Origin of the sequence: Pseudorhodobacter wandonensis (assembly GCF_001202035.1) — a bacterium.
GTDB classification, from domain to species: domain Bacteria; phylum Pseudomonadota; class Alphaproteobacteria; order Rhodobacterales; family Rhodobacteraceae; genus Pseudorhodobacter; species Pseudorhodobacter wandonensis.
In genome coordinates, this window is record NZ_LGHT01000036.1 from 171,819 (window position 1) to 228,072 (window position 56,254).

General features: G+C 57.6%; 55 protein-coding genes and 1 tRNA gene (2 of these 56 only partly in view). 32 read left to right on the forward strand and 24 right to left on the reverse strand.

Going from position 1 to position 56,254, the window contains the following annotated elements; genetic code table 11:
* The 6 genes from AKU79_RS11730 to AKU79_RS11755 form a co-directional block, all read left to right on the forward strand.
* A protein-coding gene (locus AKU79_RS11730) for an aminotransferase (RefSeq protein ID WP_050523770.1) crosses the window boundary here: on the forward strand, positions 1 to 282 show its final stretch. Its footprint begins 1,116 nt before the window's first position; 282 of the gene's 1,398 nt are visible here — the last part of the coding sequence; its start codon lies off the left edge, out of view; the stop codon is at positions 280 to 282.
* An 86-nt stretch (positions 283 to 368) separates the two neighbouring features.
* Positions 369 to 1,334 carry an agmatinase gene (speB, locus tag AKU79_RS11735; protein ID WP_050523771.1) on the forward strand — a complete coding sequence of 322 codons (966 nt, stop codon included), beginning with the start codon at positions 369 to 371 and terminating at the stop codon, positions 1,332 to 1,334.
* Positions 1,335 to 1,372: 38 nt separating this feature from the next.
* Positions 1,373 to 1,774, forward strand: coding sequence for a DUF1499 domain-containing protein (locus AKU79_RS11740; protein ID WP_231580159.1), 402 nt, complete (start codon positions 1,373 to 1,375; stop codon positions 1,772 to 1,774).
* A 133-nt stretch (positions 1,775 to 1,907) separates the two neighbouring features.
* On the forward strand, positions 1,908 to 2,960 hold the full coding sequence (gene prfA / locus AKU79_RS11745; protein ID WP_050523773.1) for a peptide chain release factor 1: 1,053 nt from the start codon (positions 1,908 to 1,910) through the stop codon (positions 2,958 to 2,960).
* Positions 2,957 to 3,799: a peptide chain release factor N(5)-glutamine methyltransferase gene (prmC, locus tag AKU79_RS11750; RefSeq protein WP_050523774.1), complete on the forward strand. Its 843-nt coding sequence runs from the start codon at positions 2,957 to 2,959 to the stop codon at positions 3,797 to 3,799. Before prfA ends, prmC begins: the two co-directional genes overlap by 4 nt.
* A 257-nt stretch (positions 3,800 to 4,056) precedes the next feature.
* Positions 4,057 to 4,836: a DUF4167 domain-containing protein gene (locus tag AKU79_RS11755; protein ID WP_050523775.1), complete on the forward strand. Its 780-nt coding sequence runs from the start codon at positions 4,057 to 4,059 to the stop codon at positions 4,834 to 4,836.
* Between the two features lie 80 nt (positions 4,837 to 4,916).
* Here the strand turns inward: AKU79_RS11755 and rsmA are convergent, their stop codons facing one another.
* The 6 genes from rsmA to lptF are packed head-to-tail and all read right to left on the reverse strand — an operon-like array spanning position 4,917 to position 12,398.
* Positions 4,917 to 5,753, reverse strand: a complete 837-nt coding sequence (gene rsmA / locus AKU79_RS11760) for a 16S rRNA (adenine(1518)-N(6)/adenine(1519)-N(6))-dimethyltransferase RsmA (protein WP_050523776.1) — start codon at positions 5,751 to 5,753, stop codon at positions 4,917 to 4,919.
* Positions 5,753 to 6,733, reverse strand: a complete 981-nt coding sequence (gene pdxA, locus AKU79_RS11765; RefSeq protein ID WP_050523777.1) for a 4-hydroxythreonine-4-phosphate dehydrogenase PdxA — start codon at positions 6,731 to 6,733, stop codon at positions 5,753 to 5,755. The genes rsmA and pdxA overlap by 1 nt, the downstream gene beginning before the upstream one ends.
* A gap of 3 nt (positions 6,734 to 6,736) precedes the next feature.
* Positions 6,737 to 8,017, reverse strand: coding sequence for a peptidylprolyl isomerase (locus AKU79_RS11770; RefSeq protein WP_050523778.1), 1,281 nt, complete (start codon positions 8,015 to 8,017; stop codon positions 6,737 to 6,739).
* 9 nt (positions 8,018 to 8,026) lie between these two features.
* Positions 8,027 to 10,162 (reverse strand): LPS-assembly protein LptD, encoded by a 2,136-nt coding sequence (locus AKU79_RS11775; RefSeq protein ID WP_050523779.1) that lies wholly within the window; start codon positions 10,160 to 10,162, stop codon positions 8,027 to 8,029.
* Positions 10,162 to 11,256: an LPS export ABC transporter permease LptG gene (lptG, locus tag AKU79_RS11780; protein ID WP_050523780.1), complete on the reverse strand. Its 1,095-nt coding sequence runs from the start codon at positions 11,254 to 11,256 to the stop codon at positions 10,162 to 10,164. Before lptG ends, AKU79_RS11775 begins: the two co-directional genes overlap by 1 nt.
* On the reverse strand, positions 11,253 to 12,398 hold the full coding sequence (lptF, locus tag AKU79_RS11785; protein WP_050523906.1) for an LPS export ABC transporter permease LptF: 1,146 nt from the start codon (positions 12,396 to 12,398) through the stop codon (positions 11,253 to 11,255). Before lptF ends, lptG begins: the two co-directional genes overlap by 4 nt.
* Positions 12,399 to 12,621: 223 nt before the next feature.
* On the opposite strand from lptF, the gene AKU79_RS11790 reads away from it, so the two are divergent.
* Complete coding sequence (locus AKU79_RS11790) at positions 12,622 to 14,094, forward strand: leucyl aminopeptidase (protein WP_050523781.1); 1,473 nt, start codon at positions 12,622 to 12,624, stop codon at positions 14,092 to 14,094.
* A 4-nt stretch (positions 14,095 to 14,098) separates the two neighbouring features.
* Complete coding sequence (locus AKU79_RS11795) at positions 14,099 to 14,551, forward strand: DNA polymerase III subunit chi (protein WP_050523782.1); 453 nt, start codon at positions 14,099 to 14,101, stop codon at positions 14,549 to 14,551.
* Between the two features lie 109 nt (positions 14,552 to 14,660).
* Here the strand turns inward: AKU79_RS11795 and AKU79_RS11800 are convergent, their stop codons facing one another.
* From AKU79_RS11800 to AKU79_RS11815, 4 genes are all read right to left on the reverse strand, one after another.
* Positions 14,661 to 14,876 carry a hypothetical protein gene (locus AKU79_RS11800; RefSeq protein ID WP_050523783.1) on the reverse strand — a complete coding sequence of 72 codons (216 nt, stop codon included), beginning with the start codon at positions 14,874 to 14,876 and terminating at the stop codon, positions 14,661 to 14,663.
* Between the two features lie 189 nt (positions 14,877 to 15,065).
* Entirely contained in the window at positions 15,066 to 16,733 is a 1,668-nt protein-coding gene (locus AKU79_RS11805; protein WP_050523784.1) for a capsule biosynthesis protein, read from the reverse strand.
* Positions 16,711 to 17,370 (reverse strand): ABC transporter ATP-binding protein, encoded by a 660-nt coding sequence (locus AKU79_RS11810; protein WP_050523785.1) that lies wholly within the window; start codon positions 17,368 to 17,370, stop codon positions 16,711 to 16,713. Before AKU79_RS11810 ends, AKU79_RS11805 begins: the two co-directional genes overlap by 23 nt.
* Positions 17,371 to 17,537: 167 nt before the next feature.
* Positions 17,538 to 18,785 (reverse strand): Na+/H+ antiporter NhaA, encoded by a 1,248-nt coding sequence (locus AKU79_RS11815; RefSeq protein WP_197087305.1) that lies wholly within the window; start codon positions 18,783 to 18,785, stop codon positions 17,538 to 17,540.
* Positions 18,786 to 18,963: 178 nt separating this feature from the next.
* On the opposite strand from AKU79_RS11815, the gene AKU79_RS11820 reads away from it, so the two are divergent.
* The 3 genes from AKU79_RS11820 (at position 18,964) to rpsI (ending at position 20,864) form a co-directional block, all read left to right on the forward strand.
* The gene (locus AKU79_RS11820) at positions 18,964 to 19,761 is read left to right on the forward strand and encodes an SseB family protein (protein ID WP_050523907.1); all 798 of its coding nucleotides are present in this window, start codon (positions 18,964 to 18,966) and stop codon (positions 19,759 to 19,761) included.
* A gap of 150 nt (positions 19,762 to 19,911) precedes the next feature.
* On the forward strand, positions 19,912 to 20,376 hold the full coding sequence (gene rplM / locus AKU79_RS11825; protein WP_050523787.1) for a 50S ribosomal protein L13: 465 nt from the start codon (positions 19,912 to 19,914) through the stop codon (positions 20,374 to 20,376).
* A gap of 2 nt (positions 20,377 to 20,378) precedes the next feature.
* Entirely contained in the window at positions 20,379 to 20,864 is a 486-nt protein-coding gene (rpsI, locus tag AKU79_RS11830; RefSeq protein ID WP_050523788.1) for a 30S ribosomal protein S9, read from the forward strand.
* Positions 20,865 to 21,238: 374 nt separating this feature from the next.
* On the opposite strand, the gene AKU79_RS11840 is transcribed toward rpsI, so the two are convergent.
* Positions 21,239 to 22,009 (reverse strand): IclR family transcriptional regulator, encoded by a 771-nt coding sequence (locus tag AKU79_RS11840; RefSeq protein WP_050523790.1) that lies wholly within the window; start codon positions 22,007 to 22,009, stop codon positions 21,239 to 21,241.
* Positions 22,010 to 22,228: 219 nt separating this feature from the next.
* Between AKU79_RS11840 and AKU79_RS11845 the strand changes: the two genes are divergently transcribed.
* The 11 genes from AKU79_RS11845 to AKU79_RS11895 all read left to right on the forward strand — a co-directional run bounded on the left by AKU79_RS11845 (position 22,229) and on the right by AKU79_RS11895 (position 31,730).
* Entirely contained in the window at positions 22,229 to 23,065 is an 837-nt protein-coding gene (locus AKU79_RS11845) for a cyclase family protein (RefSeq protein ID WP_050523791.1), read from the forward strand.
* Between the two features lie 62 nt (positions 23,066 to 23,127).
* Complete coding sequence (locus AKU79_RS11850) at positions 23,128 to 23,478, forward strand: cupin domain-containing protein (RefSeq protein WP_050523792.1); 351 nt, start codon at positions 23,128 to 23,130, stop codon at positions 23,476 to 23,478.
* On the forward strand, positions 23,475 to 24,284 hold the full coding sequence (locus AKU79_RS11855; RefSeq protein WP_050523793.1) for an SDR family NAD(P)-dependent oxidoreductase: 810 nt from the start codon (positions 23,475 to 23,477) through the stop codon (positions 24,282 to 24,284). The genes AKU79_RS11850 and AKU79_RS11855 overlap by 4 nt, the downstream gene beginning before the upstream one ends.
* A gap of 3 nt (positions 24,285 to 24,287) precedes the next feature.
* Positions 24,288 to 25,217, forward strand: a complete 930-nt coding sequence (locus tag AKU79_RS11860; protein WP_050523794.1) for a 3-hydroxyacyl-CoA dehydrogenase family protein — start codon at positions 24,288 to 24,290, stop codon at positions 25,215 to 25,217.
* A gap of 48 nt (positions 25,218 to 25,265) precedes the next feature.
* Positions 25,266 to 26,534 (forward strand): ABC transporter substrate-binding protein, encoded by a 1,269-nt coding sequence (locus tag AKU79_RS11865; protein ID WP_050523795.1) that lies wholly within the window; start codon positions 25,266 to 25,268, stop codon positions 26,532 to 26,534.
* Positions 26,535 to 26,614: 80 nt separating this feature from the next.
* Positions 26,615 to 27,343, forward strand: coding sequence for an ABC transporter ATP-binding protein (locus tag AKU79_RS11870; protein WP_050523796.1), 729 nt, complete (start codon positions 26,615 to 26,617; stop codon positions 27,341 to 27,343).
* Entirely contained in the window at positions 27,336 to 28,043 is a 708-nt protein-coding gene (locus tag AKU79_RS11875; protein WP_050523797.1) for an ABC transporter ATP-binding protein, read from the forward strand. Before AKU79_RS11870 ends, AKU79_RS11875 begins: the two co-directional genes overlap by 8 nt.
* Positions 28,044 to 28,045: 2 nt before the next feature.
* Complete coding sequence (locus AKU79_RS11880) at positions 28,046 to 28,909, forward strand: branched-chain amino acid ABC transporter permease (protein ID WP_050523798.1); 864 nt, start codon at positions 28,046 to 28,048, stop codon at positions 28,907 to 28,909.
* Positions 28,906 to 29,949 carry a branched-chain amino acid ABC transporter permease gene (locus AKU79_RS11885; RefSeq protein ID WP_050523799.1) on the forward strand — a complete coding sequence of 348 codons (1,044 nt, stop codon included), beginning with the start codon at positions 28,906 to 28,908 and terminating at the stop codon, positions 29,947 to 29,949. Before AKU79_RS11880 ends, AKU79_RS11885 begins: the two co-directional genes overlap by 4 nt.
* 2 nt (positions 29,950 to 29,951) lie before the next feature.
* A complete protein-coding gene (locus tag AKU79_RS11890) occupies positions 29,952 to 30,890 on the forward strand; it encodes a BKACE family enzyme (protein ID WP_050523800.1) in 939 nt (312 codons plus the stop codon).
* Positions 30,891 to 30,905: 15 nt separating this feature from the next.
* Entirely contained in the window at positions 30,906 to 31,730 is an 825-nt protein-coding gene (locus AKU79_RS11895) for a glutathione S-transferase family protein (protein WP_050523801.1), read from the forward strand.
* A gap of 126 nt (positions 31,731 to 31,856) precedes the next feature.
* Here the strand turns inward: AKU79_RS11895 and AKU79_RS11900 are convergent, their stop codons facing one another.
* The 9 genes from AKU79_RS11900 to AKU79_RS11935 all read right to left on the reverse strand — a co-directional run bounded on the left by AKU79_RS11900 (position 31,857) and on the right by AKU79_RS11935 (position 40,599).
* Positions 31,857 to 35,204 carry an error-prone DNA polymerase gene (locus AKU79_RS11900; RefSeq protein WP_050523802.1) on the reverse strand — a complete coding sequence of 1,116 codons (3,348 nt, stop codon included), beginning with the start codon at positions 35,202 to 35,204 and terminating at the stop codon, positions 31,857 to 31,859.
* The gene (locus AKU79_RS11905; RefSeq protein WP_050523803.1) at positions 35,201 to 36,757 is read right to left on the reverse strand and encodes a Y-family DNA polymerase; all 1,557 of its coding nucleotides are present in this window, start codon (positions 36,755 to 36,757) and stop codon (positions 35,201 to 35,203) included. Before AKU79_RS11905 ends, AKU79_RS11900 begins: the two co-directional genes overlap by 4 nt.
* Positions 36,684 to 37,268, reverse strand: a complete 585-nt coding sequence (locus tag AKU79_RS11910; RefSeq protein WP_050523804.1) for an ImuA family protein — start codon at positions 37,266 to 37,268, stop codon at positions 36,684 to 36,686. The genes AKU79_RS11905 and AKU79_RS11910 overlap by 74 nt, the downstream gene beginning before the upstream one ends.
* Entirely contained in the window at positions 37,258 to 37,938 is a 681-nt protein-coding gene (locus tag AKU79_RS11915; protein ID WP_050523805.1) for an SOS response-associated peptidase, read from the reverse strand. The genes AKU79_RS11910 and AKU79_RS11915 overlap by 11 nt, the downstream gene beginning before the upstream one ends.
* Positions 37,939 to 37,976: 38 nt before the next feature.
* Entirely contained in the window at positions 37,977 to 38,291 is a 315-nt protein-coding gene (locus AKU79_RS19300) for a hypothetical protein (protein WP_156209686.1), read from the reverse strand.
* Between the two features lie 106 nt (positions 38,292 to 38,397).
* Positions 38,398 to 39,018, reverse strand: a complete 621-nt coding sequence (locus tag AKU79_RS11920; protein WP_050523806.1) for a 3'-5' exonuclease — start codon at positions 39,016 to 39,018, stop codon at positions 38,398 to 38,400.
* A 258-nt stretch (positions 39,019 to 39,276) separates the two neighbouring features.
* Positions 39,277 to 39,612 (reverse strand): hypothetical protein, encoded by a 336-nt coding sequence (locus AKU79_RS19930; protein WP_050523807.1) that lies wholly within the window; start codon positions 39,610 to 39,612, stop codon positions 39,277 to 39,279.
* Between the two features lie 161 nt (positions 39,613 to 39,773).
* A tRNA-Cys gene (locus AKU79_RS11930) sits at positions 39,774 to 39,847 on the reverse strand.
* A 110-nt stretch (positions 39,848 to 39,957) separates the two neighbouring features.
* Positions 39,958 to 40,599, reverse strand: a complete 642-nt coding sequence (locus AKU79_RS11935; protein WP_050523808.1) for a J domain-containing protein — start codon at positions 40,597 to 40,599, stop codon at positions 39,958 to 39,960.
* A gap of 73 nt (positions 40,600 to 40,672) precedes the next feature.
* Between AKU79_RS11935 and AKU79_RS11940 the strand changes: the two genes are divergently transcribed.
* Positions 40,673 to 40,927, forward strand: coding sequence for a BolA family protein (locus tag AKU79_RS11940; RefSeq protein WP_050523809.1), 255 nt, complete (start codon positions 40,673 to 40,675; stop codon positions 40,925 to 40,927).
* Positions 40,928 to 41,050: 123 nt separating this feature from the next.
* Here the strand turns inward: AKU79_RS11940 and AKU79_RS11945 are convergent, their stop codons facing one another.
* On the reverse strand, positions 41,051 to 42,433 hold the full coding sequence (locus tag AKU79_RS11945) for a M20/M25/M40 family metallo-hydrolase (protein WP_050523810.1): 1,383 nt from the start codon (positions 42,431 to 42,433) through the stop codon (positions 41,051 to 41,053).
* Between the two features lie 123 nt (positions 42,434 to 42,556).
* On the opposite strand from AKU79_RS11945, the gene AKU79_RS11950 reads away from it, so the two are divergent.
* The 4 genes from AKU79_RS11950 (at position 42,557) to ispG (ending at position 47,075) form a co-directional block, all read left to right on the forward strand.
* The gene (locus AKU79_RS11950) at positions 42,557 to 43,168 is read left to right on the forward strand and encodes a 5-aminolevulic acid synthase (protein ID WP_156209690.1); all 612 of its coding nucleotides are present in this window, start codon (positions 42,557 to 42,559) and stop codon (positions 43,166 to 43,168) included.
* 161 nt (positions 43,169 to 43,329) lie between these two features.
* Positions 43,330 to 44,553, forward strand: a complete 1,224-nt coding sequence (hemA, locus tag AKU79_RS11955) for a 5-aminolevulinate synthase (RefSeq protein WP_050523811.1) — start codon at positions 43,330 to 43,332, stop codon at positions 44,551 to 44,553.
* A gap of 115 nt (positions 44,554 to 44,668) precedes the next feature.
* Positions 44,669 to 45,874, forward strand: a complete 1,206-nt coding sequence (locus AKU79_RS11960; protein WP_050523812.1) for a helix-turn-helix domain-containing protein — start codon at positions 44,669 to 44,671, stop codon at positions 45,872 to 45,874.
* Between the two features lie 73 nt (positions 45,875 to 45,947).
* Positions 45,948 to 47,075, forward strand: a complete 1,128-nt coding sequence (gene ispG / locus AKU79_RS11965; RefSeq protein WP_050523813.1) for a flavodoxin-dependent (E)-4-hydroxy-3-methylbut-2-enyl-diphosphate synthase — start codon at positions 45,948 to 45,950, stop codon at positions 47,073 to 47,075.
* Positions 47,076 to 47,169: 94 nt separating this feature from the next.
* On the opposite strand, the gene AKU79_RS11970 is transcribed toward ispG, so the two are convergent.
* On the reverse strand, positions 47,170 to 47,913 hold the full coding sequence (locus AKU79_RS11970) for a DsbA family protein (protein ID WP_050523814.1): 744 nt from the start codon (positions 47,911 to 47,913) through the stop codon (positions 47,170 to 47,172).
* A gap of 124 nt (positions 47,914 to 48,037) precedes the next feature.
* Between AKU79_RS11970 and AKU79_RS11975 the strand changes: the two genes are divergently transcribed.
* The 5 genes from AKU79_RS11975 (at position 48,038) to AKU79_RS11995 (ending at position 55,345) form a co-directional block, all read left to right on the forward strand.
* Complete coding sequence (locus AKU79_RS11975) at positions 48,038 to 49,189, forward strand: pyridoxal phosphate-dependent aminotransferase (RefSeq protein WP_050523815.1); 1,152 nt, start codon at positions 48,038 to 48,040, stop codon at positions 49,187 to 49,189.
* Positions 49,190 to 49,262: 73 nt separating this feature from the next.
* Positions 49,263 to 50,468 (forward strand): N-acetylmuramoyl-L-alanine amidase, encoded by a 1,206-nt coding sequence (locus tag AKU79_RS11980; RefSeq protein ID WP_050523816.1) that lies wholly within the window; start codon positions 49,263 to 49,265, stop codon positions 50,466 to 50,468.
* Between the two features lie 104 nt (positions 50,469 to 50,572).
* A complete protein-coding gene (locus tag AKU79_RS11985) occupies positions 50,573 to 53,128 on the forward strand; it encodes a penicillin-binding protein 1A (protein ID WP_050523817.1) in 2,556 nt (851 codons plus the stop codon).
* A 143-nt stretch (positions 53,129 to 53,271) separates the two neighbouring features.
* Entirely contained in the window at positions 53,272 to 54,399 is a 1,128-nt protein-coding gene (gene prfB / locus AKU79_RS11990) for a peptide chain release factor 2 (RefSeq protein WP_050523818.1), read from the forward strand.
* Positions 54,400 to 54,571: 172 nt separating this feature from the next.
* Positions 54,572 to 55,345 carry a DUF2189 domain-containing protein gene (locus AKU79_RS11995; protein ID WP_050523819.1) on the forward strand — a complete coding sequence of 258 codons (774 nt, stop codon included), beginning with the start codon at positions 54,572 to 54,574 and terminating at the stop codon, positions 55,343 to 55,345.
* A 56-nt stretch (positions 55,346 to 55,401) separates the two neighbouring features.
* Here AKU79_RS11995 and AKU79_RS12000 read toward each other — a convergent pair whose 3' ends face one another.
* Positions 55,402 to 55,911, reverse strand: coding sequence for a bactofilin family protein (locus AKU79_RS12000; protein WP_050523820.1), 510 nt, complete (start codon positions 55,909 to 55,911; stop codon positions 55,402 to 55,404).
* Positions 55,901 to 56,254, reverse strand: partial view of a M23 family metallopeptidase gene (locus tag AKU79_RS12005; RefSeq protein ID WP_050523821.1) — the final stretch only. The gene runs 987 nt beyond the window's last position; 354 of the gene's 1,341 nt are visible here — the last part of the coding sequence; its start codon lies beyond the right edge, outside the window — the gene reads right to left on this strand; it ends in the stop codon at positions 55,901 to 55,903. Before AKU79_RS12005 ends, AKU79_RS12000 begins: the two co-directional genes overlap by 11 nt.

Consider the following 56,254-nt stretch of genomic DNA (forward strand, 5'->3'; position numbering starts at 1 on the left):
ATGGTCGGCGATGTGCGGGGCAGCAAGCTGATGGTTTGCGTGGAAAATGTCGCTGACAAAGCCCGCAAAACCCTGCTGCCGGACGCGCTGGATGTTGGCAAACGTATCTCGGATACTGCCGAGACAATGGGCTTGATGGTGCGCCCAATGGGGCATTTGAACGTCATGTCACCCCCGCTTACAATTACCGAAACAGAAGTCGATTTCGTTGCCGAAATCCTCGCGAAGTCCATCCGACAGGTTGCTGACGCGCTAACCAAAGAGGGCGTGCGTCTGGCTTGACAGCGCATATGGTTTGCCCCTTTCTGCACATTCCGGATTTTTGGCGTCTCCGGTAACTGAACGACGCTTTGCATATGGGGAACAGCATGGCGTTAGAAGATGCAAAGAATGAAGTTGATGGGGCGTTCACGCGTCAAGGTCTGCGCGGGCTCGCGTTTGAGAATGCGTTTGCGGGGGCGACCTCGTTTCTGCGCCGCCGCTATACCAAAGACCTGACAGGCGTCGATCTGGCGATCACCGGTGTGCCGTTTGACCAAGCCGTCACCCACCGCACCGGCACCCGTTTCGGCCCCCGCGCCATACGCGAGGCCAGCGCTTTGCAGCCCTTTGACCCGCCCTATGGTTGGCCCACCAACCCGCTGAAAGATATGGCGATTATCGATTACGGCGATGTCGCGTTTGACTATGCGCATACACCCAGCTTTCCGGGCCTGCTGACCGAACATATCCGCACCATCCTTAAGGCTGGGCCGGGTACAGTGACGCTGGGTGGCGATCACTTCATCACCTTGCCCATTCTGCGGGCCTATGCCGAAAAATACGGGCCGATGTCGGTTATCCATTTCGATGCCCATTCCGACTTGTGGCAAGATGATGATATGGATCGTATCGACCACGGCACCTTTTTCTATAAAGCGGTGAAAACGGGAATTATCGATCCCAAAACCTCGGTGCAAATCGGCATCCGTACTCATTGCGATGACTATTTGGGCGTTGAATACATCGACGCGCGCACCGTCCACGAAAAAGGCTGCGCCTATGTCGTGGCCCGTGCCAAGGAAATCGTCGGCCAAAACCCGACCTACGTGACCTTTGATATCGATTGCCTCGATCCGTCTGCTGCACCCGGAACAGGCACACCCGTCTGGGGCGGTCTGCAAACCTGGCAAGCCGCTGCCTGCCTGCGTGATCTGGCCGGTATCAACATGGTCGGCGGCGATATTGTCGAGGTTTCACCCGCTTACGACACGACCGGCGCTACCGCTATCGCCGGCGCCCATGTCGCGCATGAGCTGATTTGCCTTTACCACTGGGCGCATCACCGCAAATGAAGGCACAGATTATTATTGCGACTTCAGCTTTTGTTCTCATGGCCGTGATTAGCTCTGGGGCCTATATTCGCTTTGCCCCATCCGATGTCGCCCGTTGGCATGAAAATCCCTTTCAAGCCTTTGATTGGAATAGCAGCAGCGAATGGGGCCAAGTAATTGCGCAATCCAACGGCGCCGTGCTGCGATTGCCCGAACAGGCCGGGCTTTTGGCGCGGCTTGATGCTGTTGCGATGGCCGACCCTTACACCACCCGCTTTGCAGGCGGCGTAGATCAAGGCCGTATCACTTGGGTGACGCGGTCCGCGCTTTGGGGTTTTCCCGATTACACCACCGCGCAAATCGAGGCGGGTGGCCTCTATATTCACGCCCGTCTGCGCTTTGGCAAATCTGATTTTGGCGTAAACTCTGCCCGTCTTAACGATTGGCTCGCCAAACTCTGACGGCTTCATCTTGGAAAAAATACCTTACGGTGGCGGCGGCCAGTTCAACATTGGTTCAAGAACCCGCTGACGCTGGGTATACCCCTGTTGCCAGTCGCTTGACGCGGCTTCGTTCATAGGACAAACCGTTCAAATGGTCCCACTTGATACCCTTGCCCAGATCACCCAACGTTTCGAGTTTATCGAGGCGAAGCTGTCGTCTGGCGCGCCGCCCGCCGAAATTGCCAAGCTCAGCCGTGAATACGGCGATCTAAAGCCGGTTGTCACTGAAATCGATGCCTATCGCCGCGCACTGGATGACTTGGCCGAGGCCGAGATCATGCTGACCGACCCCGAAATGCGCCGACTGGCCGAAGAGGAAATCCCAGAGCTTAAATCCCGCATCGAGGAAATGGAAACCGCCTTGCAGCTGGCGCTCTTGCCCAAGGATGCCGCCGACGCACGGCCTGCGATCCTGGAAATCCGCCCCGGGACTGGCGGCGATGAGGCAGCGCTATTTGCCGGTGACTTGCTGAACATGTACCGCCGCTATGCCGAAAACCGTGGCTGGACGTTTGAGATCCTTGAGCTTCAGGAAAGCGATCTGGGCGGCATACGTGAGTTGACGGCCCATATCCAAGGCGAGGGCGTGTTTGCCCGCATGAAATACGAATCTGGCGTGCACCGCGTTCAGCGTGTGCCGGAAACCGAAAGTGGTGGACGGGTGCATACTTCGGCGGCGACAGTGGCTGTGCTGCCCGAAGCCGAAGAGGTTGATATCGACATCCCTGCCTCGGACATCCGGATTGATACCATGCGTGCGAGCGGGGCAGGCGGCCAGCACGTCAACACAACAGATTCGGCGGTGCGCATCACACACCTGCCCACCGGCATTATCGTGGTCTCGGCGATGAAATCGCAGCACCAGAACCGTGTCGCCGCCATGCAGGTTTTGCGTGCAAGGTTGTTTGAAGCAGAGCGTGAGCGCGTTGACGCTGAACGCTCGGCCAATCGCAAAAGCCAGGTCGGCTCGGGCGACCGATCAGAGCGCATCCGTACCTATAACTTTCCGCAAGGCCGGATGACCGATCATCGCATTAACCTGACGCTATATTCGTTGGGGCAAATTATGGGCGGCGATCTGGATGCAGTGATTGACGCGCTGATTTCTGACGATCAGGCGCGCAAACTGGCCGAGATGCAATGACGACCTTACTGGCGGCGCGGCGGGATGCTGTGGCCCGTTTGGCGGCGGCAGGGGTGCCTGATGCTGCGCAGGATGTCGCTGTACTACTGGCGCATGCCTTGGGCTGCGATCGGGCAGCTTTGGCGCTACGTTCACCGCAAGAGGCGCTGCGTACGGACCAGCTTGCGCGGCTGGAACAGGCAGTTGTTGCACGCGCCACCCGTCAACCGATCAGCCAGATCACTGGTGCGCGGTTGTTTTGGGGGCGGTCTTTCACCGTGACTTCGGATGTGCTGGACCCTCGTCCCGAAACCGAAACCCTGATTGCCGAGGCGCTTGGTGTTCCCTTTGGTTCGGTGCTTGATTTGGGCACGGGGTCGGGTTGTATCTTGGTCACATTGCTGGCGGAACGGCCGGATGCCCTCGGTTTAGGTGTTGATCTGTCACGCGCGGCCTTAAAGGTTGCGCAGAGCAATCAGCAAAGGCTGCTGCCGCAACGCCAAGTCAATTGGGCGCAGGGCAGTTGGTTTGAACCGGTGCAAGGACAATTTGACCTGATCGTTTCAAACCCGCCCTATATTACGGCCGACGAAATGGCCGACCTTTCTGCCGAAGTACGCGATTGGGAACCCCATTTGGCGCTGACCCCCGGCGGTGACGGTTTGGCACCTTACCGCGTCATTGCGGCCGGTGCAGCGGCATTTTTATCCGTGGGGGGCTGGCTGATGGTGGAAATCGGGCCGCGCCAAGGGGCCGCGGTCGCAGATCTTTTCACGGCAGGCGGCTTTTCAAATGTCACCTGCATGCGCGATCTTGATGGGCGTGACAGGGTGATCAAAGGTCAGTATTTGGGCAAGTGATGCGGGTTTTACACATCAAAATCGCAATAAATCGCCTGATTTATGGGGATAACCGCTGCAATTACCGATTTTGACTTGTCACGTCTTCCAACCCGTGGTTAGACAATAGCTGTGTAGGGGAATGCCCCGGGTTCGCTCGGTTCTCATGCTTGCACGCAATGCCAAAATTTTTGATGCGCCCGGATATGGGCATGACGTGTCTTTCCTAGACCGCCGGCGCAAAGTCAAAGCCAGAGAGTTCTGGATAAAAGGACAAGATGAGATCTTCCAAGTCCCGCTCGCGTTCGAAATCGAACCGCCCGCGCACCCTCGGCAATATCACCAACCGTGTCTTCGACAGCTCCGGCCCCGAAGGCAAAGTGCGTGGTACGCCGCAGCAAATTATCGAAAAATATAATCAACTGTCGCGTGATGCGCAGCTGTCGAATGATCGGGTGAATGCCGAGAACTTCCTGCAGCATGCCGAGCATTACACGCGCATGTTGGCTGAAGCGCAGCGTGAAATGCAGGCTGAGCAAGAAGCGCGTCGCCTGCAGGACAGCCAGAATCAGCAAAACAATCAGAATCAGCAGAACAACCAGAACCAGCAGCGCGACCGTCAACAAGATCGCGGCGACAGCCCGCAGCCTGAAATGCGCGAAGATCGCAATGACGGGCGCCGCGACGACAGAAACGACGCTCGCAACGATAATCGACGCGAGGCCCGCAACGATGGGCGCAATGACAACCGGCGTGACAGAAATTCTGTGCGCTCTGATGAGGCGACTGATGCGCCTGATGTGATCGAAGCCTCGGGCGACGAAAGTGAAACGGGGTTGGTTGAAACGCCTGAATCGCGTCGCCCACCTCGTCACCGCGCACCGCGGCCAAAGCATGATGCCGAAGCGGCCAGCGGGCAACCTGTCGAAAATGTTGTCGCTGGGGCCACCGCAGATCAGGCAAAGCCCGCACGAAAACCACGGGCACCGCGCAAGCCAAAGCCCGAGTCGGATGCGCCAAAAAAGTCGGATCATAGCGGCGATCAAGCGGCTGAGTGATGTTACAATATTAATCGAAAAGCCGGGGCGTTGCTCCGGCTTTTTGTGTATCTGCGGTGTGGTTGCGCTACAGGCCGGGCCTAAGCATACCCGAGCGATAATGCGCAGAACTTTTCAAGCGAGATTTCTTCGGCACGTGCTGTAGGGGCGATGCCCACGGCCTCTAACCGCGCTTCAATATCCGGTCCCATCGCCTTCAGGCTAGAACGCAGCATCTTGCGGCGCTGGTTGAACCCCATCGCGGTAAGCCGTGACAGCATCGGCCCATTGGCCGGAAAGCGCGGCTGTTCCAGCCGAGTAAGATGCACCACAGCAGAATGGACTTTGGGCGCGGGGCTAAAGGCCTCGGGCGGCAGGGTCAGCACGATTTTGGGCTCTGTCCGCCATTGCGCCAGCAGTGCAAGCCGCCCATATGCTTTGTCACCGGGTTTGGCGACAATACGTTGTGCCACTTCTTTTTGGAACATCAGGGTCAGGCTGCTCCAAAACGGAGGCCATTCGTCGGGCGACAGCCAGCGCACCAGCAATTCGGTGCCGATATTATAGGGTAGGTTGGCAATCACCCGTACAGGTGGCGTCAGATGCGCGGCGATATCTACGGTCAGGGCATCGGCATTCAGCACCTCTAACCGGCCGGGATAGGCGGCAGCGATTTCGGCAAGCGCAGGCATGCAGCGTGCGTCTTTTTCCACAGCCAGCACGCGGCGCGCGCCTTCGGCCAACAATCCGCGCGTCAGCCCGCCGGGGCCGGGGCCAACCTCAAGCACATCACATTGTGTCAGATCGCCCGCCGAGCGCGCGATTTTCGATGTAAGGTTCAGGTCGAGCAAAAAGTTCTGGCCCAGCTGCTTTTTTGCCACCAGTTCATGCGTGCGGATAACCTGTGCAAGGCTGGGAAGCCCGTCGATAGCGGCCATTAAACTACCCCTCGGGCGGTTGCCATGTCATGTGCCATGCGCAACGCGGCGATCAGGCTGGTTGGGTCTGCGATGCCGCGCCCCGCAATGTCAAAGGCGGTGCCGTGATCGGGCGAAGTGCGAATGAATGGCAGGCCGAGCGTCAGGTTGACACCGCCCGCAAAATCAATGGTCTTGATCGGGATAAGTGCTTGGTCGTGATACATGCACACCGCCACATCATAGCCCGCGCGGGCGGTGGCGTGAAACATGGTATCGGCGGGCAGGGGGCCAGTGATTTGCATGCCTTCAGCGCGCAAACGATCGAGAACAGGCGAAATCAGGGTCTTTTCCTCATGCCCCATTGCACCGCCTTCGCCCGCATGGGGGTTTAACCCTGCCACGGCAATGCGCGGACTTTGTAGGCCGAAATCTTGCATCAGTCCGCGATGGGTGATGCGCAAGGTTTGCTCCAGCGCCTCGGCCGTCAGTGCTGCGGGCACTTCCGAGATAGGAATATGAATGGTTACAGGCACCACACGCAGCTGCGGGCAGGCCAGCATCATCACCACACGCTCTACCCCGCCCAAAGAAGCCAGATATTCCGTGTGGCCGGGAAAGGCAAAACCTGCACCATCCTTTAGCGCCTTTTTGTGGATCGGCGCAGTGCAAAGGCTTGAGGCCGCGCCAGCCTGAACCAACCCAACTGCGCGGGCGATTACGGTGATTACATCGGCAGCATGTTCGGGCTTGGCACTGCCTGCAGTGGCGGGGCTGGCAAAGGGATGAGGTAAGACGGCAAGGCTATTTGCCCCGGCAACCGCCTGTGCGGGGTGGTCAATCAGGTGATAATCCGCACCCGCAGGCAGATGCCGCGGGTCGCCGATCCAGAAAAACGGCAGCTCTGCGCCCAAGATTTTGTGCGCAGAGATAGCGATTTCAGGGCCAATGCCGGCAGGCTCGCCGCAAGTCAGGGCGATAGGCTTGGGTGCCAGCGGCATGGATCAGGGTTCGCGGATGATGGCGTTAAAGCGCATCTCTTCAAGGTAGCTTTGCGATTTGGCGGCAAGCTGTTGGTTCAGCAGACGGTCACGAACCTCGTCACGCGTCGGTTGGACCTCTTGTTCAGGGGTGCGCGAACACAGCATCAAGAATACATGCGCCGTACCGCTTGGGTAATCAACGCTCTCGCCCGGATCAAGCGGTGCAAGCGCACGTCCGATATTGGTGGGCAACTCCGACGCAGTCTTGGTTTCGCGGATCAGTCGTTCGGCTGGCTGGCCTTTGGCGACTGTGTAAAGGTCATCACATGTATCGACTTTTGCACGGATGGCAGCAGCCGCCGCAGCACCATTGGCAGCAGGCAAGCTGTACTGCGCATAATCTACGCTAATCGATTTCAGGTTTTGGCCCTTCATTTCCTCTAGCCCGCGCAACTGGAACAGGCCAACAGCCCCGCCCATTGCCACAGGTTGCGAAACTTCACCAGGGGCAAGCCCCAGAATAACCGGCGCAAGCGCTGCGGGCAGGTTGGCAAGCGGCATCCAGTCAATGCGGCCCCCCTGTGCAGCCGTTGCCGAGGCCGAATATTTCCGAGCGGCCGAAGCAAAACCACCTTCGGAACTGATCTGAGAGCGCAGACGTGTGGCCTGCGCCATAACAGCCTCTTCCTGACCGGCGGGTGCAGGAATAACCAATTCTGAAATCAGAATGCGCAATGCCGCAGCACCATCGCCCATCGCAATCGCACGATCAATTTCGGCCTCGGAAACGCTTACTTTGCCGATAAACTTTTCGCGCGCAACAAGGCGCCAAAGCAACCCTGCCTCAACAAAGTCGCGGAAGGTTTCGGGTGATACACCCGCTTGCCCCAAAGCTTCGACAAACTGATCTGCCGTCAAATTTGCACGGCTTGCAAATTCTTCCATCCCGGCTTTGATTTGCTCGGGCGTCACCGACAGCTTCAGGCTCTTGGCGGTTGACATGCGCAGCCGGTCCTCAATGAGGGCCTTGATAGCGGCTTTTTCCAAATCGCCGGGCGTGCGAAACAGCTTAAGCATTTGAAGCCGCTGCTGGACCTCAAATTCTGTGATGGCGCTGTCGTTCACGTAAAGACGTGGCGCAAACAGGTTTTGGGCTTGCAGGGGGGCAGCACCAAGCAAAAGGGTGCTGAAGGCGAGGGCAAAGCTTAGAGGGCGGATCATCGATTTCTTCTCTTGGCAAGGATCGTTCAGCCTTTCGGCGGTGATCTGGTCAACCTGTGGTACTCTGATGGTCGGGGTCATGGCAACACCTTAACCGCTACATGCGGCAGCAGGGCCGCCTTTGGCTTTGCCGCCAAAGCCTAAAAGATCGACCGACAGGCCGAAACTGGTGCTTGCACTGACACTGCTGGACGATGTGAACTGTCGCGAAAGCGTCATATCAACTTTCAGGCATTCATTGCGAAAGGCAAGATTTAGGCCGGCCGCGGCTGCGCGATCGGCAACAAAGTCATAGCGAGCATTCATGTTCGCCTCCCAGCTCGGGTTAAGTTGGTAACGGCCGGCGAGGCTGAGCTCGGACACAGGATCGTCGCGGCTTTCTGTCTCATCGGCCAACAAGCGCATATAGGTTGACGACAGTCCATAGGTTCCGCGGTCAAATGCCATGCGCATTTCGCCTTTGGTCAGTTTGAAATTAGGATCAAACACCAACCGGTTGGTCAGTGATAGGCCATTGGCGATTGAAAGCCGCGAGGCCGCCAGCCAATCGGATTGGGTGCCTCGCAAGCCCGACAAATTGCTGAATTGAAGGTTGTTCGACGACCGCAAAACCCGCCCGACCATCAGCCCGAGCGACCAGCCCGCCGGATCATAGCGCGTGTAGCCAAGGCCGATATTGGCATAGGGGCCAATTTCGATTTCATCGGCACCGGGAAAGCGGCTCATTGAAAAGAGGCTGCTTTCATCGAATTCAACCAATGTGCTGTCTTCGTTGGGGATATTGCTGCTGCTTTGGTCGGCGTAGACCAGCTGCACGACTGGCTCGATCACATGGCTGACACCGTTTTGCGCGGCGCGCACCCAAGGCCAGCGCAGCTCTACGCCGGCACCACCAGCGCCCCGAAAACTGTCGCCCGCATAAACCGCGTCCTCACGGATTTTGTAGAAATCACCGTCGATCTCGGTCATAGCGGCGGCTAGCACGCCGCCCGGCAAAACCCAGTTGCGCCGCCAATCGGCGGTCATCGACAGGCGCGCCACATCGCGGCCATCACTGATCGTGTCACCGTCGCTATCGGTCGCAATGTTTGAGCTGCGGTAGTGGCTGTGCGTCTGGAGTTTGAACCCGCCTTCGCCACCAATCGTGCCCGGTGAAAACCGGCGCTGATAGGTTACATCTGTAACGATAGACGGCAAAGTGCTGTTCACATCGCCATCGCGAATAGAGCGGTAGTTGACGAGTTTGCCCGAAATATATTCGTTGCGCCGCGTACGGGTCACTTCAACCCAGCTTTCGAGGCGGTCGGCCGAGGAAATACTGTAATCCGACAGATAACTCTTATCCGAAATTACGATACCCGAGAAGGAAAGTGTGAAGTCACGTGGCAAGTTAAAACTGCCCAAAGCCGTCAAATATCCACGGGTTTCACCGGGTTTCAGCTGATCCTCGGACAGCGCGCCTGTCATCTCGATCCGGCCTGTGTCAAAGGCTTGGCGATAGCGCAATGCAACCGAACGGGCGTTGTTGCTGGAAATAAAAGGGGTTACCGTCAGGTCTTTGCTGTCGCCGATCCGGATGAAATAGGGCACCTTCACGCCAAACCCCAGACCGCTGTTGGTGCTATAGGATGGCGCCAGAAACCCTGTTTGGCGTTTTAGTGTCGGGTCGGGAATACGCAGGCGCGGCACCCAGAATACCGGCACACCGGCCACGCGAAAGGTTGCGTTTTCAAAAAAGATCTGCCGTTCCTGCCGGTCATGAACGACGCGTTTTGCCCGTATTTCCCACAACGGGGTAGGGTTGCTAGCACAGACTTTGCATGAAGACGCAACAGTGTTGGACAAGCTGGTATAGCGTCCGCCAATCCGCATCATTTCAGACGCGGCCATCTGCAACTGTTGGTCAAGCACCAACCGGGCACTATGCAAAATCCCGTCCGAGAAATTGGATGTAAGCTCGGCCTGATCGGCAAGCACGATAGTGCCACTGTCATCAGTCAGCACAATAGGGCCGGAAATCAGCAGGCGGTCTGCGCCACGATCATAAGTGATGCTGGAGGCTTTCAGCCGCTTGCCATTTTGGAAAATTTCAACATTCCCCTGGGCCACAAGGGTATCATTCCCTGCAATAGAGACGCTATCTGCCGCCAGCGAGGCAAGCTCTTGCGCACGCAGTGGTGCGGCCATCAGAACCAATAGACAGGTGAGCCTTAAAACCAGACGCATCAACCGTCCTCCAAGTGTAATAATAGTCCAAGCGCCATAAAGATCGCAGCGACAGGGGGGGTCCATGCCGCAAGATATACAGGGATTTGCCCGTTTTCCCCAAGTACCTGTGCAAAATTTCGCAAGAAAAAGATAGCAAAACCACCCGACAATGCAAATAGCACCCGTTGTCCGGTTTGCCCGAACCGCGCATGACGCATTGTAAAGCCGGCCGCCACAAGCACCATTGCCGACAGCAGCAAAGGCAAAGCAAGTTCCATCTGCAACCAAACGCGATAGGACCGTGCGGAAAAGCCGGCCAATTCCAAATTGGCAATAAATTCGGGCAGCGCCCAGATTGGAACCGCAGAAGGCGTGCCGAAACTGTCCTGAATTCGGTCGCGCGTCAGGTCGGACGCGATCAGCGAAGAGGCCTTTCGTTCGGATGTGACCTCAGGATTGGGCGCGGTCAGATCCCAATACTTGGAATTCGTCAGCTTCCATGCACCCGAAACCAATTCGGCCTCTTCGGCTTCGACGCGTTGGGTCGGGATACCAAACGTATCAAAGATTAGAAAACTTACACCGAACAGGCGTGTGCCATCAGAATTGGCCCGCAAGGCCTGAATGACGGTTTGTCCGTCGGCCCCACCTTGACGAAGCCAAAGCCCATTGCCACTGATCGACAAGACACTTTCGGCCCCGCGCGTCATATGAGTCAAAAATTGATCGTATTGCTTAGAGGTCGCCGCCACCAAAGGGTTTAAAACGGCCACGGCAAAGGCACCCAAAAGAAACGCTGCAACCACTGGCGCCAGCAAAAAACGCAGGCCAGAGCGACCGGAAGCACGCACCACAACCAACTCGCTGCTTTTCGCCAAGGCCAAAAACAACGCGATCGACGCCAAGATGAAAATAAGCGGCAAAATCAGGTATAGTGTTGCAGGCACATTCAACAGTGCCAAAGTCGCAGCATCCGCAAGTGAAATGGTTTGGCCGGAAAAACGACGCAATTGTTCAACCATTTCGGTTAGCATCAAGATGCCAAAAAAGATGGCAAAAACTTGCGCAACAACTTTCACAAAACGATAAACAAAATATAGGCTTAGGGTCATGCCATTGCCCCTTCGCTGCTTTTGGGCCCTGGGCCTGCAGCGTGGCGGCGGCGCGGGCGTTGCGCTATCCACAGCATCGCAACCGAGGCCAAAATACCGCTGATCGGTGCGACATAAACGAAAAACCAACCATTGCTCACACGGTTCGAGGCCGAAAAACCTGCGTTGTTAATCATCTGAACTATGATCAGTAAAACCACTGCGCCCAGAATTTGACGCCACAAGCCAAAGCGGCTGAACGCCCCCAAAAGCAGCGCCGCAAAGCCGATGAGCGAGGTTGCAAGTGCCAGAAATGGTTGCGCTATTCGGGCGTGGCCTTCGGATAAAAGCGCGGCCTTTGGGCTACCAACCTCTTTCAAGACAGCAGGCGTGGGGAACAAAAGTTCGGTTGTTGACAGCTCATCCATCGAACGTACCGGAGTTTCGTTGGAAACGAGCAGCCCGCCTAAATCATAGGTGAAATCGGAAAAATGTGTCACAGAGAGCCGGTTTTTTGCGGCGTCATAGGACTGGCTCATGCCGTCGAACATGATCAACTTGGGCTCGATGTCGCCACGAACCAAAAGCGCCCGCTGCGCGGTGTAGGTTGTTGAACTTTTTGCATCCCGGTCATCGACCAAAAAAACGTCATGCAATTCGCCCTTGTCGCTGATTTCGCGAATATAGAAGGCGATGCCATTTGTCGGGTGCATGAACGTGCCTTCGACCAGCAATCGCGCTGTAAGGTTGGCACTGATCTCGGCGGTTCGGGCGCTCAGAACCGTGCGGCTGGCAGGCACGATTACGTTATAGAGCAAAACCAGCATCACCGTAACCGCGAGGCCAAAATACATGACAGGGCGCGCCAACCGAAAAGCCGAAAAACCAGTAGCTTGCATCACCACCAACTCGCCATCCTGCGTCAGCCGGTTGGTTGTATAAACCGCCGCTGCAAAGGCCGAAACAGGCAGTACGACGCGGATTACATTTGGCAGCGTCAAAAGCGATATTTCAAGGAAAACCAGTGCTGATTGCCCATCGCCAATAATTTGGTCAAACAGGCCGACGGCGCGGTTTACCCAGTAGATCAATACCAGAATTAGGGAGAAAAACCCAAAAAGCGCAAGAAATTGTGACAGTAGATATCTGTCGAATCTGGACACGCGCTTTTCCTTTACCTGAAACCTGACCCAACCTAGCGGATTTTTCTGCTGGTTAAAACTCATATAACAGCGGATTTCAGGCACTGATCGGCAAAAACCGGCCAGTGAGGTAGCACAAGGTCGGGTCTGGTAAACCTGATGGTCAAAGGCTAGGCTTTCGCACAGGCGGGCCTTGCGATGATGCTGCCCGAAATACGACGACCCAGATAGCGGAAAAATTGACATGACACATCCTTTGCCGATCAAGTTTATCGAAACCGACCTTGATGCGCTTGGCGCATTTTCGGGGCGTATCTCGGTGTTGGTGGCACCCGATGAACTGGCGGCCCGCAGCCCGGCGGCCCGTAAGTTGAACCGTCTGACCAAAGGCGCGCTGAACCGGTTTCTGGCATCTGACGCGTGGGGCAAGGTAAAGCAGGGCGAGGCGGCAGATCTTGCATGGCCGGCAGGCCTGATGGCCGAAGCCTTGCAAGTGGTCAAAGCTGGGCCACGCGCAGATGTCGAAACGGCCCGCAAGGCCGGCGCAGCCATTGGTAAAACCGTAGGCAAGTCGGGCGTTCTGGTGCTTGCAGGTTCCGTATTGCGCGCCGCCGAAGTTTCCTTTGGCATCGCAATGCGCGCCTATGATTTCGAGCCGCATAAAACGGCGGCACCAACGGTGCGTGGGCCGGTTACCATGATGGTCAAAGACCCGGAAGCTGTTGCTTTGGCGGCAAAACCCAAGGCAGCGGTCGCCGAGGGCGTGTTCTTTACGCGCGATCTGGTGAATGAACCTGCCAATGTGCTGACAACCTATGATTTCGCTGCGCGCCTTGCGGCAATGCAGGAATTGGGGCTCGAAGTCGAAATTCTGGAAGAGGAAGATCTGACCAAGCTTGGCATGGGCGCCTTGTTGGGGGTCGGGCAGGGGTCGGAAAGCCCCTCCAAAGTTGTCGTGATGCAATGGAACGGCGGCGGCGATGAGGCCCCATTCGCGCTGGTTGGCAAAGGCGTGGTCTTTGACACCGGCGGTATTTCCATCAAGCCTGCGGGCGGGATGGAAGAGATGACCATGGATATGGGTGGCGCCGGTGTGGTGTCGGGTGTGATGCGTTCGCTGGCCTTGCGGCGGGCGAAAGCAAATGTCGTGGGCATTGTGGGTTTGGTTGAAAACATGCCCGATGGCCGTGCACAACGCCCCGGCGATGTTGTGAAATCGATGAAAGGCGACACGATCGAGGTCATCAATACCGATGCCGAAGGGCGTTTGGTTCTGGCCGACATCATGTGGTACGTACAGGAACGCTTTAACCCGGTTGGAATGATCAACCTTGCCACTCTGACCGGTGCCATCATTATCGCCTTGGGTCATGAAAACACAGGGGTTTTCAGTAATGACGATGATCTGTGCAATGCTTTCCTAAAGGCCTGCAAAGCCGAAGGCGAGGGCGCGTGGCGCATGCCGATGGGCGATGCCTATGACGCCAAACTGAAATCACGGATTGCCGATATGATGAATGTGGGCGGCCGCGATGGCGGCGCGATCACAGCAGCGCAATTCCTGAAACGCTTTGTCAAAGACGGGATGCCGTGGTGCCATCTGGATATCGCGGGTACAGCCTTGGTCAAGTCTGACACAACATTGGCCCCGAAAGGGGCGACGGGTTGGGGTGTTATGGCGCTCGATCGTTTGATCCGCGATAAGTTTGAGGCCTGATCAGATGGGTGTGGTGATGTTTTATCACCTGACGCATTCCGATCTGAACGAGACCGCGCGAACCTTGTTGGCGCGGTCGCAAAAGGCTGGCTGGCGCGTGATGCTGCGCGGCGTCAATCCAAACCGCCTGAAAGATTTGGATCGCTTTTTGTGGCAAGGCCCGGATGACGATTTTTTTCCGCACGGGCTTGAGGGCGGGCCGCATGATACTGCGCAACCGATTTTGCTGGGGCGGGGCGCCATCACCAATGGTGCACAGGCACTTATGACGATTGAAGGTGCAGTAATTGACCCGGCCGAGACCACTCATCTGGAACGTGTCTTTGTGCTTTTCGATGGGCGCGACGAGGCGGCTGTGGCTGCCGCGCGTACCCAGTGGAAGGAGATCACAGCTGCCGGCCTTACTGCGCAATATTGGTCAGAGGCGTCAGGCCAGTGGGAAAAGAAGGCTGGTTGAAACGCTATTTTTGTCGCCTCACCCCAAAAACAGGGAATGGGGGGCAAGACTTGGGGGATTTCTACCGCCAAGTCTTGTCTCGCGTCGCCGCTTTCGGCGGCAGGGCCTTTTAGAGATGGCCCGCAAAAATGCGGCGAACTTCGTCGCTGCGGGTGGTGCCGCGTGCCTCAAGCTCTGCATCCGAGAGCGCGTTTAGCTTGTTGATCGCGTCCATGCGTGGGTGTGCTTCTGCCACCAAGATCAAGAAATTCCAGACGCCGCGGAAAGGCCGTGCAAGAGTTGCTGCAAGTGAGAACTCTGATTTAGCAGTTGTGATAAAAGCCATTGGAAAACTCCATGTTTCGCTTGTTATGTCTAATCTGACATCAACTTAGTCCTTGATTGCCGATGATTATACCGACGATGCAGTATTGCCGCGTTGCAGCAAACGCATAGCTCTGGGCTGTTGGCAAAGTTGGAAATGCCGAGCAAAACCGCATCGGGTCTTGCTCGGCTCATGGCAACATTGGCGTGATCAGGCGGATACTTGTTCGCGCAGAATGGCCGCAGTCATCGAGATCATCAAATAGATACCGGTGAAAATCAGCATCGCAACCAAAGTGCTTTCAAAGGCACGTGGATATGTCGGTTCATCCGGCGGGATCGGTTTGACCGATAGCGACAAATAACGCGTTTGACGATTGGCTTCGGCGCGCGCAGTTTCCATTGATTGGATGGATTGGGCCAGCATCAGTTGCCGCGTCTGCACATCGGCCTGCGCCACGAGCAGCTCACTTTGCACTTGCGGCAAAGACTCGCCCCCCTCAGACCCTTCGGTTAATTTGCCACGCAACCCTGCAATCTCGGATTCCAGCGCCTCGATACGGCGTTCCAACGGTTCCATTCGCGCCGCATTGGGTTGGGCGTTGGATCTCATTTGTTGCAGCGACAGCTTGTCTTGCGACAAGAGGGTCTCCAACTGCCCGATCTGCGCCGTAATCAACGACACTTCGACCTCAGACGACAGGACCTTGAACTTTTCCTGCAGCTCGACCACACGCCGCTGCGACACCAACATCTTGGCCTGCGCATCTTCATAGCCTTCGCGCGCGCCGCGCATTTGATCCTCGCGCAAGCGTTGGGTCAGATGATCGACTTGTCCTTCGGCAAAACCGATCAAGGCTTCGGCAAATTCGACCGATTTTTCGGGCGTCGTCGCAATGACCTCCATTTTCACCAAACCCTCGGTCGGGTCGTATGATATCTGGAAATTGCGCTCATACACTTTATAGGCCGCCTCTAGGCTGGCGTCAGGTTCCAGGCGTTGAATCGGGTCGATCTCGGGGCTGCTGTAATGGGCGCGGAAACCGTGCTCTTCATCAAGGCGGATCATGGCATCGCGCGACTGCAAATAGCCCTGCACCGCAATACTGTCTTGCGATGTCGCCATGGGCGAGCCTTGCAGCAATCCGCCTAAACCGCCCCCCACACCGGTCGGATTTTGCGATTGCTGGATAACGAATTCTGTTTCAGTTGCATAAAGCGGGGTGGCGACTTTGTAGTAGTACCAACCCGTCACTATTGTCGGCAATAAAATAAAGAATGCCAGTCGCAGCATCAAAAGCAGCGATTTGCGCCGCCTGCGTTTCGCCAGCTCGCGCTGGATTTTCATTATATCCGCGACGTGGTTCACCTCGGCCCGTGCCATTGTTGAAGGTACTTGGACGGGTTTGATGGTCTGCGGCAATTTGACACCGTCCCCATCGGCGCGCTTTGCCAGATCACGCGAACCGACGGTCTGGATTGGCTGGCCATCGGGCGTTACAAGATCCAGCATGGTGGTGCGTTGAAACGGGTCAATGCCCGCCGCACGCAATTGGCGCACCGCGTCGAAATCGGATGTTACCGCCAGGCCGTATTTTTGCGCCAGTTTGCGGGCCATGCGCAATTGTCGGCCGGTCAGACCTTCGTGCTTGATGGTGGTCAAAGTGTTTTCGACCGAAATCTGGGTCGGGGCTACTGTACCTACGGGACTCGCTGTCGGAAATTTGCCAGATCCGAAACCATCGTCATGGTTGTCAAACAACCCCGCATCGTTGTTTGCAGGCGTAGGCGTCTCAATCGGTGCGGAGGTATCAACCGGCGCAGGCGGAAATTCTGGCGGGCGAACGCGGAACCGTTTAGCTGTGAGCTTCATAATCATACAAACGTTTCGCCTCTTCGAGAGTTTCGAACATATAGAGCTTACCATTACGCAGCACAGCCGCAGAGCGACAGAATTTCTCAAGCGTTGCGGCCTGATGCGACACAACGATGATTGTAGCATTTTCCAGCCGTTGGCGCAGAATGGCGCCGGCTTTGTTGTTGAACTCGACATCGCCGGTCGAGGGCATCCCCTCGTCGATCAGGTAAAAGTCAAATTCCAGCGCAAGCATCAGCGCAAAAGAAAACCGTGACCGCATACCCGAAGAATATGTGCCGACAGGCATGTCGAAATATTCGTTGATACCCGCCAACCAGCGGCAAAAGCTTTCCATATAGTCTGGGTCAAGCCCGTAAAGCCGCGCAATATAACGGGCGTTTTCGGTGCCGGTGTGTTTGTTCATCACGCCGCCCATAAACCCCAGCGGGAAAGAAATCCGCGATGTGCGTATGATTTTGCCTTCGTCCGGCTTTTCAAGCCCGGCCATCATATTGATGATCGTCGTTTTTCCCGTGCCATTGGGCGCGAGGATGCCAAGTGAATTGCCTTTTTCAACTGTGAACGACGCCTGATCCAGAATGACCTTGCGTGTCTTGCCTGTCCAAAAGGATTTACTCACATTTTCAAACGCGATCATTGATCTGCTTCCAGTCGATGCCTCTTGTTCCCGGTATCTTCCGAGATACAGACTTATAGTTATCAATCCCTATGTCGCAGCCAAAAATATTGCCTAAATTCTTGGCTTATCAGAGATAGTCCGACAATCTGGCAGCATTATGTCGGTCCGGCCTGAAATCGGCAAGGTTATTGCTGCACCGGTTTTGCGCCGCTCCGGTGGCGGGGCGGCAAGGCATGCGACAGCAGCACCAGCGCGGGGCCGGCCAATATGCTAAGGCCAAGCCCAAGCCGTGCGGCCTCTTGCATCGCCCCACCCGGCAGGGCGGTTTCTAGCGCGACCAAAGGCAGGGTAAACCCGATCGCCATCAGCCCTGCAATATAGCTGATCTCGCTGAATGTAAGCCGGTTTGGCAAAGGGTAACGCAGGGCCTTCAGAATGGCCACCGCCAGCAAAACGCCCAAAGGCTTACCCACCCACAAAGCCCCCAGCATGATCCAGGTTGTTGGGCTGAATGCGCCCAGATCCAGCGCGCCATGCGTAAGGCCGAACAAGAACAGGATCACCGTGACAGGTCCCATCAGAAAGTGGGATAGCCGGTTCAGCGGGTCGGTCAGATATTCTTCTGCCTCGGCAAACAGACCAAAGCTATGGTCTCCATGCATCATCGCAGGCAGCAAAGGCAAAAAGGCAAGCGTCGGCGGGAATCCTGCGGCCGAAACCCCGACCCAAGAGATAAAGCCAAGGATCAACCAATGTCTCAATTTGCCCGCGCGCTGGCGACTACGCTCGGATATCGTCAGGCTCAGTTGGGGGCGTGTCAGCTTCAGGTAGCCATAGGCCGCCGCACCCAACGGCAAAAGTAGCCACAAAACCCGAATGTTATTGCTTGCAGGCGCAGCCAATCCACTGGTCAGCAGCCCCAATAAGCCGTCTAGAATGCACATGAACAGCAGTACTTGCAACGCCGCATGGCCTTTGCCAAAGATCAAGCGGCCAAAGAAAAAGGCCAAAACCATATCGCTGCCAAACGGCATCACCCAACCCGTTGCATCCACGGCCTCTTCGGCGATCTCGAAAAAAGCCGTCAGGATTTGCCAGGTTACGGCCGACATGACCATCCCGCCCAGTACCATTGCCAGTGGGGCGATTGCCAGTTTGCCGCGCAAACCACCATGTTCCAGTACAAAGGCTTCCCAGATCTCTTTGGCAATCAGCAATACAAACATCGGCAGCAGCAACGAGGAAACGAATGTTGCCAGGTTAAAGCCGGGATAAAACAGCCGCAGACGATACAGCGGTGCGCTGTCAAACGGGTGCCATTCGATTGTGTCGTAATAGCTGCCGGGGTCGATATTCACGACGAGTGTGGCAATCGCCGCACCGGCCAGCAGGGCCTTGGCGTAATGCTGCAAATGGGGGGAGGATGGGGTCACGGTGGCGGCAGCCTTGTGATAAACAAGTTGGGTTAAGAGAAGGTCTCTTTTTATGCCTCCCATTTACGCGCTGCAATGAATCTTATCTGAAAATGCGACAACTGTGCTGTGCTTGCACCTTGTCCCGCCGATGCGGCCCGCTTATTGCAGTCGTGACCAAGGCAACAAGGGGAATAATATGGCTGAAGTAGCAAGCAAGGGGCTGGATGCAGCCTTTGCCGCCATGATGGCTAAACCCGAAGATGACTCGGCCCGTCTGCGCTATTACGCGCGGCTGGCCGATGGCATGCTGTACCTGATGTTAGAGCAAGAGGCCGATGTGGGTGCCGTGCAGCCTGTCATGGTTGATATCGACGATGTGCAAGTCGTTCTGGCCTATTCATCCGAAGAGCGCTTGGCTGCGACAACAGACACGCCCGTCCCCTATGCCGAACTGCCAGGCCGGGTAATCGCTGCGCAACTGGCGGGGCAGGGTGTGGCGCTTGGCATTAATCTTGGCACCGGAGAGGGCGAGTTTCTCGTTCCGCCCGAGGCGCTGGATTGGCTGGCGCAGACGCTTGAAAACAAACCCCAAGATGTCTCGGCCCGCCCTGTTGCCTTTGATGCGCCGCGTGGCTTGCCTGACAGTTTGATGCAGGCGCTTGATGCCAAACTGGCGCGGGCAGGCGGGTTGGCACAAACGGCAATGCTGGTTGCCGTGCGCTATGATGATGGACGCCAAGGGCATATGCTGGCCTTTATAGGCGCGGCGCCAGGTGCCGAACCCGCGCTGACGCGGGCCGCGAGTGAAGCGCTGACCTTTTCAGGGGTTGAAGCAGGCGAGATGGACGTGACTTTTCTTGCGTCTGACCTGCCTGTGGTAGAACGAATGGCTCGCGTGGCCTTGCGATTTGATCTGCCAGAGCCTGCCGCCAGCGCGCCAAATGCCCCCGCCGCCCCGGGAATGGACCCATCAAAGCCCCCAAATCTACGTTAAATGTGGGGTATTATTATACCTATTTATTAACCTATTGTTTTTACTTAATAAATAGTCGCACAAGCCGCTTGACGGCGCGGCAGCATTGCACGATATAGCGCCATCCGAGAGATTGGGGGCCTTTCCCCACAACACTTTAAAGGGTGTAACATGAAAACCTTTACCGCAACGCCTGCGGATATTACCAAGAAATGGATCTTGATCGATGCCGAAGGTATCGTTCTGGGCCGTTTGGCTACCATCGTAGCAAATATCCTGCGCGGCAAAAACAAGCCTACCTTCACACCGCACATGGACATGGGCGACAATGTTATCGTGATCAACGCTGACAAAGTCCAAATGACCGGCAACAAGCGCGCAGACAAGCGTTACTACTGGCACACTGGCCACCCGGGCGGCATCAAGTTCCGCACGGCTGCGCAAGTGCTGGACGGTGCGCACCCAGAGCGCGTTGTGACCAAAGCTGTTGAGCGTATGATCACCCGCAACTCGTTGGGCGCACAGCAGATGACAAACCTGCGCGTTTACGCAGGCGCCGAGCATCCGCATGAAGCACAATCGCCAACCGTTCTTGACGTTGCAGCGATGAACCCCAAGAACACGCGGAGCGCATAAGCATGTCCGATATCAAATCCCTCGACGATCTGAAGTCGGCTGTGGCTGACACTCCTGCGGCGGCACCTGCTGCTGTTGTGCGTGAACCAATGCGCGACAAGCTGGGCCGTGCCTATGCAACCGGCAAGCGTAAAGATGCGGTTGCCCGCGTCTGGATCAAGCCAGGTTCCGGCAAGGTCACTGTAAACGGCAAAGATATGCCTGTTTATTTCGCCCGCCCTGTGTTGCAGATGATCCTGCGCCAGCCGTTCACTGTTGCTGGCGTTGAAGGCCAGTTCGACGTGATGGCAACGGTTGCTGGTGGTGGTCTTTCGGGCCAAGCTGGCGCTGTAAAGCACGGTGTATCGAAAGCATTGCAGCTTTACGATCCAACCCTGCGCGCCGCATTGAAAGCCGCTGGCTTCTTGACCCGCGACAGCCGTGTTGTTGAACGTAAGAAATACGGTAAAGCAAAAGCACGTAAGAGCTTCCAGTTCTCCAAGCGCTAACTACGAACGAGTATATTGCTCAACAAAAACAAAGGGTTCGCATTTTGCGAGCCCTTTTTTCATGCATAGCAGCTTTGTAGCAGCGCACTGATATCATTGACGTATTGGTTTAGCGAAATTAGCATATCGATAGCGTTTTATGCATGTTTGAAGCAGTAGCCCGGCATGCATCTTCAAAACAAAGCTAACTGAACAAATTGGTGAAAGCTTGGTTGTAGCCGAGCTGGATCAGCGCGAGATTGTTGCCGCGACATGTGCGGGCAACGTGCCTGACACAAATATTCTGGCCTAACCAAACAACACAGCCGTGCACTTGCAAGTCAAAGATTGGCGCACTGGTTCTATTCGCTTTAAAGCGAGTCGCGGCGGCGGTCTTATCGCGCCGCACCGCCATGCATCATCTTTTCTATATTTCTGGCTGTTTTTAATAGCGCGACTTCGACAACCTTTCTGGTTTGTTCATACCGCGTCGTAGGGATCGGCACAGAAATGGCATGGAGGTCATTTGCCCAATCCCGGAAGGCCAGCCCAATCGCGCAAATACCGGATGTATGGTCATCCAGATCATACGCAAGTCCAGTTTGCCGGATTTGGGCAAGCTCGGCTTGTAGCGCGCCAATGTCGCCATCAACGCCATTGCGGTCCCATTCATTCAGAATAAGCTTTGTGGCTTGATCTTCGGGCAGTTGCGCAAGGCAGGCGCGGCCGTTGGCGGTGGTTGTCAGGGGAAAAACCTCACCTACAGACGATACTGTGCGCAGACGGTGCGTGCCCGGAACCTGATCCAAAAAGATCATGCCAGCCCCCCGAAGCACCGAAAGATCGGCCGTTTCGCCGGTTTTCTGCGTAAGCTCGGTCAGCAAAAGGCGGCAATGCTCGACGATGTTATACTGCGCGGCCTCTGCCAGTGCGTGCAATTCTGGGCCAAGCCGCAGACCGCCGCCGTTAGAGTCGCTGATAACCAGCCGCTCGGCCTGCAGAGCCGCGACGATTCGCTGCACAGTCGAGCGGGCCAATCCAACGCGTTCGGCAATCTGACCCAAGCTCATTCCTGACTGTGAATCGCGCAATGCCCTTAGGATTGTCGCGGCCCGCGCTATGACCTGAATACCGTTCCGGTCTGTTTTATCTTCTTTTTCAATCATTTGGGTTTTGTGTTCCGGTGCAGGTAATTGCGTTGAACAAAGCATAGATTATTTTATCAATACCGCAATGCGATACAGCAGCACCGATTCTAGAAAAAAGATATTGACCGCGATGCGGTGCATGCATACCGTAATATGAGACAGGTGGAGGAAATCCTGACATTATTCAGCAACCCTTAATCAACACCGGCGTTCCGGTGAGCGGAGGAGATTTGTCCTATGGTTAAAGTTCGCGGCATCGAGTTTCAGGGGAACCTGGACAACGACATGGGGTTGGAGTTTTACAACCTCAGCCATCGTTTCGGGTTTCAAAACCCCAACTGGCCCTATTTTCAGGATACCAAAATTGAACGTATCCACTACATGGCCAAGTCGGGTGTGCTGAGCCAGCGCATCACCACCACGATGCACGCCACCACCCATATCGACGCGCCAGCGCATGTTGTGCAAGGCACGCCATTCATCGACGAGGTTCCGCTGCCGCACTTCTTTGGCACAGGGATTGTCGTGTCCTTGCCCAAAAATAAATGGGAACCGATTACCGGCGAAGACCTTGAAAAGGCTTGTGGCCATGTGATCCGCAAAGGCGATGTGCTGATCATCAATACCGGCTGGCACCATGATTATGAGGACGGCGATTACTTTGCCTATTGCCCCGGCTTTGTGGCCTCGGCTGGCGAATGGATGGTGGCAAAGGGCGTCAAAGTTGTTGGGCATGACACCCAGGCGAACGACCACCCGCTGGCCACCGCGATTGGCCCGCAGCGCAATGGGCCGCTGCTGCCGCATCTGGAAAAAGAATACAAAGAATGGTCGGGCGGCCGCGACTGGAAAGACGATTTCCCTGATTGGGAACCGGTTCACCAGATCCTGTTCAAGAACGGCATTCTGGGCATTGAAAACGTCGGCGGCGATTTGGATGCTGTCACCGGCAAGCGTTGCACATTTGCGTTCTTTCCATGGAACTGGGACCGCGGTGATGGCTGCATCATCCGCCTCGTCGCGATGATCGACAAAAGCCAGAATTTCCGCATCGACGACGGCGCTGCATTCTAAGCCATATTCGGCGCGCGGCTTGTCGTCGCGCGCCGCCACCGCATGTTCCTGGGGAGGAGTCTATGCATATTAAGCGGTTTGACGACGCGCAGCCCTATGTTGCACCGAACCATTTCGGCTGCCACGGTTTGCGGCTGCAAGGGTTTGAGGCAGGCGGCCCGACCAACCAATGGGTTGGGTTCAGCCAGTTCTTGCCCGCGGGCGGTGCTGGACCAGACGCGACAACTTTCGAAAAAGTCTATGTCGTGCTGGAAGGTGAAATGACTGTCATCATTGACGGCACTGAAACGATTCTGCGCCGCTACGACAGCTGCACCATTCCAGCGCACGAAGTTCGGAAACTAGAAAACCGCACCAACCATACCTGCAAAATGCTGGTCGTAATTCCATACCCACCTGAGGCAAAGCCATGACCATAAGCAATCCTGCGATGATGTTTGATGTCTCGGGCCAAACGGCGCTGATTACCGGTGCCTCTGGGGCCTTCGGGATGGTTGCCGCGCGAATTTTTGCGGGGGCAGGGTGCAACTTGGTACTGGCCGCTGGCAACCAGACCGCGTTGGATGAAATCGCCACCGAATGCCGCGGCATGGGGGCCAATGTGATGCCTGTAAATACCCGCCCCAGTGATGAGGGGGCCTGCAACGCCTTGGTTGCCGAGGCGGTGAAGGCCTATGGCGGGTTGGATATTTTGGTCGTCGCCTCGGGGATGAACAAAGTCGCGTTGATCAACGACATGGCGCCTGAAACCTTTACCTCGGTGATGGATTCCAATGTAACGCAAAGCTGGCTTTTGGCCCGCGCGGCAGCTGGGCAAATGAAGGCCCAAGTGGCCGCAGGCACGCATTCGGGTGGTAAAATCGTGCTGGTATCATCCGCGCGCGGGCTTTTGGGGCATCCTGCGGGTTACACTGCCTATTGCGCCTCCAAGGCGGCGACTGATGGGTTGGTCAAGGCGCTTGGATGCGAGCTTGGGCCAACCGGCATTACGGTGAACGCAATCGCGCCAACCGTGTTTCGTTCGCCGCTAACCGCATGGATGTTTGAGGATAATGAAAAGGCCAATGCCGTGCGCGCAGGTTTTCTTGCCCGCGTGCCAAAGGGGCGATTGGGAGAGCCAGAGGACCTTGCAGGCCCCTTGCTGTTCCTCGCGTCCAAAGCATCCGATTTCTACACAGGCCATATTCTTTATGCCGATGGCGGCTATACGGCGGGATGAACCATGACAGCTAAGAACCGACAAATCGCCGTGATTGGTGCTGGACTGATGGGCCACGGCATCGCGCTGACGCTGGCCCGCGCAGGCCAATATGTGGCAATCACCGACCCGATCGCCGAAGCCCGCGCCTCGGTGGCGGGCCGTATCCGGGACAGCATGGTCGCAATGGGTATCAATGAGACCGAAATCGCGCGCGCGCTGAAAAAGATCGAGATTTTTGACACCACGGCCGGTGCGGTTTCCAAAGCCGAAGTGGTGTTTGAGGCGGCGCCGGAAAAGCTTGACCTCAAGCGCAAGGTTTTTGCCGAAATCGAGGCCCACGCGCCGCCGACCTGTATCCTTGCATCCAATACCTCGGTCATGCCGATCACGCAGATCATGGGCGATTTGCGGCTGAAAAACCGTGCGCTTGGCACGCATTGGTGGAACCCCCCGCATCTTATTCCGCTGGTCGAGGTGGTGAAAACCGAATGGACGGACGCCGCTGTGGCGGCGGATATGATGGATCTTTTGGCCGATGCGGGCAAAACGCCGGTGCTGGTGGCCAAGGATGTGCCGGGCTTCATCGGCAATCGTTTGCAACATGCGCTGTGGCGCGAGGCGATCAGCCTTGTCGAAAACGGCATTTGCGATGCCGAGGCCGTGGATACGGTGATTAAGGCCAGCTTTGGCCGCAGGCTGTCGGTACTGGGGCCGTTGGAAAACGCCGATCTGGTGGGGACAGACCTAACCTTGGATATCCACGAAAACGTGCTCTTTGATCTGGAAAGCCGCAAAGGCTCGTCGCCTTATCTGCAAAAACTGGTGGCCAACGGCAAGCTTGGCATGAAATCGGGCGAGGGGTTTCGAACCTGGACGCCGGCCGAGGCAAATGAAGTGCGGGCGCGTGTCTCGCGGCATCTGAAACGGCTGGACGGAATTCTGTTAGACTGAACGAAACGCTTGGCAGGGAGGCCGGGCAAAAATTGGGAGGATTAAGCTATGAAGACCACGACATCTCGGCGCGGCTTTATGATGGCGGGGGCTGCCAGTCTGGCGGCTCCGGCATTGCTGCGCGCGACACGTGCTTATGCTGCAACACCGACCCTGCGGATTGGGCATGTCAGCCCGCGCACCGGCCCCTTGGCCGCGTTTGGCGAGGCAGATGATTATGTGCTGGGTGCGATTCAGAAGGCCTTTGCCGGTGGCATCGAAAACAACGGCAAGACCTGGAATATCGAAATCATTTCCAAAGACAGCCAATCGAACCCCAACCGTGCCGCCGAAGTGGCAGCCGACCTGATCCTGAGCGATGAGGTGGATATCATCGTCGCCGCCTCGACGCCGGACACCGTTAATCCGGTTTCCGATCAGGCCGAAATCAACGAAATTCCCTGCATCACCACTGATTGCCCATGGCAGCCTTATTTCTTTGGCCGCAATGGCGTGCCGGGGGTTGGCTTTCAATCCACCTACCATTTCTTTTGGGGGCTAGAGGATTGGATCGCCGCAACGCTGGATATGTGGTCCAAGGCCGATGTCGGGAAAAACGTGGCAGGCATGTTCCCGAATGATGCTGACGGGAATGCCTTTGGCGATGCGCAGAATGGTCTGCCTCCGGCAATGACTGCGGCGGGCTATACGATCACGGATTCCGGTCGCTATCAGCCGCTGTCGGATGATTTTTCCAATCAGATTGCGGCGTTCAAGGCTGCAGGCTGCACCATTGTCACCGGCAACATGATCGCACCGGACTTTGCAACCTTCTGGGCACAGGCGGCACAGCAAGGCTTCGCTCCGAAAATTGTGACCGTCGGCAAGGCGCTTTTGTTCCCTTCGGTAATTGAAAGCCTGGGCGACCGTGGCGACGGCTTGTCAACCGAGGTTTGGTGGTCGCCAAGCCACCCTTACGCGTCCTCGCTGACTGGCGCGTCTTCGCGGGAATTGGCCGAAGGCTTTTCCGCAGCAACAGGTCGCCCTTGGACGCAACCTATTGGCTTTAAACACGCATTGTTCGAAGTCGCAGCCGATACTATTCGCCGGGCGGCCGATCTCGAAGATTCCGCTGCCATCGTTGCAGCCATTGCGGCCACCAATCTGAATACGATTGTCGGCCCGGTTGATTGGTCGAATGGGCCGATCAATAACGTCACCAAAACGCCACTGGTTGCCGGCCAATGGCAGAAAGACGGGGACGCATTTGATCTGAAAATCGTGGCAAACGCCGCCGCGCCAGAAATCCCGACGACGGGCGAACTTAAGCTGCTGTAACAGCCGATGGGGCGCGCGCGTGACCATAGCGTACGCCCCAAACCAAGCCGCATTGTGCATGATCTGAAGGGGCTGCCAACATGACAGCATTTTTACAAATTGATCGCCTCACCAAATCCTTCGGGTCCATCAGTGTCGCGGATGACCTGAGTTATGAGCTGCGTAAAGGCGAGGCTTTGGGCGTAATCGGGCCGAATGGCGCGGGCAAAACGTCGATGTTCAACCTGATCACTGGGACGTTGTCGCCAAACTCCGGGCGCGTGCTGTTTGACGGGCACGATGTGACACGTCTGGGCGCGGCCGCGCGGTGCCGGGCCGGAATGGCGCGCAGTTTTCAGGTACCGCAGCCGTTTTCTGGCATGACCGTTTTTGAAAACGCTATGGTTGCCGCGACCCAAGCAGCGGGCCTGCGTGGCAAGGCGGCAGAGCGGTTGTGCCTGGAAGTGTTGGAGCAGACGCAGATGTTGCCCAAGGCCAATGCATTGGCGGGCGGACTGACCCTGCTGGAGCGAAAACGTTTGGAACTGACGCGCGCGCTTTGTGCCAAGCCAAAGCTGCTGATGCTGGACGAAATTGCCGGCGGATTGACCGAAGGTGAATGCCGGTCACTCGTTCAGACGATCAAGGACATCCATGCCTCGGGCGTATCGATCATCTGGATTGAACATGTCGTGCATGCGCTTTTGGCTGTGGTGGACCGGCTGATCGTTATCGATTTTGGCAAAAAGATCGCCGAGGGCGAGCCTAAGGCGATTATGGCCAGCCCGCAGGTGCAGGAAATCTATTTGGGGATTGAAGCTGATGCCTGAACCCTTGTTGCAGATTGCCGGGCTGAATGCCCATTACCGCGATTTTCAGGCGCTATACGGTCTCGATATGACGGTGGCCGCGGGCGAAGTGCTGGCGATCATCGGCGCAAATGGCGCGGGCAAAACCACATTCATGCGGTCGATATCGGGGCTGATCGCGAATGGCAGCGGTCAGGTCAAATACCAAGGCCGTGATATCAGCGGGCTGCGGGCGGATGAGGTTGCGGCCCTTGGAATTGCGCTGGTGCCAGAAGGTCGGCAGTTGTTCCGCTCGTTGTCGGTCGAGGAGAATCTGATTATCGGTGGGCAGACCGGCCGGAAAGGGCCATGGAATCTGGCGGCGGTTTTCGCGCTGTTCCCCATATTGAAAGAGCGCCGCGCCGTGCCTGCGACCTCGCTGTCGGGTGGGCAGCAGCAGATGGTTGCCATTGGCCGCGCATTGATGGCGAACCCGGATCTGATCTTGTTTGATGAAATCAGTCTCGGGCTTGCCCCGATCATCATCAGGGATATTTACGCGGCCTTGCCCGGTATTATCGGTGAAGGCATGAGCGCGATGATCGTCGAGCAAGATATCAGCAAGGCTCTGTCTGTCTCAGACCGGCTCTATTGTCTGCAAGAGGGACGCATCTCGCTTGAAGGTGCTTCTGGCGCCGTGTCGCGCGCCGATATTTCACGCGCTTATTTTGGAATGGAATGACCATGGAATGGGTAAATGCGATTGTGCAAGGAACCTTGCTGGGCGGGCTTTACGCATTGTTTGCAGCAGGGCTGTCGCTGATCTTTGGCGTCATGCGGTTGGTAAACATTGCCCATGGGGATCTGATTGTCATGGCGGCCTATCTGGGGCTGACTGTGGTGTCGGTTCTGGGCATCCATCCTTTGCTGGCGCTGGTGCTTGTGGTGCCGCTGATGGCGGGGTTTGGCTATGTTCTGCAACGGGCAGTGTTGAACCGGACGCTGGGCGATGACCTGTTGCCGCCGCTTTTGGTGACTTTTGGTCTGTCTGTCATCTTGCAGAACGGCTTGCTAGAGGTCTATAGCGCCGATCCGCAAAAGATAAACGCAGGCGTGCTTGAAACCGCCAGCGTTTCGGTGGCCGGCCTGTCACTTGGTGTGCTGCCCTTGCTGACTTTCGCAGTTGCTTTGGCAGTGATCTGGGGGTTGCAATGGGTGTTTTACCACACCGCCCTTGGTCGGGCCTTTCGGGCTGTTTCTGATAATCAGGATATTGCGCAATTGATGGGGCTTAACCGCCGCCACATCTTTGGGTTGGCCATGGCGTTGGCGCTGGGTGTGACGGCCATCGCAGGCATATTGCTGGGCATCCGTACAAGTTTCGATCCGTCGATCGGTGGCGGGCGGCTGATCTTTGGCTTTGAGGCCGTGATTATCGGCGGGCTGGGCAATCTTTGGGGAACCCTCGCCGGTGGTGTTATCTTGGGCGTGGCCCAGACGATTGGCGCCAAAATAGATCCCGGCTGGCAGCTTTTGGCAGGGCATATCGCCTTCCTTGTCATCCTTGCCATCCGCCCGAATGGCCTTTTCCCGAGGATTTCAGCATGAGCGCCCCCGTCAACAAAAACCGCACCCACCATGTGACGCGCAGTTCTGCGGCAGCGCAGATTGCAGGTGCTTTCGGTGCCATCGCGCTGATCATCCTGATTGCGGCGCCTTGGTGGGCAGGCAGCGCAAATCTGCGCCTGATGGGAGAGGTGTGCCTCTATCTCGCCCTCGCCAGCCTGTGGAATTTTATGGCCGGATATGCGGGCCTGGTATCTGTAGGGCAGCAGGCCTATGTCGGTTTTGGCGGCTATCTGCTGTTTGCTCTGACGATCTTTGGCGGGCTGCCGCCGCTTGCAGCCATTGCTGCTGCGGGCGCACTTGGGGCGTTGATTGCCATTCCGACAGCGCTGCTGATTTTCCGTCTGCGTGGGGCCTATTTCGCGATTGGCACCTGGGTGATTGCCGAGGTGTTTCGCCTGTCTTTCGCGCAGATGTCATCTTTGGGCGGTGGCTCTGGGTCATCCTTGCCGGTCAATGTCGTGCGGTCGCTGGCCGCATCGAAAGATGGGCGTGAATTCCTCAGCTATTGGCTGGCGCTTGGTGCTGCGGTTCTGGTGATTGCGGCCGTCTATTTTTATCTGCGCTCGCGCAATGGTCTGGCCCTGACCGCAATTCGCGACAATGAGCTGGCTGCCGGATCGCTTGGCATTGACATCTGGCGCATGAAATTCGCCGTCTATGTGGTAACTGCGGCGCTGACATCCGCGGTCGGGGCGCTGATCTTTCTGCAAAAACTGCGCATTTCTCCGGACGCGGCGTTCAGTGTGAACGACTGGACCGCCTTTGTGATTTTCATCGTGGTGATTGGCGGCATCGGCACAATCGAAGGGCCGATCATCGGGACGCTGGTATTTTTCCTGCTGCGCGAAACGCTTGCCGATCTGGGCACGGCCTACCTGATCATTCTGGGGGTTGTGGCGATTGTCGTCATGCTGAAGGCGCCCAAGGGTCTTTGGGGCCTGATCCGCGCACGGTTCAGTCTGAATTTGTTTCCACTAGGGTACCGCGTCTTGCGCCGCCCTGAAAAGAAAGGCGCCTAACCATGGCCAAGCAAAAGAAAACCATCATTACTTGCGCAATTACCGGTGCCATTCACACGCCCACAATGTCTGATGCGCTGCCCTATACGCCTGATGATATTGCCGAACATGCGGTTGCTGCCGCCGAGGCAGGCGCGTCTATCCTGCATCTGCATGCCCGCCGCGCCCATGATGGTGGGGTGTCGGTCAACACTGATGATTTCGCGGCCTTTCTGCCACGAATCAAGCAGGCGACCGATGCGGTTTTGAACATCTCCACAGGGGGCAGCCTGACCCTTTCGATTGCTGACCGTGTAAAGCCCGCCACCACTTTTTCGCCCGAGATGTGTTCCATGAACATGGGCTCGATGAACTTTTCCTTTCACCCGCTGGCGAACCGCTACAAAGACGAGGATTGGAAGTTTGATTGGGAAAAGGATTACGTCAAGAATTCTGACGGCAATATTTTCCGCAATACTTTCCGCGACATCAAGGAAGCCGCTGATACGCTTGCTCCGCATGACATCAAGTTCGAGCATGAATGCTATGATGTAGGTCACTTGTATAACCTCAAGTTTTGTATGGATATCGGCCTGTTCAAGGCTCCCATTTTTATACAATTCATCTTTGGCATTTTGGGCGGAATTGGCCCCGAAGTGGACAACCTGATCTTTATGAAACGCACAGCCGACCGCTTGTTCGGTGATGACTACCGTTGGTCGGTTCTGGGGGCAGGCGGCGCGCAGATGACGCTTGCCACCACCGCCAGTCAAATGGGCGGCAACGTGCGAGTCGGGTTGGAAGACAGCCTGTTCATCGCACGCGGTAAGCTGGCCACCAGCAACGCGCAACAGGTCGCCAAAATCCGCCGCATCGTTGAAGATCTCGGCTGTGAAATCGCATCCCCCGATGAAGCCCGTGAAATGCTGGACCTCAAGGGCGGCGACAGGGTGAATTTTTAGGCCAAGGAACCGCACATGCCGGAAATAGACCCCAAAGACCAATCGCTGAAAACCTTGCAGGGCCTGCACCTGTGGCACGCCCCGATGTCGAGCTGTTCACAACGGGTGCGGATCGTGCTTGCAGAAACCGGGCAAGGATTTGAAAGCCATCTGGTCGATCTTGAAAAAGATGAACATGCGACCGAGGCTTATCAGGCTATTCACCCCAAAGGGCTGGTTCCGGCGCTGGTCGATGATGGCCATTTGATTATCGAGTCCATCGACATCATCCAGCATCTCGCAGGAGAGGTTTCTGACCTTGCAGTCACCAGTACGCCCGAACTGCTCGATCTGGCCGACAAGGCCCAACTGGACCTGAAACTGCTGACATTCGAGTTTCTGTTCCGTGCAGCGCCGCCGCCGCCAAAGGAAGCCGCAGAGGCCTTTCAACGTGCGCATAAAAATGAATGGCTAAAGCAGTTTCGGTTGGATTTCGCAGCCGGTTTTGCCAAGGAACGGATTGATGAGGCGGTCACGCGCACGGATGCCGGTTTTCGGCACCTGAACAGCTTGCTGGCTGACGGGCGTCCTTACCTGTCAGGTGATGTTTTCTCTCTCAGCGATATTGCCTGGATGCCGAACATGCACCGTTTCAACCTGATGGGCTGGCCATTCGAGCGGACACCGCATTTGCAAAAATGGTTTGAGCGTGTCTCCAAACGCCCCAGCTATCAGCAAGGGTTGTTGAGTTTTCAGAACGAACATGTGGCCGGGGCGTTTGCCGCATATACCGCCAAACGCCGCAGGGAAGGCACCGATATCAGTACGTTTGGCAGTCTGGTTACCGGCCCAGCCAATTAGACACGGCTGGGGTTTGTAGGCCAGGTTTCAACCCGTCTACTTGCCCAGACAGGCCAGCGACATCTCCAAAAAAAGGCCCGGCGCGCGTTGGGCCTTTGCATTCTGGATGTGTTCTTTGACAGGCTTTCAATGGAAATCGCGGCTGGGAAACAGCTTTTTCGCCTGCTCGCGTGGGTGACGTGCTGATGACCTTATACTGCCCCCGACAGGGCGTTTTGTTTCATCTGCACGGCCGTCATTGGCATCGATCATCACGGGGCGACCAAGGGTGGCCAGCAGGTGCGAGACATCCTCGACACTCTCGGCAATCAGGTGCGTTGTTGGTCCATCGTGCTGCACGCGCCCTGTCACGCGGACCAACCGTCCCGCGATAACGGCTTTGCGAAAGGCGTGATAGACCTGCTTCCAGACGATCACATTGGCGGTGCCGGATTCGTCCTCCAGCGTCAGGAAGATCACCCCCGCTGCCGTGCCGGGGCGTTGGCGGGTGATGACAAGACCCGTGATCGTAGCGCGGCCTTTTGTATTGGTAAGACGGTCATGCGGTAAGCTTTCCGGCAGGCGCGGCCGCAGCAGTTCCATCGGGTGGGCGCGCAAGGACAGGCGCAGCGACAGGTAATCCTCAATCACCTCTTGGCCCAGCGTCATTTGCGGCAAGCTGACGGTTGGCTCGTTTTCGCCTTCGCCATCAGTGCCGAACAGCGGCAGAGGCGCGGGGGCTTTCAGCGCCTTCGCGGCCCATAGCGCATCGCGGCGGGTGAGGCCAAGGGCGGCAAAGGCATCCGCTTCGGCCAGCCGTTCCAGCGTGTCGGGCGGGATGCCAGCACGCCGCCACAGGCTTTCAACATCAGGGTAGCCATTGGCGCGGGCGGCGGTAATCCACGCGGCGTCCTCGGCGCGTAAGCCTTTGATTTGGCGAAAGCCAAGGCGCAGGGCAAGGCTGCCATCGGGGCGGGGTTCCAGCGTGCAATCCCAATCGGAATGGTTCACCGAAATGGGCCGCACCTCGACGCCCCTATCGCGGGCGTCACGCACCAGTTGCGCGGGGGCATAAAACCCCATCGGCTGGCTGTTCAACAACGCGCAGGTGAACACGGCCTGATGATGGCATTTCAACCACGCGGAAATATAGACGAGGCGCGCAAAACTGGCGGCGTGACTTTCGGGGAAACCGTAGCTGCCAAATCCTTCGATCTGCGCGAAACAGCGGGTCGCGAAATCCGCATCATACCCCCGCGCCAACATCCCCGAGATGAAACGGTCGCGGAACCCGCCGATGGTGCCCATGCGTTTGAAGGTGGCGAGGCTGCGGCGCAAACGGTCGGCCTCGGACGGGGTAAACCCTGCGGCGACCACGGCGATTTGCATCGCTTGTTCTTGGAACAACGGCACGCCATAGGTGCGGCCCAACACCTCCATCATCGCGGGGCCAAGGTCTTCAACCGGTTCGCGGCCCATGCGGCGGTTGATGAACGGATGGACCATACCGCCTTGGATCGGGCCGGGGCGGATGATCGCGACCTCGCAAACGAGGTCATAAAACTTGCGCGGGCGCATGCGGGGCAGAAAGTTCAACTGCGCGCGGCTTTCGACCTGAAACACCCCGATGGCATCGGCACGGCAGAGCATATCATAGACGGGCGGATTTTCCGGCGGCACATTGGCCAGCGTCAGATTTTGGCCGCGATGCTGGGCCAACAGGCCGAACGCCTTGCGGATGCAGGTGAGCATGCCAAGCGCCAGAATATCGACCTTGAGCAAGCCCAAAGCGTCGATATCATCCTTATCCCACTCAATAATCGTGCGGTCATCCATCGCGGCGTTTTCAATCGGGCAGAGCTCATCCAAACGCCCGTGCGTGATGACAAAGCCGCCGACATGCTGCGACAGATGGCGGGGAAAACCGATGATTTCACCAATCAATTTGGTCGCCAGCATGACGCGGCTGTCAGCAGGATTCAGCCCCGCATCACGCATCCGGTCCGCATCTGGGGCGGCAGCGGACCAGCCCCAGATTTGCCCCGACAACCGCGCGACCACGTCTTGCGACAGGCCCATGACCTTGCCCACCTCGCGGATCGCCGCGCGGCTGCGAAAATGGATGACCGTGGCGGTCAGGCCCGCGCGTTCGCGGCCGTAACGCTCGTAAATCCACTGGATCACCTCTTCGCGGCGCTCATGCTCGAAATCCACGTCGATATCCGGCGGCTCGCCGCGTTCTTTGCTGATAAAACGTTCAAAGATCAGGGTGATGGATTCGGGCGGCACCTCGGTGATGCCCAAAAGGTAGCAGACCACCGAATTGGCGGCGGACCCGCGGCCTTGGCACAGGATGCCTTTGGAGCGTGCGAATTGCACGATGTCATGCACGGTCAGGAAATAGGGAGCGTATTCCACCTCGCGGATCAGGGTCAGTTCCTTTTCCACGCGGTGGATGATTTTGGGCGGCGGTCCAGCGGGATAGCGCCAGTTCAGCCCCGCGCGGGTCAGGCGTTCAAGGCGGTCTTGTGCGGGTTCGCCGTCTTTCGCCTCATCGGGGTATTGATAGCGCAGCTCATTCAGCTGAAAGGCGCAGCGGTCGGCAATCTCGACCGTGCGGCGCAGGGCGGCGGGGTGCCGGTGAAACAGGCGGGCCATCTCGGCCCCGGTTTTCAGGCGGCGCTCGCCATTTGCAAGGCGGTTGGTGCCGATGTTGTCGATGGTGCAGCCCAGCCGCAGGCAGGTCAGCACATCGGCCAAAGGGCGGCGGGCGGCGCGGTGCATCAACGCATCACCGACCGCGACCATCGGCAGGTTGGTGTTTTGCGCCAGCATCGCCAACTGATCAAGGCGGGTTTGGTCGCGCCCGTCATAGCGCGGGGCGGCGCCCAGAAAGCACTGGCTGGGAAATGCGCGGGCCACGGCCAGCAGGTCACTGCGGGGGCAGGTGGCCTCCAGCGGGTCGGGTGGCAGGGCGATCAGGATCATGCCTGCGCCCCATTCGCCCAGATCGGCGCGGGTCAGGTGGCATTCGCCTTTGGGCGCGCGGCGTTTGCCAAGCGAGAGAAGCCGCGTCAGGCGCGACCAAGCGGCGATATCGGTCGGCAAGGCCAGCCATTCCACACCCGAGTCGGTCAGCACCAGCCGCGCGCCAGCGATCAGTTTTGGCAGGGGGGCGTCTGGCTGTAATGGGGCATCGGTCGCGCCGCTGAAACGCGGCACAGTCTGGCGGCTGGAATGATCGGTCACCTGCTGCGACCGGATGGCAGGGCCGCCCTGTGCTGCGCCACTTTGCGCCGCCTCATCGCGCAGGCGGGCCAGTTCTTTCAACGCCGAGAATGCCCGCACCACACCCGCCACCGAGTTGCGGTCGGTGATGGCGATGGCGGACAGGCCAAGCTCGGCGGCGCGGGTGATCAATTCCTCGGGGTGCGAGGCGCCTTGCAGGAAAGTGAAGTTGGAGGTGGTGCAGAGCTCGGCATAGGCGTGGGTCATGCGAACTCGCCCTGCACATACCAGTTTTTGCCCCCTGCAGGTGCGGGCCAGTTTTTACCCCCTGCGGGGGCGGGCCAGTTTTTACCCTCTGTAGGGGCGGGCCAATCGGCGCTATGCGCTTGCGGCGTCACGAACAACCACAGGCGCGGGCCTTCTTGGGTTTCCACCCGCCAGTAATCGCGCAAACCGCTGCGCCATGCGGGGTCATCAAACCACCATTCCGGCGTGATGCGTTCAGGCCCCATGGCGCGCAGGGTGGTAAACCGCATCCGCCGCCAGCGGAAATGGTTGGGCGGGTGGCCCGAGGCGGTGGTGACAGGTTCCGGCGCGAACAGGGTGATCGGGCGGCTGGGGCCCTTGTGACGGGGCTGGGTTTGCGGAGCGCTATAGGCGGCGGGGGCGATGATCTGGCTGCGCTCGGGGATCAGGCTGTCGGCAGGCAGCAGCCGCAGCACGCGGTCAAACCCGATGCGATTGCCGAGGGATGAGAGAAGATCGGCCAGCGCATCCTCATGCCGCACCGTTGAGCCACCGATCTGTTCAGGTGCCAGCGGTTCCACCACAGGGGCAGTCAGCCGCACGGCATCAATGCCAAAGCCTGCGTCGATATCGTCCACACCTTTGGCAAAAAGTGCTGCAATGCGGGTGGGGTCGCGCATCGGGCGGGCAAGGCCGATTTCCACCAGCACCACGCCGCGATCCACGCGGCGGAGTTCCAGTCGCACACGGCGCGCGCCCATACGGGTGGCGGCCAGCTTGGCGCACAGCCGATCGAGCAAACGTTCCAAGCCCGCCATCACGTCTGATTGCAAGCCAATCGGATCGGGCAAGGTCATCCGCACGCCGAAATGCGGGGCGTCAGGTTCGGCGGCAACGGGTTCGGCATGCTGCCCCAAAGCCTGATCGAGCCGCATCACCAAGCCTTGGCCAAAGCGGCGGGCCAGCGGCGCGCGGGGTAAGGGGAGGAGGTCACGAATGCGCGTCAAGCCAACCCGAGCCAACCCTGCTGCCGTATCATGATCAATGCGCAGCGCGGTGATCGGCAGGCGGCCAAGCCCCTGTTGCAACTGCCCGTCAGGGATAATCCCACCACCATGGCGGGCGAGCGCATGCGCCGCGCCGCGTGTGCCGGCAATGGCGCTGGTGGCGGCCAAACCAGCGCGTTCCAGCCGTGCTTGCAGGTCGTCACGCAGATCGGCCTCGCCGCCGAACAAATGCGGCACGCCGGAAATATCGGCCATCAACCCGTCCGGCCCATCGCTGGCCACCATCGGCGCATAGCGGCTGGCCCAGCGGCGCAAGCTGGCCAAGGCTGCGGCCTCCCGCGCCAGATCGGCTGGGCGGGTGGCAAGATCGGGGCAAATCGCGCGGGCATCGGCCAGCGCCATGCCGCGCGACAGGCCAAGTGCCATGGCCGACGGATTAACGCAATGCAGATGATCGGAATTACCCGACCGCAGGGTCAGGGCAAATGGCCCCTCAACGGGCCTGTCCCGCAGGCTGGTGTCGCTCGCCAGCCGCGGAAACCATATGGAAAGCAGTCGTCGCGCCATTCCAGTTTACAACCCAATTCCCTAAAGTTCCTCTTTTGTTCTTTTTAAGAGTCCAGCGATGCAGAGTCGAGTCTGCATCGCTGGCCTGCGGTTCACAATGCCAACGGCTCTCGGTCGCATTGCTGCCCGCATCGGTCTGGATCAGCATCAGACCCGTGGTGCCGCCCGCCTCCGCGGCGAGTTGAAAACGCCTGCCAGCGGTCAGGGACAGCGGCTGCGACGGCTCGGCAATCACCAAGCCAACTGGGGCCGCGCGCAGGGTTTCTTCAACGCACCAGAGCAGGTCGGTCTCATTTGTCGGGCGCAGCAAGTGCAGCCGTTCGCCCACGCCCTGCGGCAACCCGCGCAGCATTAGTATCTCGGGCATATGGGCAGGAATTATCCAGATCAACGGCCCAACGTGGCGCGCGGCTTGAAAACCCGCAAAGGCGCGGCGGCCACGGCCCTCGGCCTCATGCACGCGTCGTTTCAAAAGGGAGAAGGGATCGCCCGAAGAGGTTTCAAACCGCATCGACGCGCCCGCCTTCGGCAACGATCTGCAACATGCCATCGGGCAGGGGGCGTTGTAATTGCAACGCTTCGGTCGTGGGGGCGGTCAGCCAACGCCGCCATTCTTCAGGCCGCGTCAAAATCACCGGCATGGCTTTGGGGTGAATCGGCGCCACCTCGGCATTGGGCGGGCAGGTGAGGAAGCCAAAGAGATCGGCCGTCACCTCGCCTTCCTTCAACTTGCGCACCGAGGTCCATTCGGTGTGCAGCCCAGCGAAAAACGCCAACGGGCGGTCCGGCCCAAGAGCAAACCAGATGGGATGGTTGCGCGGGCTGCCTGCGCGGGTATCGATTTCGGAAAAGCTGGTGAAAGGCACGAGGCAGCGGTTCTCTACCCCCAGCCAGCGCCGCCAGTGGGACGAGGCGGTATTGCGGATATTCGTGACACCGGGATCGGTGCGCTTGCCTTTCAGAAAAACATCCGGCGTGGGCATCCCCCAGCGGGCCTTGGCCATTTGCCAGCCGGTCTGCGCCCCCTTCCGGATGATCGGCGCGGCATAATCGGGGTAGATGCCGGTTTGCGCGGGAAGGTTGCCGGCTAGATCCTCCAGCGTCTCATCCCCGATCAGCACATCATCAAACACATTCCGCATCGCATCCTGGCTTTTGGTCTGGGAATAGAGGTTGCACATGGGGATGTCCGGAATCGTGGGTGGGCTTGTCTGGAACTTTACAGGAACATGCTTGGAAAATAAATGGCTCCGTTTGCGGCAAAAACTCCCGAAACAAGATATGCTGTGCAACGTGAGGGGTGAGCTTTGGCCCATTCAGAGCGTGATGGAAAATTAAATTCAGCTTTTCCGAGCAGTTTTTTGTGGGCGGCATCGGACGGATTTTTAGGCGCCAGAACCTCGATGAACAGATCGAAAATGAGACGAAGATTCTGGTCTGTATCCGCTTGAAAACCCTGGGCTATGGACGATTTAAACCTGTTGGCAAAATGAACCGCAGGGGCGGCAGGATGCCATCTCTCTGGGGCCGTCAAAGCCCCGCAGCCTTTCAGTCAATGTGCTGGAGCATGCCATCAGGGGGTATTCGATGCAGTGACCTTCACCGAAAGCGGCGAATACACCTGTCTTTCGTTGGTCGAATTACGCTTTGGCGACGCGGGGGCGGGCGGTCTTTGGAACGGGCAGTGCTATTTCATCGAACGGCATTGCCAGTTGCGCCTCGGCATGCAGCACAACCATAGCTGCCGCGCGCGCATCTTCGCCTGCGTCGTGATGGTGAAAATGCAAATTTAATACCAGTTTCAGATTGGCCAGACCATGCCCGCCGTTGCCTTTCAGCTCGGGCCAAGCGCGCCGGGCGATCCTGACGCTGTCGCTCCAGTTTAGGGGCGGCGGCTCAAGGCCCAAAAAACGATGCGCGGCGTTGATGGCCTGTTTGTCAAAGTTGCTGTGCTGAATGAGTTGATGCCGGGCGAGCAGCGGCAACAAGATCTCAAACGCCTCGGCAAAGGGCAGGGCGTCCGCCACATGGTCCGGCCCGATCCCGTGCAGCCGTATATTGAACGGGTCGAAATGGGTGCGCGGATTGACCAGCATCGAGAATGTCTGGATGCCATTGTCGGGCCCCACACAGGCGAGGCCGATCTGGCAGATGCTGGCGGCATCGCTGCACGCCGTCTCGACATCCAGTGCGATAAACCGAAAATCCCCTTCGGGGACGTGGCTTATATGTTGAAAGTCTGGGCGGAAAGAGGGGGGCATGTCTGGAATTGTCAGGCTCTACGGGTTTATGGGATTCGTGCTGGTTTTCGGCATTCGGTTTTGATGAGTCAGTTTCTCATAACACTCAACGCCGGTGGGGCAAACGCGTTTCGGATTGGGTAAGCTGGCCTTGTCTAGATGGGTCAATGTGGCTTTTCTTATGGCCGACCCAATAATGGATGACATGGCTGCGATCAGCAGCGCCCCATCAATCGGCAATAAGGCGGTCTTCCAAAGAAGGGCCACCACCGACGATGTTCAGCAAAAAGTCGATGATGGGGTGCGCGCCAGGGCGGTTCTTGGCAACTGCCATGTGCCGTTGTCTAACGCGTCTTGAATGCCTTTAAGGGCATATTCAGCGACATGTTTGAATTTGCGGGTTTGGGCGGGAAGCTTGTTTTTTATGCGTGCCTGCGTTTCGTAAAGCAACTCCCACGCTCGCTCTACCGCTTCGTCTAAATCATCAGTCTTTGTGCTCTTTACGATGCGTTTGCCGTTATCCAGCGTCAGCCGCGCGTACCAATTCTCGCTACCCTGCCGCTTATCCAGCTTCAGTTTCTTGTGCACATTGACTGTTGTTATGCCGTAGCTCATCGCCGCTTTTTTCGCTAAGTGCCTGTTGCTGAACACTATACGGCAAAACGAGACAAAATGCAGTATAAACTACGCACGGACTGTGTACGAGTTGTGTACGAAGTTGGGAAAGCTAGATGTTGTGGTTTTTCAGGAAATAATTAGCAAAAACCACAAGATACTGGAGGCGGGTACCGGAATCGAACCGGTCTACTCGGATTTGCAATCCGGTGCATAGCCTGCCTGCCCACCCGCCTCAGTGCGGCATTGATTAGTCACGCCTGCGTACGGCGTCAAGTCCAATCGGGCAAGAATTAGGGTGCAAACGCGGAAAATTGATCGCCGCGCTGCAATTTCAAAAACAGCCTAGCTGCGGAAAAAGCGGCTTTCCTTGATTTGTTCCCATGCCCAAACCACCTCTTGCAGGCGCTCTTCGTCTGAGCGGTCACCACCGTTCATATCCGGATGAAGATCTTTCACCAAGCTTTTGTATTGCTTGCGGATTTCCGGTTTTGTCCAGCTGTCGCGCGCGTCCAGAATTTCCAGCGCTTTGCGCTCGGCCGAAGGCAGTTTGCGTGTCGCTGCAGCAGGGTTTACCTTGCCGGGGTTCTGCGTCCCTTTCTCACCCAATATCGCCATCGGGTCGTTCACACCAAGGCGCGACCACACATGGCCCTCATCCGAGCGCTTGTTGAATCCTTTATCCTCGCCGCGAACCCAAACCCGGTCCTTATCGGCAAAGGCTGCCAGTTCTTCTTCGGTGCTGCCCTGAAAGAAATTCCATTTAAGGTTGTATTCGCGAACGTGATCCTTACAAAACCACAAAAACGCGTCCAGATGGTCCGGGCTTTTGGGCGCGCGGTACAGACCGGGTTCGTCGCAGCCACCAAATTCGCAAGTCTTGGTAGAGGTCTCAAACGCGCCCGACATCCCGCGGCGTCCGGTCTTGCGTTTCTTCTTGTCTGAAGAAACGCGCATATCGAATTCAAATGGTGGACGTGTCGCCATGTTACTTGCCTTTCCGACTCGAAGGCGAGAGTTTAGACTATTGGCCAAAGGATTGAAGGGGGTTGACATAAATATGAGCATGTCGGACGAGATAAAACATAAATTGGCAGAAGCCTTTGCACCCGACTATCTGGTCGTGACAAATGACAGCCATCGCCACGCAGGTCATTCAGGCGATGACGGCAGCGGCGAAACGCATTTCAACGTCAAAATCCGTGCGGATGCTTTGGCCCAGATGAACCGCGTTGCCCGCCACCGCGCCATTCATGCGGCCCTTGGCCCGAATATTATTGCGCGCATCCACGCCCTTGCACTGGATGTTGGCTAACCTAACCCTCTGGTATTTCATCTTTCTACAAATGCCCCACCGCTGTAGCCCATTGTGGCGACAGTGGTTCAAGCCCAATGGAAGGCGGGGGTATGAAACCCCTGCCTTCTGCCTTAACCCCGCTCAGCGCGTCAGACGGTCCAGCACCCGCGCCCATGACCGGATGCCTTTGTGAAAGCTCTCCATGTCATATTTTTCATTCGGCGAATGGATCTGGTCGTCGTCTTTGCCAAAGCCGATCAGCATCGCATCCATGTCCAGATAGGTCTTGAAATATCCTGCGATCGGAATCGACCCGCCGCATCCCACATAGGCCGCCGCCACACCCCATTCATCGGTTAGCGCCGCGCGGGATGCTTCAAAGGCGGGGTGGGTAATGCTCATCTGGCCCGCAGGGCTGTTGCCATGGCCTTTGAATTCCACCCTGCAATCTGCGGGCAGGGCATCGGTCACATAGCCGCGAAATGCCTCGCGAATGGCAAAGGGGTCTTGGGTGCCAACAAGGCGAAAGCTGATTTTGGCATGGGCCTCGGCTGGCAGCACAGTTTTAAAGCCATCGCCCGTATAGCCGCCCCAAATGCCGTTCACTTCGCAGGTTGGGCGCGACCAAATCATTTCCAGCGGCGTGCGATCAGACTCTCCAGCCGGCACCGACAGGCCGACATCGCCAAGGAAGCGCGCGTGATCAAAGGCAAGGCCTTGCCACTGCGCCCGCATGTCATCTGACAATTCCGGAACGCCGTCATAAAACCCCGGCAGGGTGATGCGGCCATTGTCGTCATGCAGGCCTGCGATAATGCCCGACAGCACCCGAATGGGGTTTATCGCCACACCACCATACATGCCAGAATGCAGGTCTTTGCTGGGGCCATGGATGGTCAGCTCTTCGCCCAGCAGCCCGCGCAGCATGGTCACGATGGCAGGGGTTTTCGATTCGAACAGGCCGGTATCACAAATCAGTGCCACGTCGGCGCGCAGCTCATCAGCGTTTTCCTTCATAAAGGGAATCAACGATGGCGAGCCTGATTCTTCCTCGCCCTCAAGGAAAATCGTCAGGCGGCAGGGCAGGGTGCCATGTTCCGCCTTCCACGCGCGGCAAGCCTCAAGAAAGGTCATCAGCTGGCCTTTGTCATCCGATGCGCCGCGACCACGGATCACCTGGCCCGCAGGGGTTTCCTCAATCTGCGGGTCAAAGGGGTCACGCGACCACAGCGCCAGCGGGTCAACCGGCTGCACATCATAATGCCCGTAAAACAGCAAATGCGGGCCTGCGACCTCGGGCGCGTCAAAATGCGCAACCACCATCGGATGGCCGGGGGTAGGGCGCTTTGACGCCTCAAACCCCAATGATTGCAAATCCTCGACCAACCAGTCAGCGGCACGGTCACAATCGGCCTTAAAGGCCGGATCGGTTGAAATGGACGGAATGCGCAACAGGTCCAGCAAACGTTCAGTGGCCTGTGGCATCGCAGCGTCGATCCGGTCAAGGATGGCATCAATCGACATGGGGTTCTCCAATTTGTGATTTTGCCCGCACAGTATCACTCATTCCGCCTCTGTCCAGCGCCGCAAAAAGCAGCTAAAAGCGCCGCCAGAAAATAGCACCGGACCAAACAGGAGCGCATGAATATGGACAGACATCAAACGCGTTGGCAAAGCCTCTGGCTGGGTGGCATGGTTTTGGCAGGCCTGTCAGCGGTTGTATCGGGCGCCGCATTGGCCGACCCGATTTCGGGCAAAGATGCGATGGCGATGATGTTCGCGCCGCAGGGCGCCGAGGTTGAAATGCAGCCGGTTGACGGGCTAACCCCTGAAAACGCAGCTTTGTTGGGACAAGTCGTGAAAGATTATGCCTATTACGCGGCAGTTGCGATCGTTCCCGATGCCGATCTTTTGAAATCCGAAGCGACGATGCTGGTTGCCAATCATCACAGCGCCGAGGCCGCCGCCGCAGCAGCCCTTGAAGGGTGCAACAAGGCCAACACAACCGCAACGCCTTGCGTGGTTGCCGCAATCGTGCGCCCCGAAAAATGGGAGCCGCGCGCCTTACAGCTATCGGTAGAAGGCACCGTCGCCTTGCAAAACGACTATGGCAAACGCGGTGAACGCGCGATGGCGACCAGCCCCCAGACCGGTTATTTCGAAATTGCTCAGGGTCCGGGCGCACAACAAAAGGCACTGCAAGGCTGTGCAGACAAAGGGGCCAGCGATTGCCAAGTTGTCGTGGCCGACGCGGAATAGTGACAGAAATCAAAAAAGGGGGGCGTCAAAATGCCCTCTATCAGATATAGAGTTTGATGAATATCAAGGCGCCACCGGCGAATCTGTTGCAGATTGGTCAAAACCTGCCCTTTCCCGCTATTTTTGCGGGCTAATAAACTGCAGGCCGCTTGGAGACAGTTATGAACTATGATGCCGCACTCGACACCGCCCTGAACCGTTTGCACGAAGAAGGGCGCTATCGCACCTTTATCGATATCGAACGGCGCAAAGGGGCATATCCTTCTGCTGTATGGCGCAAAAAGGACGGGTCCGAAAAGGACATTACAGTATGGTGCGGCAATGACTATCTGGGCATGGGGCAACAGCCCGAGGTCTTGGCCGCGATGAAAGAGGCGCTTGACGCCACAGGCGCAGGCTCGGGCGGGACGCGCAATATTTCCGGCACGACTGTCTATCACATCCGGCTCGAGGCCGAGCTGGCCGATCTGCACCAGAAAGAGGCGGCTTTGGTGTTTACCAGCGCCTATAATGCCAATGACGCCACGCTCTCGACGCTGCCAAAGCTGTTTCCCGGCCTGATCATCTATTCCGACGCATTGAACCACGCCTCGATGATTGAAGGCGTGCGCCGCAACGGTGGCGCCAAGCGGATTTTCCGCCACAATGACGTGGCCCATCTGCGTGAATTGATGGCCGCCGATGACCCGGCCGCGCCAAAACTGATCGCCTTCGAATCGATCTATTCGATGGATGGCGATTTTGGCCCGATCAAGGAAATCTGCGATCTTGCTGACGAGTTTGGCGCGTTGACCTATATTGATGAGGTGCACGCCGTTGGCATGTACGGCCCGCGCGGGGCTGGGATTGCCGAGCGTGACGGGCTGATGCACCGGCTTGATATCATCAACGGCACCTTGGCCAAAGCTTATGGCGTGGCCGGCGGCTATATCGCCGCCAGCGCCAAGATGTGTGACGCGGTGCGCTCTTATGCGCCTGGCTTCATCTTTTCGTCGTCGATGCCGCCTGCGGTTGCTGCGGGGGCTGCTGCCTCTGTGCGCTATCTGAAAACCGCGCAACACTTGCGCGACGCCCAGCAATTGCACGCCCGCATCCTGAAAGATCGTTTAAAATCAATCGGTTTGCCATTGATCGACCACGGCAGCCATATTGTACCTGTGCATGTCGGCAACCCTGTTCATTGCAAGGCGCTTTCGGACATGTTGCTCGAACGATTCGGCATCTATGTGCAGCCGATCAACTTTCCAACAGTACCGCGCGGCACTGAACGCCTGCGCTTCACGCCTTCTCCTGTTCACGATGCATCACAAATTGACACACTTGTGCGCGCAATGGATATGCTTTGGCAGCAATGTGCGCTGAATCGCGCCGAGAAATCGGCCTAAGCGTTTCTGCAGGTGCATATATGATTGCGTTGTGGTAACTTACCCCCAATACGAAAGTATCGAGTCGTACTAAACGACTTCGGCAAAGACTTGGGGCATGGACGGGGCGTAGTGTATGATTGGCTGGAGGGCAGCACCTTCAACAACCGAAGACGACAAGCCCAAAGGGTTTGACGATTTTGAGTTGCGCTTAGGGGATCTAATGCGCGGCGAACGCGCGACTCTGGGCAAATCCCTGCTTGACGTTCAGCGAGAGCTGAAGGTCAAAGCTACATATATTGCAGCCATCGAAAACTGTGACGTTTCGGCCTTTGAAACCCAAGGGTTCGTGGCTGGTTATGTCCGCTCTTACGCGCGTTATCTGGGCATGGATCCCGATTGGGCCTATGCCAAGTTTTGCCGCGAAGCAAACTTTACTGTGGCGCATGGTATGTCGGCCGCCGCTTCGTCGGCGCAGATTTCCAAAGCGCGCAACAAAACACCAGATTATGGCGACCCGCTGGCAAACCCGAATGCAACGTTTGTGCCGCGCGTCGAATCCGCGTTTTCGCGGATCGAACCGGGTGCCGTTGGCTCTTTGCTGGTGCTTCTCGGCCTGATCGGTGGCTTGGGCTATGGCGGTTGGTCGGTGTTGCAAGAGGTGCAGCGCGTGCAACTCGCGCCTGTTGATCAGGCCCCGCAGGTGATTGCCGAAATCGACCCCTTGGGCAACGTTCAGGCCGCAGCGCCATTGGTCCGCTCGGCCCCCGAAATGACGGCCGAGGCTGACACGGTTTCACGGCTGGCCGCCAATACCGCTGTGCCTGCGCGCTCTGACCGTCTGTACCGCCCCGAGGCGCTGGAAGTCCCCGTTTTGACGTCGCGCGATGGTCCGATCGCATCCATCGATCCCGCACGCAACTCTGATCCGGTCGTCGAAGAGCAGGTCGTTGCCACGGCCGAGGCAAATTCCGAAGTGCAAGTCGTCGCATCCGATCCCAACCGCGTAGAGCTTTTGGCTGTGCGCCCGTCTTGGGTGCGTGTGTCTTCGGCTGATGGCACTGTGTTGTTTGAAAAAATCCTCGATTCCTGTGAACGCTACAGCGTTCCTTTGCTCGAAGATGCACCGGTTTTGCGCAGTGGCAACTCTGGCGCGGTTTATTTTACCGTTAACGGTAAAACCTTCGGTCCCTCGGCACCTGGCGCGCAAGTGGTCAAAAATGTCGTGCTGACTGCCGATGCCGTGCAGGCGAAATACTCTGTGGTTGAAACCGGGCAAGCCGTTGCCGTGGCCGATGCCGACAACGCCTTGGTGCTCTGCCCCTCCAGCCCGTCTTTGTGATCGCTTCAGGCGTTGTGCTTTGGCTGTTTTCGGCCTAGCTATGGCCGGGTAACATTCATTGCACGGGCACAAAATGACGCATAATCCCATCCGCCCTTGGCGCAATATTGCGCGCCGCAAGTCGCGCCAGATTATGGTTGGCAAAGTCGCCGTAGGCGGGGATGCCCCGATCTCGGTGCAAACCATGACCAACACCCTGACGACAGATATCAAGGCAACCATCGAACAGGTGCAACGTGCCGCCGCCGCCGGTGCCGATATCGTCCGCGTGTCGGCCCCCGACCGCGAAAGTGCACTTGCCCTGCGCGAAATTTGCCACGAGTCGCCGGTCCCGATCGTCGCCGACATCCATTTCCACTACAAACGCGCGATTGAGGCGGCCGAGGCTGGCGCCGCTTGCCTGCGCATCAATCCCGGCAATATCGGCGATGCCACCCGCGTGCGAGAAGTGATCAAAGCCGCCAAAGACCATGGCTGCTCGATCCGCATCGGCGTGAACGCGGGCAGTCTGGAACGCCATCTTCTTGATAAATATGGTGAACCTTGTCCCGATGCGATGGTAGAAAGCGGTCTCGACCATATCAAGATTCTGCAAGACAATGATTTCCACGAATATAAGATCAGCGTCAAAGCATCCGATGTATTCATGGCCGCCGCCGCTTACCAGCAATTGGCCGATGTCACTGATGCCCCGATCCACCTCGGCATCACCGAAGCGGGCGGCCTGCAATCAGGCACCGTGAAATCCGCCATCGGTCTTGGCAATCTGCTCTGGTCCGGCATCGGCGACACCATCCGTGTCTCGCTCTCGGCCGATCCGGTCGAAGAGGTGAAAGTTGGCTTTGAAATCCTCAAATCTCTCGGCCTGCGCCACCGCGGCGTCACCATCATTTCCTGCCCGTCCTGCGCCCGCCAAGGCTTTGACGTTATCAAAACCGTCACCGAACTGGAAACCCGCCTCGCGCATGTCACCACCTCGATGAGCCTCAGCATCATCGGCTGCGTGGTCAACGGCCCGGGTGAGGCGTTGATGACAGATATCGGCTTTACCGGCGGCGGTGCGGGTTCTGGCATGGTCTATCTTGCGGGCAAACAAAGCCACAAACTCGGCAATGAAGCGATGGTCGATCACATTGTCGAACAGGTGGAAAAACGGGCGGCCCAAATTGAGGCAGCAGCGGCAGAAAACGCAGCCGAATAGGCGCAATCACGCTGCCCGCATTCTTTTCGGCATAAATATCCCACAGGGGGTCCGGGGGACGTGAAGTCCCCCGGCGCCGGCCACTAAACCAGCCTCAGCCTTTGCGCTGGCCGTCAACAATCTGGCGCATTCCGTCCAGCGGCACATAGCCTCGCACCAATGTCTCATCGATCACAAAGGTTGGTGTGCCGTTCACTTCCAGCCGCTGCGCCAATGCGCGGTTGGCCTCGATCACCGATGTCACCTCTGGCGCATTCATCCGCGCCACAATCGCAGCCATATCCTTGACGCCAACCTCTGCCCCAAGCGCGGCAAGGCTTTCATCCGTCACATCACCCTTCATCACCATCAACGCATTATGCGCCTTTTCATAGGTCTCGGCGCCCTCAACCTGCAACACCGCAATGGCAAAGCGTGCCGCCAATTCCGATTGCGGCCCAAGGATCGGGAACTCCTTGACAACAAAGCGGATATTCCCGTCTGATGAGATCAGCTCCGACACTTCCTCAAAGGCCTTTTTGCAATAGCCGCAGCGGTAATCCATGAATTCCACCAACGTGATATCGCCATCAGGGTTGCCCCCGACCCAGCTTGCCGGATCATTCATGATCTCATCCGCATTGGTTGCCAGCAGGGCAACATCATTTGCCGCCGCATCCGCATTGCGGCGCTCTTCCAATACGCCGATCGCTTCCATCAGCACCTCGGGGTTCTCCATCAGATAGGCCCGCACCTCGGCGCGAAAATCGGTGCGCTCGGCATCCGTCATCTTGCTTTGGGCAAGCACTGGGCTGGCAAGTGCCAAGGCAAGGGCTGTCGTGGCGATCAGTTTCTTCATTCAAATTCTCCATTCCCGCGGGGCATGCGCACCGGCAGAGTTGACCTTTTCCCCCTCATGCCTGATTGCAGGGGGGCAGGGCAAGCCAATTGCCAGTAACGCGGTGCAGCATAGGGGCGCATAGATGCAAGTATCAAGACGTGGGGCTGTCGATCCCTTTATTGTGATGGATGTGATGGAATCCGCCCGCGCCTTTGAGGCCGCAGGCCGCAGTATTATCCATATGGAGGTCGGCCAACCCGGCACCGGCGCCCCCCAAGGTGCACGTGATGCGCTGGCGCATGCGATGGACCAAGGCGCGCTTGGCTATACGGTGGCGCTTGGCTTGCCGGAATTGCGTGCAGGCATCGCGGCACTTTATCAAAAATGGTACGGCATCACCCTTGATCCGGCCCGCGTGGTCGTTACCTCGGGGTCATCTGCTGCGTTCCTTCTGGCCTTTACCGCACTGTTCGATGCGGGCGACAGGGTCGGCTTGGGCGAACCGGGCTATCCGTCTTACCGCCAAATCCTCAAGGCGCTGTCGCTTACGCCTGTCGGCATCCCTGCCAGCACCGCCAATCGTTTGCAGCCCACGCCCGCCGATATGGCAGGCATTGATATGGCAGGCATGATCGTGGCCAGCCCGGGCAATCCGTCCGGCACCATGCTTGACCGCGCAGCCCTGACGGCGTTGATGGACCATTGCGCCGCCCATAACATCGCCTTTATCTCGGACGAGATTTACCACGGCCTGCATTACGGCGACCGCGCGGTTTCGGCTTTGGAAATCAGTGACGAAGCTTACGTCATCAACTCTTTTTCCAAGTATTTCAGCATGACCGGTTGGCGCGTCGGCTGGATGGTCGTGCCTGAAACCCATGTGCGCCTGATCGAACGCTTGGCGCAAAACATGTTCATCTGCCCGCCCCATGCCAGCCAGATCGCGGCACTTGCAGCACTCGATTGCATCCCCGAGCTTGAGGCTAACCGAGCCGTCTATGCCGCCAACCGCCAGCTTATGCTCGACGGTTTGCCTGCCGCCGGTTTTGCCAAAATCGCCCCGCCCGATGGCGCGTTCTACATTTACGCCGATGTGTCCGATCTTACCACCGACAGCTTGAAACTTGCCGCCGATATTTTGGAAGGCGCAGGGGTCGCGGTGACACCGGGTCTGGATTTTGATCCCGTTCGTGGCGCGCAGACCCTGCGGTTTTCTTATGCCCGCAGTACCGCTGAAATCACCGAGGGCCTTGCACGGCTTACCGCCTTTATGGCCCGATATACGAAGCTGTGAATTTACATTCAGGCGCAGTAACGCAATAAGCAGATAGAACAAACAGGTGGACCATAGGGCCAAATCTGGAACCATGCGGGCAATTCTAACCTTTCTTGCGGCGCTCTATCTGGCGATTGCTCCGGCCTCGGCGCAAGAGCTGTCGGCGCTGGCCCGCCTTGCACCTGAAACCTCGAAAATCGGGGATGTCGGCAAGGGCGTCTCGGTCGGCCTTTCGCTGTCGCAATCTGTCCCGTGGCGGGTGCGCGTGCTGGACAATCCGCCGCGGCTTATTCTTGACACCCGTGAGGTGGATTGGTCGCAGATCGCCGCTGTACCGCGCAGCGGTGGCCGCGTGCTCGACTTGCGGGCAGGGGTGTTTCGCCCGGGCTGGTCGCGCTTGGTGCTGGAACTCGCGGGTCCGCTTGGGGTTACCTCTGCGGGTATGGAAACCACCGCCGATGGCGCCAAAATCAACCTGACGCTTTCCCCCGTCGCGCCCGATGTCTTTGCGCAAATGGCTGCCAGACCCGAACCCGAAGGTTGGGCCTTACCCAAACCGGCCGATCTCCCCGGCATCTTGCCGCGTGGCACCGGTCCCTTGGTTGTGGTGCTTGATCCGGGGCACGGCGGCATCGACCCGGGTGCCGAAAGCCAAGGCCTGCGCGAGGCAAATCTGGTGCTGACCTTTGCCCGTGAATTCAAAGAGGCCTTGCAACGCAGCGGCAATTTTCTGGTCATCCTGACCCGCGATGACGATGTGTTCATTCCGCTTGAAACGCGGATTTCCACGGCGCGCGCGGCAGGGGCAGATGTGTTTATCTCGCTTCATGCCGATGCTTTGGCCGAAGGCAATGCGTCAGGGGCTACGCTTTACACCTTGGCCGATGACGCCACCGATATGGCCGCCCAGGCCCTGGCCGAACGCCACGACCGCGACGATCTGTTGGCTGGCGTCGATCTGACCGATCAAGATGACGTGATTGCCCATGTGCTGATGGATATGGCCCGTACCCAGACCGCACCGCGCGTTGATCGCTTGGCCAAAGCTCTGGAAACCGCAATCAAGGCCGAAGGCTTGCGCATGCATCGCAAACCGATCCAGTCGGGCGGCTTCTCGGTGTTGAAATCACCCGATATTCCGTCAATTCTGATCGAACTGGGCTTTCTGTCTTCACCACGCGATCTGGCACATCTGACCGATCCGGCGTGGCGGGCGCAAATGATCGGTGCCTTGCAAACCGGATTAACCGCTTGGACTAATGCCGAGGCTACGAATGACGCGGTGAAACGGCCGTAAACCCCCATGAATTGCGCGAAATCACGCCATGATAATGTGGACAGCTTTTGACGCCCCCCCAGATGCTGTATATAGGGGGGCTTGGAAAATATAGGGAATATGCCTTGCTCAGGTTTATCGGTTCATTCTTTGGTGGCATTTTCACTTTGGTGACGATGGGGGCGTTCTTTGTGGCGCTTTCGATTGGTGCCATTTTCTTTATGTATAGCCGTGACTTGCCCAGCCACGAAAGCCTTGCACAATACGCACCGCCCACCATCAGCCGGATCTATTCGGGCGAAGGCAAGATGATGGACGAATTCGCCAAGGAACGGCGCATTTTTGTCAGCTCGGACGAAATTCCCGAACTGGTGAAACACGCGTTTATCAGCGCCGAAGACAAGAATTTCTACACCCACCACGGGTATGACGCACGCGGCATCGCCGCGGCAGTGATCGAGGCGGTTAAATCGCGCGGCCAAAACGTGCGCGGGGCCTCTACGATCACCCAGCAGGTGATGAAAAACTTCCTTTTGGGCGGCGAACGCAAGGCCGAGCGCAAGATCAAGGAAATCATTTTAGCCACGCGGATTGAGGAAACCCTCAGCAAGGAAAAAATCCTTGAACTTTACCTGAACGAGATTTTCCTCGGTCAGAACTCCTATGGTGTGGCCGCAGCGGCGCAGACCTATTTCAACAAGACCCTTAGCCAACTCGCCCCGCATGAGGCGGCGATGCTGGCATCGATGCCGCAAGCACCGGGTAAATACCACCCCGTCACCGCCAAAGAGCGCGTGACCGAGCGTCGCAACTACGTGCTGCGCGAGATGTGGCAAAACGGCTATATCGACGAGGCGACCTATCTTTCCGAAAAAGAACTGCCGCTGAAATCGGTGCAAAACGGCGATTATCCGGCGTTTCGCGATGCCTTGCCACCGCGCGATTATTTCACCGATGAAATCCGCCGCCAGCTTTCCGGCACCTTTGGCGAGGATGAGTTTTTCTCGGGTGGCCTGACCATTCGCGCAACCGTAGACCCGGAACTGCAAACCGAAGCCGCCAAGGCACTGCAAGAAGGGCTTGAAAAATTTGACCGCAGCCTGGGGGTATGGGTCGGCACACGCAAAACCATCGACCCGTCGCAGCTTGGCTCCGAGGCAAGCTGGCGCGAGGCTTTGGCCGCAGTCGATATCGCCCGCGATATTGACGGGTGGAAACCGGCGGTCGTGCTAGAGGTCGGCAAATCCTCGGCCCGCATCGGAATTGAAGGCGTGGCCGAAGATGCAGACGGCCATTTCATCCCGCCAGAAGACGTTACATGGGCCCGCAAGCGCCAAGCTGACGGCCGTCTTGGCAAAAAGGCCCAAGTCGCGGGCGATTTGTTGACGGTTGGGGATGTTGTATTCGTGCGCGCCGTAACCAATGACAGCGATGGCAGCTTTGTCCGCTGGTCGCTGCGTCAGGTTCCCGAGGTCGAAGGCGCTTTTATGGCGATGGACGTCGACTCTGGCCGCGTCTTGGCCATGCAGGGCGGGTTTTCCTATCAGCATTCGGTGTTCAACCGCGCGACACAGGCACAGCGCCAGCCCGGTTCCAGCTTTAAGCCCTTTGTCTATGCTGCGGCGCTGGATAGCGGCTTTACCCCCGCCACCATCGTGGTCGACGCACCGATTGAGGTGGACACACCGCAAGGTATCTGGCGGCCGCGCAACTCGTCCAACAAGTTCTACGGCCCGACACCTGTGCGCACTGGCATTGAACAATCGCGAAACCTGATGACTGTCCGTATCGCCGAAGAAATTGGTATGGATGTGGTCGCAGGCTATGCCGAACGCTTTGGTGTGTACGACCGGATGGGGCAGTTTCTGGCCAACTCTCTGGGGTCGCAAGAAACCACTTTGTTCAAAATGGTCGCCGCCTATGCGATGTTTGCCAATGGCGGCGAACGCGTAGAGCCAACGCTGGTTGACCGTGTCCAGGACCGCTATGGCAAAACCATCTATCGCCATGACCAGCGTATTTGCGATGATTGCAAACTGGCCGCACTTGAACCAAGCGAACTGCCCAGAATCAATTCCAGCCGCGAACGCGTGATGGACGCAATCACCGCCTATCAGCTGACCTCGATGATGGAAGGTGTTGTCCTGCGCGGCACGGCCAAGGGCATCAACCTGCCCGTGCCAATCGCGGGTAAAACCGGTACCACGAATGACGCCAAAGACGTGTGGTTCATCGGCTTTTCGTCGAATATGGCGGCGGGCTGCTACATCGGCTATGACAATCCGCGCAGCATGGGCAAGGCCTATGGTGGCACGGTTTGCGGCCCTGTGTTCGAACGCTTTATGCGCAAAGCGGTGGCAAAATACGGCGGAACCAAATTCAAAGTACCACCGGGCGGTTATTTCATGAAAATCGACCGGTTCACCGGCGCGCCACTGCCTGAAGATGCCACCGGCGATAACGTGATTTCGGAATATTTCCGCGAAGGCGAAGACCCGCTGAACAGCTTTGGCATGATGGTTGATGGCGGCTTTGGTATGGGCGCCAACCTGCCGCTATTTGCGCCGGGCGAAACCGAAGACGGGCCAGGCGGCAGCACAGTCACCACCGCCAGCGGCAAAACGAAAGTCCTGCCGAAAAAGGCCGATTACGGCACACTCAGTTCCGGCGGGCTCTACTAGGGTCTACCCGCGCGTCTCTGGCCCCGCAACCTTTGCGCGGCCCAGAGACGTGTCGGTGCCTGCTCTTGCCCAAACTGGGCCAAAGCGTTATTACCCAGCCAAAACCAAGCCTTCGCCCAAACAAGCCTTCAAGGATACAAGCCATGCGCGCCGAAACCCAAACCAATGTGGAAACGATCCGCAAATCGCTGACCTTGCTTGGCCAACGCATGGATCTGGAAACCGCGCCGCACCGGCTTGAAGAATTCAACGCCATGATCGAAAACCCCGATCTGTGGAATGATCCTGCCAAGGCGCAAAAGCTGATGCGCGAACGCCAATCCGTGCTGGACCAGCTGTCCACCTATAATCTGATCGACACCGGCCTGCGTGACAACGTCGAGCTGATCGAGATGGGCGAGGCCGAAGGCGACACCGAAATCGTGACCGAAGCTGAAACCGCGCTAAAAGAACTGCTGGAACTGGCCCGCGCCAAGGAACTTGAGGCGCTGCTGAACGGCGAGGCCGATGGCAACGACACCTTCCTTGAGGTGAACGCAGGCGCAGGCGGCACCGAAAGCTGCGACTGGGCCTCGATGCTGGCACGCATGTACGTCCGTTGGGCCGAGAAAAAGGGCTATAAGGTTGAACTGCAATCCATGTCGGATGGCGAAGAGGCGGGTATCAAATCGGCCGCCTACAAAATTTCCGGCCCCAATGCCTATGGCTGGCTAAAGTCGGAATCGGGTGTTCACCGCCTTGTGCGCATCAGCCCCTATGACAGTGCTGCACGTCGGCACACGTCGTTTTCGTCGGTTTGGGTTTATCCGGTTGTTGATGACAATATCGAAATCGACATCCCCGACAAAGACATCCGCATCGATACCTACCGGTCTTCGGGCGCGGGCGGCCAGCACGTCAACACCACCGACTCGGCGGTGCGTATCACCCACTTGCCGACCAATATCGTTGTCACCTCATCGATGAAATCGCAGCACCAGAACCGCGAAATCGCGATGAACGCATTGCGTTCGCGCCTCTATCAGATGGAGCTGGATAAACGCAACGCCGCCATCAACGCTGCCCATGAAAGCAAAGGCGATGCAGGCTGGGGTAACCAGATCCGGTCCTATGTGTTGCAGCCCTATCAGATGGTCAAAGACCTGCGCACCGGGGTTGAGACCTCGGACAGCCAAGGCGTGCTCGACGGCGATCTCGATAAATTCATGGCCGCCACCTTGGCAATGGATGTATCAGGCAAGTCGCGGGCCGAGGCGAACGCCGACGATTGAGGCGCCGCACGCCTGCTTGACTGCAACAATTTGCACTGAAAACGATGCCGTGTTGCCGCAATAAATGCGCATCACTAGGGGCGCATATTTTTGAATATCAAAGTTTGAAATACATCTTTGTGCCATCCGCCCCATTGGTTAGGCTTTGCCCAATCATAAGGGAGAGAGCCGTATGTCGCACAAAGCAGAACAAGCCGCACAACGGCCAGAAGTGCTTATTCTGGAACTGGATGACCTGAGGGCCGCACTTAGGGCAGGGTGGCAAGATTTTCGCACCGCCCCGCAGTTTGGCCTGTTTTTCGCGGCGGTCTATGTCGCGGGCGGCTGGCTAATCCTTTACGCGCTGACCGCGACTGGCCAGATCTGGTGGACACTGCCCGCCGCTGCAGGCTTTCCCATCCTCGGCCCCTTTATCGCCTGCGGCATGTATGAGGTCAGCCGCAGGCTTGAAAAACACGAATCCCTTAGCTGGACTGCCATTCTCGGCGTGATCGCACGGCAAAAAGACCGCCAGATTCCGTCAATCGCGGCGGTGGTGGTCGTGTTCTTTCTGTTTTGGAATTTTCTGGCGCATATGATCTTTGCGCTGTTTCTCGGGCTGCAAGCCATGACCAATATCAGCAGCTCGTTTCAGGTCTTTACCACGCCGAACGGGCTGATGATGCTGTTCATCGGTACAATCGTCGGCGCGATTTTTTCTGGCGTCTTGTTCTCGCTTACCGTTGTCAGCCTGCCACTGCTGTTGGACCGCGAGATCGATTTCGTCACCGCGATGATTACCTCGGTGTCAGTCGTGCTGACCAATCCGAAAATCATGGTTCTCTGGGGGGGGCTTATTGCGGCTGCGCTGTTTTTGGGAATAGCGCTGGGGTTCTTGGGCCTGTTTGTCGTGCTGCCCTTGTTCGGGCATGCGACCTGGCATCTTTACCGGCGCGCCCTTGCCTGAATGAAAAACGGGCACCCGCAAGGATGCCCGTTCAAATCCGTCACCAAAGCGGTGTATCAGCTTTCGCTGCTTGGCTTGGCGGAAGGTGCCGGGGATGTTGCGGTTGGCGCTGCGGTGGTGCGGCCATTGGCCAGCGGATCATCCTGACGTTGAACCGAACCTTCGAAATGCGCACCCGATTCGATTGCGATGGTTTTGTGGATGATGTCACCCTCAACCCGCGCGGTCGATGTCAGACGCACTTTCAGTCCGCGGACGCGGCCAATAACGCGGCCATTCACCACGATATCATCCGCGACGATTTCACCGCGAATCGTTGCGGTTTCACCAACCGTCAACAAATGCGCGCGAATATCGCCTTCGACAGTACCTTCAACCTGAATGTCACCGGTGGTGCGCAGGTTGCCCGTAATGGTCAGGTCTGACGAAAGAACCGAAGCCGCAGGCTTGGTCTTTGGCGCAGAAGAGGTAAAGTCCATAGAACTCCTCGCGGTTGGCTCTGATGGCCGGTTTTTGTCTGCCTCGGCTTTTGGGCCGGGTTCGTTGATTTTGCTTTTAGAAAACATCTGTCGCTGCCTTGATAAAGGTCATCGGGTTAACAGGTTTGCCCCCGATCCGAACCTCGTAGTGAAGATGAGTGCCGGTAGACCGGCCTGAGTTCCCCATATCACCGATACGGTCGCCGCGCGAGACCCTTTGTCCCACTTTTACGCGGATATTTGATTGATGGGCATAACGGGTCTCGATTCCGAAGTCGTGTTTGATCGTAACCAAGCGCCCATAACCGCTTTGCCAGCCCGCGTGGGTAACCACCCCGTCAGCCGTGGCATAGATCGGGCTGCCATAGGCGCCGGCAAAATCGGTGCCTGCGTGCATGCGTGTGCCTGCGCCCTTTGGGTCACGGCGATA

What these genes read in the sequence shown, in the direction of transcription:
- speB (WP_050523771.1), top strand. Translation starts at nt 369, where the DNA reads ATGGCGTTAGAAGATGCAAAGAATGAAGTTGATGGGGCGTTCACGCGT.
- AKU79_RS11740 (WP_231580159.1), top strand. Translation starts at nt 1,373, where the DNA reads ATGGCCGTGATTAGCTCTGGGGCCTATATTCGCTTTGCCCCATCCGAT.
- prfA (WP_050523773.1), top strand. Translation starts at nt 1,908, where the DNA reads ATGGTCCCACTTGATACCCTTGCCCAGATCACCCAACGTTTCGAGTTT.
- prmC (WP_050523774.1), top strand. Translation starts at nt 2,957, where the DNA reads ATGACGACCTTACTGGCGGCGCGGCGGGATGCTGTGGCCCGTTTGGCG.
- AKU79_RS11755 (WP_050523775.1), top strand. Translation starts at nt 4,057, where the DNA reads ATGAGATCTTCCAAGTCCCGCTCGCGTTCGAAATCGAACCGCCCGCGC.
- rsmA (WP_050523776.1), bottom strand. Translation starts at nt 5,753, where the DNA reads ATGGCCGCTATCGACGGGCTTCCCAGCCTTGCACAGGTTATCCGCACG.
- pdxA (WP_050523777.1), bottom strand. Translation starts at nt 6,733, where the DNA reads ATGCCGCTGGCACCCAAGCCTATCGCCCTGACTTGCGGCGAGCCTGCC.
- AKU79_RS11770 (WP_050523778.1), bottom strand. Translation starts at nt 8,017, where the DNA reads ATGACCCCGACCATCAGAGTACCACAGGTTGACCAGATCACCGCCGAA.
- AKU79_RS11775 (WP_050523779.1), bottom strand. Translation starts at nt 10,162, where the DNA reads ATGCGTCTGGTTTTAAGGCTCACCTGTCTATTGGTTCTGATGGCCGCA.
- lptG (WP_050523780.1), bottom strand. Translation starts at nt 11,256, where the DNA reads ATGACCCTAAGCCTATATTTTGTTTATCGTTTTGTGAAAGTTGTTGCG.
- AKU79_RS11790 (WP_050523781.1), top strand. Translation starts at nt 12,622, where the DNA reads ATGACACATCCTTTGCCGATCAAGTTTATCGAAACCGACCTTGATGCG.
- AKU79_RS11795 (WP_050523782.1), top strand. Translation starts at nt 14,099, where the DNA reads ATGGGTGTGGTGATGTTTTATCACCTGACGCATTCCGATCTGAACGAG.
- AKU79_RS11800 (WP_050523783.1), bottom strand. Translation starts at nt 14,876, where the DNA reads ATGGCTTTTATCACAACTGCTAAATCAGAGTTCTCACTTGCAGCAACT.
- AKU79_RS11805 (WP_050523784.1), bottom strand. Translation starts at nt 16,733, where the DNA reads ATGATTATGAAGCTCACAGCTAAACGGTTCCGCGTTCGCCCGCCAGAA.
- AKU79_RS11810 (WP_050523785.1), bottom strand. Translation starts at nt 17,370, where the DNA reads ATGATCGCGTTTGAAAATGTGAGTAAATCCTTTTGGACAGGCAAGACA.
- AKU79_RS11820 (WP_050523907.1), top strand. Translation starts at nt 18,964, where the DNA reads ATGGCTGAAGTAGCAAGCAAGGGGCTGGATGCAGCCTTTGCCGCCATG.
- rplM (WP_050523787.1), top strand. Translation starts at nt 19,912, where the DNA reads ATGAAAACCTTTACCGCAACGCCTGCGGATATTACCAAGAAATGGATC.
- rpsI (WP_050523788.1), top strand. Translation starts at nt 20,379, where the DNA reads ATGTCCGATATCAAATCCCTCGACGATCTGAAGTCGGCTGTGGCTGAC.
- AKU79_RS11840 (WP_050523790.1), bottom strand. Translation starts at nt 22,009, where the DNA reads ATGATTGAAAAAGAAGATAAAACAGACCGGAACGGTATTCAGGTCATA.
- AKU79_RS11845 (WP_050523791.1), top strand. Translation starts at nt 22,229, where the DNA reads ATGGTTAAAGTTCGCGGCATCGAGTTTCAGGGGAACCTGGACAACGAC.
- AKU79_RS11850 (WP_050523792.1), top strand. Translation starts at nt 23,128, where the DNA reads ATGCATATTAAGCGGTTTGACGACGCGCAGCCCTATGTTGCACCGAAC.
- AKU79_RS11855 (WP_050523793.1), top strand. Translation starts at nt 23,475, where the DNA reads ATGACCATAAGCAATCCTGCGATGATGTTTGATGTCTCGGGCCAAACG.
- AKU79_RS11860 (WP_050523794.1), top strand. Translation starts at nt 24,288, where the DNA reads ATGACAGCTAAGAACCGACAAATCGCCGTGATTGGTGCTGGACTGATG.
- AKU79_RS11865 (WP_050523795.1), top strand. Translation starts at nt 25,266, where the DNA reads ATGAAGACCACGACATCTCGGCGCGGCTTTATGATGGCGGGGGCTGCC.
- AKU79_RS11870 (WP_050523796.1), top strand. Translation starts at nt 26,615, where the DNA reads ATGACAGCATTTTTACAAATTGATCGCCTCACCAAATCCTTCGGGTCC.
- AKU79_RS11875 (WP_050523797.1), top strand. Translation starts at nt 27,336, where the DNA reads ATGCCTGAACCCTTGTTGCAGATTGCCGGGCTGAATGCCCATTACCGC.
- AKU79_RS11880 (WP_050523798.1), top strand. Translation starts at nt 28,046, where the DNA reads ATGGAATGGGTAAATGCGATTGTGCAAGGAACCTTGCTGGGCGGGCTT.
- AKU79_RS11885 (WP_050523799.1), top strand. Translation starts at nt 28,906, where the DNA reads ATGAGCGCCCCCGTCAACAAAAACCGCACCCACCATGTGACGCGCAGT.
- AKU79_RS11890 (WP_050523800.1), top strand. Translation starts at nt 29,952, where the DNA reads ATGGCCAAGCAAAAGAAAACCATCATTACTTGCGCAATTACCGGTGCC.
- AKU79_RS11895 (WP_050523801.1), top strand. Translation starts at nt 30,906, where the DNA reads ATGCCGGAAATAGACCCCAAAGACCAATCGCTGAAAACCTTGCAGGGC.
- AKU79_RS11900 (WP_050523802.1), bottom strand. Translation starts at nt 35,204, where the DNA reads ATGACCCACGCCTATGCCGAGCTCTGCACCACCTCCAACTTCACTTTC.
- AKU79_RS11905 (WP_050523803.1), bottom strand. Translation starts at nt 36,757, where the DNA reads ATGGCGCGACGACTGCTTTCCATATGGTTTCCGCGGCTGGCGAGCGAC.
- AKU79_RS11910 (WP_050523804.1), bottom strand. Translation starts at nt 37,268, where the DNA reads ATGCGGTTTGAAACCTCTTCGGGCGATCCCTTCTCCCTTTTGAAACGA.
- AKU79_RS11915 (WP_050523805.1), bottom strand. Translation starts at nt 37,938, where the DNA reads ATGTGCAACCTCTATTCCCAGACCAAAAGCCAGGATGCGATGCGGAAT.
- AKU79_RS11920 (WP_050523806.1), bottom strand. Translation starts at nt 39,018, where the DNA reads ATGCCCCCCTCTTTCCGCCCAGACTTTCAACATATAAGCCACGTCCCC.
- AKU79_RS19930 (WP_050523807.1), bottom strand. Translation starts at nt 39,612, where the DNA reads ATGAGCTACGGCATAACAACAGTCAATGTGCACAAGAAACTGAAGCTG.
- AKU79_RS11935 (WP_050523808.1), bottom strand. Translation starts at nt 40,599, where the DNA reads ATGGCGACACGTCCACCATTTGAATTCGATATGCGCGTTTCTTCAGAC.
- AKU79_RS11940 (WP_050523809.1), top strand. Translation starts at nt 40,673, where the DNA reads ATGAGCATGTCGGACGAGATAAAACATAAATTGGCAGAAGCCTTTGCA.
- AKU79_RS11945 (WP_050523810.1), bottom strand. Translation starts at nt 42,433, where the DNA reads ATGTCGATTGATGCCATCCTTGACCGGATCGACGCTGCGATGCCACAG.
- AKU79_RS11950 (WP_156209690.1), top strand. Translation starts at nt 42,557, where the DNA reads ATGGACAGACATCAAACGCGTTGGCAAAGCCTCTGGCTGGGTGGCATG.
- hemA (WP_050523811.1), top strand. Translation starts at nt 43,330, where the DNA reads ATGAACTATGATGCCGCACTCGACACCGCCCTGAACCGTTTGCACGAA.
- AKU79_RS11960 (WP_050523812.1), top strand. Translation starts at nt 44,669, where the DNA reads ATGATTGGCTGGAGGGCAGCACCTTCAACAACCGAAGACGACAAGCCC.
- ispG (WP_050523813.1), top strand. Translation starts at nt 45,948, where the DNA reads ATGACGCATAATCCCATCCGCCCTTGGCGCAATATTGCGCGCCGCAAG.
- AKU79_RS11970 (WP_050523814.1), bottom strand. Translation starts at nt 47,913, where the DNA reads ATGAAGAAACTGATCGCCACGACAGCCCTTGCCTTGGCACTTGCCAGC.
- AKU79_RS11975 (WP_050523815.1), top strand. Translation starts at nt 48,038, where the DNA reads ATGCAAGTATCAAGACGTGGGGCTGTCGATCCCTTTATTGTGATGGAT.
- AKU79_RS11980 (WP_050523816.1), top strand. Translation starts at nt 49,263, where the DNA reads ATGCGGGCAATTCTAACCTTTCTTGCGGCGCTCTATCTGGCGATTGCT.
- prfB (WP_050523818.1), top strand. Translation starts at nt 53,272, where the DNA reads ATGCGCGCCGAAACCCAAACCAATGTGGAAACGATCCGCAAATCGCTG.
- AKU79_RS11995 (WP_050523819.1), top strand. Translation starts at nt 54,572, where the DNA reads ATGTCGCACAAAGCAGAACAAGCCGCACAACGGCCAGAAGTGCTTATT.
- AKU79_RS12000 (WP_050523820.1), bottom strand. Translation starts at nt 55,911, where the DNA reads ATGTTTTCTAAAAGCAAAATCAACGAACCCGGCCCAAAAGCCGAGGCA.